The 56,844-nt window shown below is 71.5% G+C and carries 52 protein-coding genes and 2 tRNA genes (2 of these 54 running past the window's edge); 26 read left to right on the plus strand and 28 right to left on the minus strand.

Annotation, left to right across the window (positions count from 1 at the left end; genetic code table 11):
• On the minus strand, positions 1-1,100 hold the 5' end (the start) of the coding sequence (locus ABIQ69_RS15615) for an ATP-dependent DNA ligase (protein WP_350348045.1). The gene continues 1,387 nt to the left of window position 1, outside the view; 1,100 of the gene's 2,487 nt are visible here — the first part of the coding sequence; it begins with the start codon at positions 1,098-1,100; its stop codon lies beyond the left edge, outside the window.
• A gap of 135 nt (positions 1,101-1,235) precedes the next feature.
• Between ABIQ69_RS15615 and ABIQ69_RS15620 the strand changes: the two genes are divergently transcribed.
• Positions 1,236-2,255, plus strand: a complete 1,020-nt coding sequence (locus ABIQ69_RS15620; protein ID WP_350348046.1) for a Ku protein — start codon at positions 1,236-1,238, stop codon at positions 2,253-2,255.
• Here ABIQ69_RS15620 and ABIQ69_RS15625 read toward each other — a convergent pair.
• Complete coding sequence (locus ABIQ69_RS15625; protein ID WP_350348047.1) at positions 2,252-2,929, minus strand: TetR family transcriptional regulator; 678 nt, start codon at positions 2,927-2,929, stop codon at positions 2,252-2,254. The genes ABIQ69_RS15620 and ABIQ69_RS15625 overlap by 4 nt on opposite strands.
• 103 nt (positions 2,930-3,032) lie before the next feature.
• Between ABIQ69_RS15625 and ABIQ69_RS15630 the strand changes: the two genes are divergently transcribed.
• Entirely contained in the window at positions 3,033-4,508 is a 1,476-nt protein-coding gene (locus tag ABIQ69_RS15630; protein ID WP_350348048.1) for a DHA2 family efflux MFS transporter permease subunit, read from the plus strand.
• A 71-nt stretch (positions 4,509-4,579) separates the two neighbouring features.
• Here ABIQ69_RS15630 and ABIQ69_RS15635 read toward each other — a convergent pair whose 3' ends face one another.
• Entirely contained in the window at positions 4,580-5,008 is a 429-nt protein-coding gene (locus ABIQ69_RS15635; protein ID WP_350348049.1) for a hypothetical protein, read from the minus strand.
• Between the two features lie 120 nt (positions 5,009-5,128).
• Between ABIQ69_RS15635 and ABIQ69_RS15640 the strand changes: the two genes are divergently transcribed.
• The 3 genes from ABIQ69_RS15640 (at position 5,129) to ABIQ69_RS15650 (ending at position 7,149) form a co-directional block, all read left to right on the plus strand.
• Complete coding sequence (locus tag ABIQ69_RS15640) at positions 5,129-5,404, plus strand: hypothetical protein (RefSeq protein ID WP_350348050.1); 276 nt, start codon at positions 5,129-5,131, stop codon at positions 5,402-5,404.
• 36 nt (positions 5,405-5,440) lie between these two features.
• Positions 5,441-5,848 carry a DUF2809 domain-containing protein gene (locus ABIQ69_RS15645; RefSeq protein WP_350348051.1) on the plus strand — a complete coding sequence of 136 codons (408 nt, stop codon included), beginning with the start codon at positions 5,441-5,443 and terminating at the stop codon, positions 5,846-5,848.
• A gap of 62 nt (positions 5,849-5,910) precedes the next feature.
• Entirely contained in the window at positions 5,911-7,149 is a 1,239-nt protein-coding gene (locus ABIQ69_RS15650; RefSeq protein ID WP_350348052.1) for a cytochrome P450, read from the plus strand.
• Positions 7,150-7,198: 49 nt separating this feature from the next.
• Here the strand turns inward: ABIQ69_RS15650 and ABIQ69_RS15655 are convergent.
• The 6 genes from ABIQ69_RS15655 to serS all read right to left on the minus strand — a co-directional run bounded on the left by ABIQ69_RS15655 (position 7,199) and on the right by serS (position 12,373).
• Positions 7,199-7,287 (minus strand) — tRNA-Ser (locus ABIQ69_RS15655).
• Positions 7,288-7,368: 81 nt separating this feature from the next.
• Positions 7,369-8,655 carry an LCP family protein gene (locus ABIQ69_RS15660; RefSeq protein ID WP_350348053.1) on the minus strand — a complete coding sequence of 429 codons (1,287 nt, stop codon included), beginning with the start codon at positions 8,653-8,655 and terminating at the stop codon, positions 7,369-7,371.
• A gap of 67 nt (positions 8,656-8,722) precedes the next feature.
• A tRNA-Ser gene (locus ABIQ69_RS15665) sits at positions 8,723-8,807 on the minus strand.
• A 123-nt stretch (positions 8,808-8,930) separates the two neighbouring features.
• A complete protein-coding gene (locus tag ABIQ69_RS15670) occupies positions 8,931-10,175 on the minus strand; it encodes an LCP family protein (RefSeq protein WP_350348054.1) in 1,245 nt (414 codons plus the stop codon).
• A 132-nt stretch (positions 10,176-10,307) separates the two neighbouring features.
• Complete coding sequence (locus tag ABIQ69_RS15675) at positions 10,308-11,108, minus strand: HAD family hydrolase (protein WP_350348055.1); 801 nt, start codon at positions 11,106-11,108, stop codon at positions 10,308-10,310.
• Positions 11,105-12,373 (minus strand): serine--tRNA ligase, encoded by a 1,269-nt coding sequence (gene serS, locus ABIQ69_RS15680; protein ID WP_350348056.1) that lies wholly within the window; start codon positions 12,371-12,373, stop codon positions 11,105-11,107. Before serS ends, ABIQ69_RS15675 begins: the two co-directional genes overlap by 4 nt.
• 90 nt (positions 12,374-12,463) lie before the next feature.
• On the opposite strand from serS, the gene ABIQ69_RS15685 reads away from it, so the two are divergent.
• Entirely contained in the window at positions 12,464-13,495 is a 1,032-nt protein-coding gene (locus ABIQ69_RS15685; RefSeq protein ID WP_350348057.1) for a diacylglycerol kinase family protein, read from the plus strand.
• On the opposite strand, the gene ABIQ69_RS15690 is transcribed toward ABIQ69_RS15685, so the two are convergent.
• The 3 genes from ABIQ69_RS15690 to pheA are packed head-to-tail and all read right to left on the minus strand — an operon-like array spanning position 13,433 to position 15,427.
• Positions 13,433-13,807: a hypothetical protein gene (locus ABIQ69_RS15690; protein ID WP_350348058.1), complete on the minus strand. Its 375-nt coding sequence runs from the start codon at positions 13,805-13,807 to the stop codon at positions 13,433-13,435. The genes ABIQ69_RS15685 and ABIQ69_RS15690 overlap by 63 nt on opposite strands.
• On the minus strand, positions 13,804-14,424 hold the full coding sequence (locus ABIQ69_RS15695) for a hypothetical protein (protein WP_350348059.1): 621 nt from the start codon (positions 14,422-14,424) through the stop codon (positions 13,804-13,806). The genes ABIQ69_RS15690 and ABIQ69_RS15695 overlap by 4 nt, the downstream gene beginning before the upstream one ends.
• A gap of 43 nt (positions 14,425-14,467) precedes the next feature.
• Positions 14,468-15,427 (minus strand): prephenate dehydratase, encoded by a 960-nt coding sequence (gene pheA, locus ABIQ69_RS15700; protein WP_350348060.1) that lies wholly within the window; start codon positions 15,425-15,427, stop codon positions 14,468-14,470.
• A 100-nt stretch (positions 15,428-15,527) separates the two neighbouring features.
• Between pheA and ABIQ69_RS15705 the strand changes: the two genes are divergently transcribed.
• On the plus strand, positions 15,528-16,820 hold the full coding sequence (locus ABIQ69_RS15705) for a DUF445 domain-containing protein (RefSeq protein WP_350348061.1): 1,293 nt from the start codon (positions 15,528-15,530) through the stop codon (positions 16,818-16,820).
• A 70-nt stretch (positions 16,821-16,890) separates the two neighbouring features.
• Complete coding sequence (gene pgm / locus ABIQ69_RS15710; RefSeq protein ID WP_350348062.1) at positions 16,891-18,519, plus strand: phosphoglucomutase (alpha-D-glucose-1,6-bisphosphate-dependent); 1,629 nt, start codon at positions 16,891-16,893, stop codon at positions 18,517-18,519.
• Between the two features lie 53 nt (positions 18,520-18,572).
• Here the strand turns inward: pgm and ABIQ69_RS15715 are convergent, their stop codons facing one another.
• From ABIQ69_RS15715 to ABIQ69_RS15725, 3 genes are all read right to left on the minus strand, one after another.
• The gene (locus tag ABIQ69_RS15715; RefSeq protein WP_350348063.1) at positions 18,573-19,766 is read right to left on the minus strand and encodes an amidase domain-containing protein; all 1,194 of its coding nucleotides are present in this window, start codon (positions 19,764-19,766) and stop codon (positions 18,573-18,575) included.
• A gap of 123 nt (positions 19,767-19,889) precedes the next feature.
• Complete coding sequence (locus tag ABIQ69_RS15720) at positions 19,890-21,236, minus strand: MFS transporter (protein ID WP_350348064.1); 1,347 nt, start codon at positions 21,234-21,236, stop codon at positions 19,890-19,892.
• The gene (locus ABIQ69_RS15725; RefSeq protein WP_350348065.1) at positions 21,236-22,105 is read right to left on the minus strand and encodes a M15 family metallopeptidase; all 870 of its coding nucleotides are present in this window, start codon (positions 22,103-22,105) and stop codon (positions 21,236-21,238) included. Before ABIQ69_RS15725 ends, ABIQ69_RS15720 begins: the two co-directional genes overlap by 1 nt.
• Positions 22,106-22,352: 247 nt before the next feature.
• Between ABIQ69_RS15725 and ABIQ69_RS15730 the strand changes: the two genes are divergently transcribed.
• The 5 genes from ABIQ69_RS15730 to ABIQ69_RS15750 all read left to right on the plus strand — a co-directional run bounded on the left by ABIQ69_RS15730 (position 22,353) and on the right by ABIQ69_RS15750 (position 28,237).
• Positions 22,353-23,654 (plus strand): ABC transporter substrate-binding protein, encoded by a 1,302-nt coding sequence (locus ABIQ69_RS15730; RefSeq protein ID WP_350348066.1) that lies wholly within the window; start codon positions 22,353-22,355, stop codon positions 23,652-23,654.
• A gap of 99 nt (positions 23,655-23,753) precedes the next feature.
• A complete protein-coding gene (locus tag ABIQ69_RS15735) occupies positions 23,754-24,788 on the plus strand; it encodes a sugar ABC transporter permease (RefSeq protein WP_350348067.1) in 1,035 nt (344 codons plus the stop codon).
• Positions 24,785-25,723 (plus strand): carbohydrate ABC transporter permease, encoded by a 939-nt coding sequence (locus ABIQ69_RS15740; RefSeq protein ID WP_350348068.1) that lies wholly within the window; start codon positions 24,785-24,787, stop codon positions 25,721-25,723. The genes ABIQ69_RS15735 and ABIQ69_RS15740 overlap by 4 nt, the downstream gene beginning before the upstream one ends.
• Positions 25,723-27,198, plus strand: coding sequence for a family 1 glycosylhydrolase (locus ABIQ69_RS15745; RefSeq protein WP_350348069.1), 1,476 nt, complete (start codon positions 25,723-25,725; stop codon positions 27,196-27,198). Before ABIQ69_RS15740 ends, ABIQ69_RS15745 begins: the two co-directional genes overlap by 1 nt.
• Before the next feature lie 22 nt (positions 27,199-27,220).
• Positions 27,221-28,237: a LacI family DNA-binding transcriptional regulator gene (locus ABIQ69_RS15750; protein WP_350348070.1), complete on the plus strand. Its 1,017-nt coding sequence runs from the start codon at positions 27,221-27,223 to the stop codon at positions 28,235-28,237.
• Between the two features lie 9 nt (positions 28,238-28,246).
• Here ABIQ69_RS15750 and ABIQ69_RS15755 read toward each other — a convergent pair whose 3' ends face one another.
• The 6 genes from ABIQ69_RS15755 to ABIQ69_RS15780 form a co-directional block, all read right to left on the minus strand.
• Positions 28,247-29,167 (minus strand): LLM class F420-dependent oxidoreductase, encoded by a 921-nt coding sequence (locus tag ABIQ69_RS15755; protein WP_350348071.1) that lies wholly within the window; start codon positions 29,165-29,167, stop codon positions 28,247-28,249.
• A complete protein-coding gene (locus tag ABIQ69_RS15760; protein ID WP_350348072.1) occupies positions 29,164-30,066 on the minus strand; it encodes a site-specific DNA-methyltransferase in 903 nt (300 codons plus the stop codon). Before ABIQ69_RS15760 ends, ABIQ69_RS15755 begins: the two co-directional genes overlap by 4 nt.
• 53 nt (positions 30,067-30,119) lie before the next feature.
• Complete coding sequence (locus ABIQ69_RS15765; RefSeq protein WP_350348073.1) at positions 30,120-32,801, minus strand: family 78 glycoside hydrolase catalytic domain; 2,682 nt, start codon at positions 32,799-32,801, stop codon at positions 30,120-30,122.
• 59 nt (positions 32,802-32,860) lie between these two features.
• A complete protein-coding gene (locus ABIQ69_RS15770) occupies positions 32,861-33,697 on the minus strand; it encodes a carbohydrate ABC transporter permease (protein ID WP_350348074.1) in 837 nt (278 codons plus the stop codon).
• Complete coding sequence (locus ABIQ69_RS15775; protein ID WP_350348075.1) at positions 33,694-34,641, minus strand: sugar ABC transporter permease; 948 nt, start codon at positions 34,639-34,641, stop codon at positions 33,694-33,696. Before ABIQ69_RS15775 ends, ABIQ69_RS15770 begins: the two co-directional genes overlap by 4 nt.
• 68 nt (positions 34,642-34,709) lie before the next feature.
• Positions 34,710-35,996 carry an extracellular solute-binding protein gene (locus tag ABIQ69_RS15780; protein WP_350348076.1) on the minus strand — a complete coding sequence of 429 codons (1,287 nt, stop codon included), beginning with the start codon at positions 35,994-35,996 and terminating at the stop codon, positions 34,710-34,712.
• Between the two features lie 244 nt (positions 35,997-36,240).
• Here ABIQ69_RS15780 and ABIQ69_RS15785 point away from each other — a divergent pair, with 244 nt between their 5' ends.
• Complete coding sequence (locus ABIQ69_RS15785) at positions 36,241-37,272, plus strand: LacI family DNA-binding transcriptional regulator (RefSeq protein WP_350350036.1); 1,032 nt, start codon at positions 36,241-36,243, stop codon at positions 37,270-37,272.
• 7 nt (positions 37,273-37,279) lie between these two features.
• Here ABIQ69_RS15785 and ABIQ69_RS15790 read toward each other — a convergent pair whose 3' ends face one another.
• The 4 genes from ABIQ69_RS15790 to ABIQ69_RS15805 form a co-directional block, all read right to left on the minus strand.
• Positions 37,280-37,597 (minus strand): hypothetical protein, encoded by a 318-nt coding sequence (locus tag ABIQ69_RS15790; protein WP_350348077.1) that lies wholly within the window; start codon positions 37,595-37,597, stop codon positions 37,280-37,282.
• 83 nt (positions 37,598-37,680) lie between these two features.
• Positions 37,681-38,730 (minus strand): biotin/lipoate A/B protein ligase family protein, encoded by a 1,050-nt coding sequence (locus tag ABIQ69_RS15795; RefSeq protein ID WP_350348078.1) that lies wholly within the window; start codon positions 38,728-38,730, stop codon positions 37,681-37,683.
• Between the two features lie 58 nt (positions 38,731-38,788).
• The gene (locus tag ABIQ69_RS15800) at positions 38,789-40,069 is read right to left on the minus strand and encodes a glycoside hydrolase family 6 protein (protein WP_350348079.1); all 1,281 of its coding nucleotides are present in this window, start codon (positions 40,067-40,069) and stop codon (positions 38,789-38,791) included.
• A 177-nt stretch (positions 40,070-40,246) separates the two neighbouring features.
• Positions 40,247-41,095, minus strand: a complete 849-nt coding sequence (locus ABIQ69_RS15805; protein WP_350348080.1) for an alpha/beta fold hydrolase — start codon at positions 41,093-41,095, stop codon at positions 40,247-40,249.
• Between the two features lie 146 nt (positions 41,096-41,241).
• On the opposite strand from ABIQ69_RS15805, the gene ABIQ69_RS15810 reads away from it, so the two are divergent.
• The 4 genes from ABIQ69_RS15810 to ABIQ69_RS15825 are packed head-to-tail and all read left to right on the plus strand — an operon-like array spanning position 41,242 to position 45,101.
• Positions 41,242-42,714, plus strand: coding sequence for an APC family permease (locus tag ABIQ69_RS15810; protein WP_350348081.1), 1,473 nt, complete (start codon positions 41,242-41,244; stop codon positions 42,712-42,714).
• The gene (locus ABIQ69_RS15815; protein WP_350348082.1) at positions 42,711-43,121 is read left to right on the plus strand and encodes a heme-binding protein; all 411 of its coding nucleotides are present in this window, start codon (positions 42,711-42,713) and stop codon (positions 43,119-43,121) included. The genes ABIQ69_RS15810 and ABIQ69_RS15815 overlap by 4 nt, the downstream gene beginning before the upstream one ends.
• Positions 43,122-43,164: 43 nt before the next feature.
• Positions 43,165-43,680, plus strand: coding sequence for a MarR family transcriptional regulator (locus ABIQ69_RS15820; protein ID WP_350348083.1), 516 nt, complete (start codon positions 43,165-43,167; stop codon positions 43,678-43,680).
• Between the two features lie 5 nt (positions 43,681-43,685).
• Positions 43,686-45,101, plus strand: coding sequence for an MFS transporter (locus tag ABIQ69_RS15825; protein ID WP_350350037.1), 1,416 nt, complete (start codon positions 43,686-43,688; stop codon positions 45,099-45,101).
• On the opposite strand, the gene gdhA is transcribed toward ABIQ69_RS15825, so the two are convergent.
• From gdhA to ABIQ69_RS15840, 3 genes are read right to left on the minus strand one after another with little or no spacing between them, the layout of a single operon-like run.
• Positions 45,094-46,455, minus strand: coding sequence for an NADP-specific glutamate dehydrogenase (gene gdhA / locus ABIQ69_RS15830; RefSeq protein ID WP_350348084.1), 1,362 nt, complete (start codon positions 46,453-46,455; stop codon positions 45,094-45,096). The two genes, ABIQ69_RS15825 and gdhA, sit on opposite strands and share 8 nt — an antisense overlap.
• A 30-nt stretch (positions 46,456-46,485) precedes the next feature.
• A complete protein-coding gene (locus tag ABIQ69_RS15835; protein ID WP_350348085.1) occupies positions 46,486-47,577 on the minus strand; it encodes a LacI family DNA-binding transcriptional regulator in 1,092 nt (363 codons plus the stop codon).
• 45 nt (positions 47,578-47,622) lie between these two features.
• Positions 47,623-48,651: a LacI family DNA-binding transcriptional regulator gene (locus ABIQ69_RS15840; RefSeq protein ID WP_350348086.1), complete on the minus strand. Its 1,029-nt coding sequence runs from the start codon at positions 48,649-48,651 to the stop codon at positions 47,623-47,625.
• A 166-nt stretch (positions 48,652-48,817) separates the two neighbouring features.
• Here ABIQ69_RS15840 and ABIQ69_RS15845 point away from each other — a divergent pair, with 166 nt between their 5' ends.
• The 8 genes from ABIQ69_RS15845 to ABIQ69_RS15880 form a co-directional block, all read left to right on the plus strand.
• On the plus strand, positions 48,818-50,308 hold the full coding sequence (locus ABIQ69_RS15845) for a sugar ABC transporter ATP-binding protein (RefSeq protein ID WP_350350038.1): 1,491 nt from the start codon (positions 48,818-48,820) through the stop codon (positions 50,306-50,308).
• 71 nt (positions 50,309-50,379) lie between these two features.
• Positions 50,380-51,351 (plus strand): ABC transporter permease, encoded by a 972-nt coding sequence (locus ABIQ69_RS15850; RefSeq protein ID WP_350350039.1) that lies wholly within the window; start codon positions 50,380-50,382, stop codon positions 51,349-51,351.
• Positions 51,351-52,400 carry an ABC transporter permease gene (locus ABIQ69_RS15855; protein WP_350348087.1) on the plus strand — a complete coding sequence of 350 codons (1,050 nt, stop codon included), beginning with the start codon at positions 51,351-51,353 and terminating at the stop codon, positions 52,398-52,400. Before ABIQ69_RS15850 ends, ABIQ69_RS15855 begins: the two co-directional genes overlap by 1 nt.
• Positions 52,401-52,465: 65 nt before the next feature.
• Positions 52,466-53,497 (plus strand): rhamnose ABC transporter substrate-binding protein, encoded by a 1,032-nt coding sequence (gene rhaS / locus ABIQ69_RS15860; RefSeq protein ID WP_350348088.1) that lies wholly within the window; start codon positions 52,466-52,468, stop codon positions 53,495-53,497.
• Positions 53,498-53,711: 214 nt separating this feature from the next.
• Positions 53,712-54,080, plus strand: a complete 369-nt coding sequence (locus ABIQ69_RS15865; protein WP_350348089.1) for an L-rhamnose mutarotase — start codon at positions 53,712-53,714, stop codon at positions 54,078-54,080.
• A 38-nt stretch (positions 54,081-54,118) separates the two neighbouring features.
• Positions 54,119-55,285, plus strand: coding sequence for an L-rhamnose isomerase (rhaI, locus tag ABIQ69_RS15870; RefSeq protein WP_350348090.1), 1,167 nt, complete (start codon positions 54,119-54,121; stop codon positions 55,283-55,285).
• Between the two features lie 10 nt (positions 55,286-55,295).
• Positions 55,296-56,126 (plus strand): alpha/beta hydrolase fold domain-containing protein, encoded by an 831-nt coding sequence (locus ABIQ69_RS15875; RefSeq protein WP_350348091.1) that lies wholly within the window; start codon positions 55,296-55,298, stop codon positions 56,124-56,126.
• 20 nt (positions 56,127-56,146) lie between these two features.
• On the plus strand, positions 56,147-56,844 hold the 5' end (the start) of the coding sequence (locus ABIQ69_RS15880) for a bifunctional aldolase/short-chain dehydrogenase (protein ID WP_350348092.1). 1,339 nt of this gene lie beyond the right edge of the window; the window shows 698 of its 2,037 coding nt (coding positions 1-698); its start codon is at positions 56,147-56,149; its stop codon lies off the right edge, out of view.

The raw sequence follows: 56,844 nt of genomic DNA on the forward strand, positions 1-56,844 counted from the left end.
CCGTCGCGTTCGAGCCGGAGATCGAAATGCAGGCGGCGCGCGTGATGCTCGTCGATCACGAACCGCGGATGCCCCTCCCCCGGCGCACCCCACGGCGAGGCCGGCATCGGCTCGGGTGTCGCGGCCGCGTCGCGCATCGACAGGTACGTGCTGAGCGGGCCGTCGGCGATCGCGGCGGCCCCGCCGCCCCCGCCGCGCGCGGCACCCCCACCGAGCGCCGCAGCCGGGTCGGTGCCGGCGGCGACCCGGTCGAGCACCTCGTGGTACTCGAGATGCCGCAGCCCGGGGTCCTCGAGCTCCTCCCAGGTGCGCGGGGCCGCCACCGTCGGCCGCAGCCTGCCGCGCAGCGAGTACGGGGCGATCGTCGTCTTCGCCGCGTTGTTCTGACTCCAGTCGATGAGCACGCGCCCGGTGCGCAGCGCCTTCTTCATGCTCGACACGATGAGGTCGGGGTGATCGGCCTCCAGCGCCCGGGCCAGCTCGTGCGCGACCTCCGACACCTGCGCCGAGGTCTGCGAGCCGTCGAGGGCGGCGTACAGGTGCAGGCCCTTGCTGCCGCTCGTGACGGGCACGGTCTCGAGCCCCATTCCGGCCACGATGTCGCGGACGAGGCGGGCGACCTCCGCGCACTCGGCGAGCCCCATGCCCTCACCAGGGTCGAGGTCGAACACCAGCCGGTCGGGGTTGCCCGGCGACCCATCTGGCCGGAAGCGCCACTGCGGCACGTGCACCTCGAGCGCGGCCTGCTGCGCAAACCAGACGAGCGCGGCCCGCGAGTCGGCAATCGGATAGTCCTTCGGGCCGTCACTGTGCTGGATCACCCCGCGCCTCATCCACTCGGGCGCGTGCTCGGCGAGGTTCTTCTCGAAGAACACCTGGCCCGGGGCATCCGCTGTGCCGACGCCGTGGACCCACCGCTTCCTCGTCACCGGCCGCCCGGCCACCAGCGGCAGCATCACCGGGGCGATCTCCGCGTAGTAGCCGATCACCTCGCCCTTGGTCGTGCCCGTCTCCGGGTACATGACCTTGTCGAGGTTCGTGAGCCGCAGCCGCCGGCCGTCGACCTCGACGAGTCGGCGCTCCCCCTCGGCCTGTGCCATCCCCCCATCCTGCTCCACCTCGGGGCGATGTCGCGCAAACCGCGCGCATTCGGGCCGGATGACGACGGGTTGCGCAACCTCGCGCGCCGCGCCAGGGGGTGGTGGCGGCACGGGGGCGGGGTGTGTACTGGGGTGATGCGAGCCGTCTGGAAAGGGGCGGTCACATTCGGCCTCGTGAATGTGCCCGTCAAGCTGTACAGCGCCACCGAGGATCACGACGTGTCCCTGCACCAGGTGCACGCCGAGGACGGCGGACGGATCCGCTATCAGCGGGTGTGCGAGATCGACGGCGAGGTCGTGCCGTACCAGGACATCGACAAGGCGTACGACGACGGCGAACGCACCGTCATCATCACCGACGAAGACCTGAAGGCGCTGCCCGCCGAACGCAGTCGCGAGATCGAGGTCGTCGAGTTCGTGCCCACCGAGCAGATCGACCCGATCATGTTCGACAAGAGCTACTACCTCGAACCCGACTCCGCCTCGTCGAAGGCGTACGTGCTGCTGCGCAAGACGCTCGAGTCGACCGATCGCACGGCGATCGTCCAGATGGCCCTTCGCCAGAAGACGAGACTCGCCGCACTCCGCGTCTTCGGCGACGTGCTCATGGTGCAGACCCTGCTCTGGAGCGACGAGGTGCGCGACGCGAAGTTCAAGAGCCTCGACGAGGACGTGCGCATCTCGCCGAAGGAACTCGACCTGTCGAAGCAGCTCGTCGAGAGCCTCGTGGCCGACTTCGAGCCCGACAAGTACGTCGACGAGTACCAGGCCGAGTTGCGCACGCTCATCAAGGCGAAGCTCGAGCAGGGCGACGCGCTCGACACCGCGGCCACCTTCGGCGAGGAGCCCGAGGAGGCCGAGGGCGGTGAGGTCATCGACCTCATGGAGGCCCTCCGCCAGTCGATCGCCGCGAAGCGGGGTGGCGGATCCGGCGGCGGCGGGCGTGCGGCAGCCGGCGGCGGCGATGCGGATGACTCGCACGCGGACGACGCGGATGACTCGAGCGGGTCGGGCCGCTCGGGCGGTTCGGGCGGTGCGGGCGGTTCAGCGAAGAAGGCCGCCGGCGGGGGCGCGGGGAAGAAGGCGCCGGCGAAGAAGACCGCGGCCAAGAAGCCCGCCGCGAAGAAGACGGCGACGAAGAAGGCAGCCTCCTAAGACTCGCCCTCCGTCCCGCCAGGAGCGGTCGACAGCTCGCCGGCGTACTGGCCGAGGCCGCGACGGAGGGAGAGATAGAGTTCGCGCACGTCGGCGTGGTCGTCGCGCTCGTCGCGCCGCGCCCACTCGTCGAACGCCAGCCGGGCGATGGTGCCGAGGACGGCGATGAGCGCGCGGGTCGTGAGCGGGTCGGCGCCCGCACCGGATGCCTCCACCGCGGCATCCGTCAGCCGCGCCTCGTGCTCGGCGTCGCGGCGGAGCGCGACGGCGAGCAGCGCCGGGTCGTCGTGGACGAGCCGTCGGACCCGGCGAAAGCGGGCCCGCGCGGCCTCGTCGCCGGCGAACGCTCGATAGACGCGCATCCAGCTGCGCTCGAATGCGGGCACGATCGGCGTGCCCGACCGGATCGCCTCGATCGCGTCGTTCATCGCCTGCTCGACCTGTGCGTCGTCGATGAAGGCGGCGTGCTCCTTCGTCGGGAAGTACCGGAAGAACGTCCGCTGCGAGACGCCCGCAGCCTGGGCGATCCCGTCGACCGTGGTCGCGGCCGCGCCGCGGAGTTCGAAGAGGTCGAGCGCGGCGTCGGAGATCGCGGCGAGCGTCTCGCGGCGGCGACGCTCGCGCAAGCCCGGGGCATCCGGGGCGTCAGCCTGCCCGCTCGTCTCGATCTCCATGCCCGAAGCATACAGTTGCCGCCAACTTGGCAGTCTCTGTCATAATTGAGATCCACCCCGTCCGGCCCGACGATGCGCCGACCACGCCGAACCGGAGCACCCAGTGACCCTCGACACCCCAGACACCGTCGCACGCCCTGCCGTCGCGGCAGCCCCGCCGCGTACCGGCCCCGTCATCGCCCTGCTCGTCGCCTCGGCCTTCGTCGTCATCCTGAACGAGACGATCATGAGCGTCGCGCTGCCGCGGCTCATGGTCGACCTCGACATCTCGGCCGCGAACGCGCAGTGGCTGACGACCGGCTTCATGCTGACCATGGCCGTCGTCATCCCGCTCACCGGCTACCTCCTCGAACGCTTCCCGCTCCGCGGCGTGTACTTCACCGCCATGGGGCTCTTCGCCGCGGGCACGCTCATCGCCGCCCTCGCCCCCGGCTTCGGCGTGCTGCTCACGGGGCGAGTCGTGCAGGCGGCCGGCACCGCGATCATGATGCCGCTGCTCATGACGACCGTGCTGAACGTCGTCGCGCCGTCGCACCGCGGCCGCATGATGGGCGTCATCTCGATCGTCATCTCCGTCGCGCCGGCCATCGGCCCGACCGTGTCCGGGCTCATCCTCTCCGCGCTCGACTGGCGCTGGATGTTCTGGATCGTGCTGCCCATCGCCGCCGTCGCGATCGTCCTCGGCACCGTCTGGGTGCGGAACGTGACCGAGCCGCAGCGGGTGCGCTTCGATGCGCTGTCGGTGGTGCTGTCGGCGCTCGGGTTCGGCGGGCTCATCTTCGGGCTGTCGAGCATCGGCGAGGCCGCGACCGGTCACGCGCCCATGCCCGTGTGGATCCCGGTGACCGTCGGCGCGCTGGCGCTGGCCGCGTTCATCTGGCGCCAGCTCCGCCTCCAGCGCGAAGACCGGGCGCTCCTCGATCTCCGCACGTTCCGGTCGTCGTCGTTCTCCCTCGCGGTGGTGCTCGTCGTCGTCGCCATGGCCGGCATGTTCGGCACGCTCGTGCTGCTGCCGATCTACCTGCAGCAGGTCCTCGGCCTCAGCACCCTCGAGACGGGGCTCATGCTGCTGCCCGGCGGCATCCTGATGGGCGTCATCGCACCGATCGTCGGCTCGCTGTTCGACCGGTTCGGGCCGAAGCCGCTCGTGATCCCCGGCATGTTCGTCGCGGCGGCCGCCCTCGCGGCGATGACCACCTTCGATGCCACGACCGAGGTCGCCTGGATCATCGCCGTCCACGTCGTGCTGAACCTCGGCCTCGGCTTCGTCTTCACGCCGCTGCTCACCTCGGCGCTCGGCTCGCTGCCCCGCGCCCTGTACCCCCACGGCAGCGCGATCGTCGGCACGGTGCAGCAGCTGGCGGGTGCGGCGGGCACCGCCGTGTTCGTCACCGTGATGAGCGTCCAGGCCGCGGCCGCCGCGCTCGGCGGCGCCGACGCGGTGAGCGCGACCGCCTCCGGCATCCACCAGGCGTTCCTCTACGGTGCGGGCTTCGCGCTGCTCGCGGCGATCCTCTCCTGCTTCGTGCGCAAGCCCGCCGCAACGAGCGAACCGCAGCAGATACCGGCGGCGCACTGAGCAGGAGCGCCGAGACGACGACGGCGCGCGGCATCCGATTCGGATGCCGCGCGCCGGACGGTCGCGAGGGATTACTCCGCGGTGCACACCTCGGTGACCTTGACGGAGGCCTCCTGGATGCCCGACTGCTGCTCGGCGATCGCGTCGGCGTCGCGCTCGGCCTCGGGGTCGGCCGGCAGGGTCGCGGCGAAGTCGGCGGCCGCGTCGATGCGCTCGTCGAGCGCCTCGAGCGCGTCGGAGACCTTCTCGTCGGTCGCGTCCTCGGAGAGGGCGTCGACGCGCTCGGAGAGCTCCTCGAGGTAGGACTCGATCTCGGCCGGGTCGTTGGTCGAGGCGAGCGTGTTCTGCGCGCCGTTCGAGATGTTGCGGACCTCGACGCGGATCGTCTCGCAGTCGCCGGCCGCGGCGGTGGAGCCGCCGTCGCCCGAATTCGAGGCGCAGCCGGCGAGCAGCAGTGCGCCCGCGAAGACGAGCGCGGTGGACGTCATGATTCGTTGCATGGTGGCAAATCCCCCTGATCGTGTGACCACGGAAGTCTACCGAAGACCACCGACGCGACCCGGCCGAGGGCTGTCGTCAAGCCTCTGCCGGCGGCGAACGGCCGCGCCTATTCTGCCGGCATGGCACGAGACGAGAACGCGAGCGGGCCGAACCCCGCCCAGGGGCGCGACGACGGCGCGCTCACCGATGACGAGCTGATCCGCAAGGATGTGAGCGAGAGTCCGGGCAGCGAGGCGGAGACGGCGGCGAAGCAGACCGACCCCATCCCCGACGCGGTCGCGGAGGATATCGACACCGACCGGGTCCGCGCCGTCCCCGGCACCGGCGGGCCCGACGACGCCGGCGATGTCGACGTGTCCGCCGACGAGATCCACCTGCCGGGACGCGACCGCTGAATCGGCCCGAAGGGCGCGGTGTGCTTCACTGATCGGATGCCCCGACCGAGCACCCCCGCACGCCTCCGCCTCGGTGCGGCCGTCGCCGCCGTCGCCGTCCTCGCCGGCGGCCTCGCGCTCCAGCTGGGCGAACGCAACGCCGTGATCGACGCCGCCGGCAGCATGCTCTACGTCGTGCTCGTCGGCCTCGTCGTCATGATGATCGGACCACGGCTGGCGCCCTGGGCCGTCGCCGTCATCGCGCTCGCGGTCTCGGTCGCGATCGAGCTGCTGCAGCTCACGGGCCTGCCCGGCGCGATCGTCGACGCCGTGCCGGCCGCCCGGCTCGTATTCGGCAGCTCGTTCGACCCGTGGGACCTCCTGGCCTACCTGGCCGGTGCCCTGCTCCTCTGGGCGATCGCCGTGCTGATCCGCCGCATCGCCGTCCGCACCTCGACCGGCTAACACCGCGCCCGGCCGGCGGTCAACCCCTGGGGGCGCTCGCAGGCCGGTCGTACCGTCGGCACATGGCCGACCTCCCCGACACGCACGCGATCGACGAGTCGCTCGCGCTGCTGCACGACGGATACGCCTACGGCGCCCGCCGCTTCCGCGAACTCGATGCCGACGCGTACCGCACCCGTCTGCTCGGCCGCCCGACGGTCGTGATGCACGGGCGCGAGGCATCCGAGGTGTTTTACGACGGCGAACGGATGTCCCGCGCCGGCGCCATCCCTCCGCCCATCATGCACCTGCTGCAGGACGAGGGCAGCGTGCAGAGCCTGGAGGGCGCCGCGCACCACCACCGCAAGGCCGTGTTCCTCCGGATGCTCGATGAGGACGGTTCGTCAGGCCTCGGTTCCGACTTCGCCGACGCCTGGGCGATCGCGCGACGCACCCTGTCCGGACGCACGCTCTCGCTCTACGACGTCGGCACCCGGGTGCTGACCCGCGCCGCCCTGACCTGGACGGGTGTGCCGTCCGACGGCGTCGACATCGATCGGCTGGCCGGGCGCCTCGCCGCCATGGTGGACGACGCCCCACGGCTCGGACCGGTCAACTGGGCGGCCCGACTGCGCCGGCGCCGTGTCGAACGCTGGGCGACCGACCTGATCGCGCGCCAGCGGTCGGGGCCCGCCCCGGCCCCCGCCGACACACCGCTCGGAGTCCTCGCGTCCGCGCGGGATGTCGACGGAGCGCTCCTCTCCCCCGAGGTCGCCGCGGTGGAGCTCATCAACCTGCTCCGCCCGATCGTCGCGATCGCCCGATACCTGGCCTTCTCGGCGCACGCCCTCGAACGCCACCCCGACTGGCGCGAACGGCTGCGGGCCGACGCACGCGCCCGGCACGCGTTCGCCCAGGAGGTGCGCCGCTGGTACCCGTTCTTCCCGGCGATCGTCGGCACCGTCGCCCGGCCCTTCGCCTGGCACGGCCACGACTTCCGAGCCGGCGAACGGGCGATGCTCGACCTCTACGCGACCAACCACGACCCCCGAGAGTGGCGGGAGCCCGAGCGGTTCGATCCGTCCCGCTTCCTCGGCGAGCCGGCGGACCCGAATGCGCTCGTCCCGCAGGGCGGCGGCGACGCGGCGACGGGTCATCGCTGCCCGGGCGAGGGCGCGACGCTCGCGGTGATGGAGACCTTCCTCGAGCTCGCCGCGGCCGACCCGCCGCCGTACGACGTGCCCGCGCAGGACGCCCGCATCAGCCTGCGGAAGCTGCCGGCGCTGCCGGTCGACCGCATGCGCGTGACGTTCCGGGCCTGACCTCGCGAGACGACGAAAGCCCGGCGATGCCGGGCTTTCGTGTCGAGAGCGGAGACGGCGGGATTTGAACCCGCGGTCCCCTTACGGGGACTCCACCTTAGCAGGGTGGTGCACTCGACCGGACTATGCGACGTCTCCATGCGTGCAGCGCACGCGGTTGCCATCATAACCCGGCCGGCGCCGGAATCACGATTCGGTCGCGAGCGACGCGGGCCGCCGCTACTGGTCGTCGAGTGTCCGCCCGGCCGAGCAGCGGACGTCGGCGGCCGTCTGACCGGAGACGCCCTCGGGCAGCGCGGCCTGGGTCGGCGTGGGAGCTGCCTCGGCCGGGGCCTCCTCGGCCGGGGCCTCCTCCGCGGGGGCCTCTTCGGCGGGCGGCGCCGCGTTCGGGTCTGCCGCAGACGCGAAGTCCGTCTCCTGCGCCGTCGAGAGCACGACCGGGATGTCCTGCTGGAGCGCGAGGTTGACCTCGTCGGCGAGGTAGTTGGGCTCGACCGCTCCGCCACCCTCGACGTAGCTCGTCGGGTACTGGATGAATGCGATCTTCGACAGGTCGACGTCCTGCATCGCCTTGGCGATGGAGATCATCGTGGTCGGGTTCGTGAGGGCGGACGAGAGCTGCATGTTCGCCAGCGCCGCCTTGGCGATGCCGTAGAGCTTCACCGGGTCGCTCAGCGTGCCCTCGGACTGGAGCTTGCGCACGAGCGACGACAGGAACACTTGCTGGTTCGAGATGCGGCCGAGGTCGGAGCCGTCGCCGACACCGTGCCGCGTACGGAGGAACTGCAGGGCGTCGATCCCGGCGAGGGTGTGGTTGCCCGCGTCGAGGAACATGCCCGTGTACTCGTCTTCGATGGGCTCGGCGATGCAGACGTCCACGCCCCCGATCGCCTCCGAGAGGCCGGCGACGCCGAGGAACTGCACGATGCCCGCGAAGGGGATGGTGATGCCGAGCTGGTTCTCGACCGTCTTCACGACGCACTCCATGCCGCCGTACGACAGCACCGAGTTGATCTTGGCGGAAGACATCGGCGAGAGCGTGTCGCTCGGGTCTTCGGGATCGGTGCACTCGGGCACGGAGACGAGCATGTCGCGCGGGAAGCTGATGACCTCGACATGGGAGTGGTCCTGCGAGATGTGCAGGAGCATCGTCACGTCGTTCAGGACCGCGGTCTCCTCGTCGGGGTCGCCGAACGCCTCGCCCTGGCCCTGCCGGCTGTCGCTGCCGATCAGGAGGAAGTTCACGCCGCCGTCGATCGCCCCGACGTCGGGCACCCCCTCGAGCACCTTTTCGCTCTCGAGCGTGACCGTCGGCTTGACGGTGCTCGCGAGGTCCCACGCGGCGTACGCGCCGACCGCGACCCCTGACACGAGGACGACCGCGAACGCGGCGACGACGCTCTTCGCGATCGTCTTCCACACGCTGTTCGTCTTCAACCGGCCGTGGCGGGCGATCGACGGGGTCTTCGCCGCACGGCGCGTGCTGGGGCGGGGGTCCTGGTGCACCTGGCTCCTCTCCGTCTGCGACCGGCTCAGTCCGTGGTCGTCATCTTTTCGTCACGCTCATCATGCGCGGAGGGCGTGGGATTCGAACCCACGAGGCATTGCTGCCCACTGGTTTTCAAGACCAGCTCCATCGGCCGCTCGGACAGCCCTCCTCGCCGCGCGAAACGAGCGCCGCGGAATCCGCGGTGCTCGTCATCGGGCGGGTCGACCGCGATTCTAGCCGACGCGCATTCCGGCCAGCCTGGCAGGGGAGGCTGAAAAGGGCCTGAACCGGCTCACCCGTCGTTCGCGGTCGAGCATCGGACGTCGGCCCCCGTCTGGCCCGGTACGTCGCCCGGCAGCACGCGGGGCGGCGTCGCCTCGGGCGTCGCGTCGACCGTCGGCGCCGCGGCATCCGTCTCCTCGTCCGGCGCCTCAACCGGCGGTCCGGATGCCTCCGCCTGCGGCGCCACGGCCTGCTCGCCGGGCACCGTCCCGAACGGCGACGAGGTCGCGGCCTCCGGCGACAGCTGCACGGGGACGTCATCCCGCAGCGCTGCCATGAGCACCTCGGCGGACTCGGCGGGGATGAGCGCGGTGAGGTCGGAGGTGTAGACCGTCGGGTACTGGATGAAGGCGACCCGGCCGAGGTCGACGTCCTGCAGCGTGCGCGCGATCGAGATCAGCGTCGCGGGGTTCTGCAGCCGGTTCGACAGCTGCATGTTCTCGAGCACCGCCTTCGCGATCGAGTAGAGCTTCACCGGGTCACCGAGCACCCCGTCGCGCTGGATGGTCCGCATGAGCGAGGAGAGGAACACCTGCTGGTTCGAGATGCGGCCGAGGTCGCTGCCGTCGCCGACGCCGTGACGCGTCCGGAGGAAGGCGAGCGCGGTCATGCCGCTGATGGTGTGGGTGCCGGCGTCGAGGTGCAGGCCCGACCAGTCGTCTTCGACGGGCTCGGCGAGGCACACCTCGACGCCCCCGACGGCTTCGGCGAGCGCGGCGACCCCGTAGAACTCGACGACGCCGGCGACGGGGATGACGAGTCCGGTGAGCTGTTCGACCGTGGCGACGACGCAGCCGATGCCGCCGTGATGGAGCACGGAGTTGAGCTTCACCTCGGACTGCGCCGGCAGCGTCTCCCCCTCGGCGCCCGCCGGATCCGGGCATTCCGGCACGTCGACCAGCAGGTCCCTCGGGAAGCTCACGACCTCGACGTGCGAGTGGTCCTGCGAGATGTGCAGCAGCATGTTGACGTCGTTCAGCACGCCGCTCTCCTCGGCCGGGTCGCCGAAGGAGCCGTCCTCGGGGCGTTTGTCGCTGCCCGCGAGGAAGAAGGTGAGCCCGCCTTCCATGGCGCCGATGTCGGGCACGCCGTCGAGCACGTCTTCGTTCTGCAGCGCGGCGCCGGGGCTGCGTACCACCCCGCCGTACAGGTCGACCGCGACGAAGACGGCGACCGCGGTGGTCGCGGCGAGGAGTACGGCGGCGCCTCCGGCGAGGAATCCGGCCGTCGACCGACCCCACGAGCGCCGGTGCAAGCGGCCGTGCCTCGGCGGGGTCGCTCGGGCCGTCCGGCCCGCGCTCGGCGGTGCGGTCGGCTGCGCTCCGCTCGTCGACATCGGACCCCCTCCGATCGCCCCGCTCCCCTGCGGCGCCGCGACGTCACGGCGCTACGGCAACGTCTCCAGTATGGCCGCGAGCCCGGCCTCATGGATGGAACCGGTGACCTCGCGCGCGGCATCCTTCACATCGTCGGGCGCCTGGCCCATCGCGACGGCGCGACCGGCGGCCCCAGCCCAGGTGAACATCTCGATGTCGTTGCGGCCGTCGCCGGCGACGAGCACGCGGTCGAGCGGCACGTCGAGCCAGCCCCGGACGCGTTCGAGCGCGGTCGCCTTGTTGACGCCGTCCGGCGCGATGTCGAGCCACGCCGTCCAGCCGATCGCGTAACTGACGTGGTGCAGGCCCATGCGGTCGACGATCGCGAAGAACTCGTCGAGATCGTGGTCGAGGCTCGTGACGACGACACGGGTCGCCCGCTGGTCGAGGAGGTCCTCGAACGCGACCTCGCGGGCGTTCACGAGGTTCCAGTCGCTCATGCCCTCGGTGTACAGGCGGAAGCCGTCGGGAAGCTCGACCATGAACTTCCCGGCGGGCAGGAACCCGCGGATGCGCTCGAGGACGTGCGTCGGGTCGAACGTCTCGACGTGCACGCGGCGGTAGCCGCCCGGCTCCCGGTCGTCGCGGCCCATCGTGATGGCGCCGTTGGCGCACACGACGTACTCGGGGTCGAGGCCCAGCCGGTCGAGGACGGGAGCGGTGGTCGACCACGACCGGCCCGTCGCGAGCGTCACGAGGTGCCCCCGCTCGCGAGCGGCGGCGACCGCGTCGATGACGGCGTCGTCGATGGTCTCGTCCTCGTGCATGACGGTGCCGTCGATGTCGAGCGCGACGAGCCAGGGCGCGGTCATCGGGCGACGGGCTCGAGCACCTCGAGGCCACCGAGGTAGGGCCGCAGCGCCTCCGGGACGACGACCGAGCCGTCGGCCTGCTGGTGCGTCTCGAGGATCGCCACGATCCACCGTGTGGTCGCGAGGGTTCCGTTCAGGGTCGCGACGGGCGTCGTCCTGCCACCTTCGCCGCGGTGCCGGATGTCGAGGCGGCGCGCCTGGAAGGTCGTGCAGTTGGAAGTCGAGGTGAGCTCGCGGTACGCCTGCTGGGTCGGCACCCACGCCTCGACGTCGTACTTCCGGGCGGCGCTCGAGCCGAGGTCGCCTGCGGCGGTGTCGATGACCCGGTACGCCAGGCCCAGTGCCTGCAGCATCTGCTCCTGCCAGGCGAGCAGCCGCTCGTGCTCCGCCTCGGCGTCGGCCGGGTCGACGTAACTGAACATCTCGAGCTTGTTGAACTGGTGCACGCGGATGATGCCGCGGGTGTCCTTGCCGTGGCTGCCGGCCTCGCGCCGGTAGCAGGTCGACCAGCCGGCGTAGCGGATGGGCCCGTTCGAGAGGTCGAGGATCTCGTCGGCGTGATAGCCGGCGAGCGCGACCTCGCTGGTGCCGGTCAGGTACAGCTCGTCGTCGGGGAGGTAGTAGATGTCTTCGGCGTGCGAGCCGAGGAAGCCGGTGCCCTGCATGATCTCGGGGCGAACCAGCGTCGGCGTGATGAGCGGGGTGAATCCGGCGGCGATGGCCTGATCGAGCCCCATCGTCATGAGACCGAGCTCGAGCCGCGCGCCCACGCCCTTCAGGTAGTCGAAGCGGGCGCCCGAGACCTTCGCGCCGCGGGCCATGTCGATCGCGTCGAGCAGCTCGCCGATCTCGAGATGGTCGCGCGGCTCGAACGGGAACGCCGGGATCTCGCCGACCTCGCGCAGCACGACGTAGTCGTCTTCGCCGCCGGCGGGCACCCCCTCGAGCACGATGTTGCCGAGGCGCTGCACGGCTGCCGTGAACGCCGCCTCGGACTCGCTCGCGCGCTGGTTCGCGTCCTTCACCGCGGCGGCGAGCTCCTGCGCCTGCGCGACGAGCGCCGCCTTCTCCTCCTTCGGCGCCTTCGCGACCTGCTTGCCGAAGGCGTTCTGCTCGGCGCGGAGCGACTCGAACGCCGAGATCGCGGCGCGGCGCGCGGCATCCGCTTCGACGGCCTCGTCGACGAGCGAGGTGGACTCGCCGCGCATCGCCTGCGAACGCTTGACCAGGTCTGGATTCTCGCGGAGGAGCACGGGGTCGATCACGCGAGCCAGTCTAACCGCGGCGCCCCGGCGGGCCGCGGGCCGCGCGTCGCTCCGGGCGAGCGTTCGGCGCGATGCCGTAGCGTGTGCTGCGTGGGTGGGGACGGGCGCGAGGTGACGGATGCCGCGGTGACGCGCGCCGATCGGCCGGCCGGGGGTCGTCCGCGCGCGGCGATCATCGCGAATCCGACGAAGCAGGGCATCGACGAGCTGCGGATCGCCGTCGAGGAGGCCGAGCGGCGGCAGGGGTTCGAACCGAGCCTGTGGCTCGAGACCACCATTGAGGACCCGGGCAAGGCGCAGGCGATGGAGGCCGTCGCCGAGGGCGTCGACCTCGTCATCGCGGCCGGCGGCGACGGCACCATCCGGTCGGTGGCGGCCGGGCTGCGCGGCACCGGCGTGCCGATGGGCCTCGTCCCGCTCGGCACCGGCAACCTCTTCGCCCGCAACCTCGACCTGCCGGTGAACGACCAGGCCGATGCCGTCGTGATCGCGTTCTCGGGCATCGAGCGCCAGGTCGACGTGCTCGTCGCCGACATCCGCCGTCCCGACGGCGACGCCGAGACGCACGTCTCGCTCGTTATGGCGGGCATCGGCATCGACGCGGCGATGATCGCGAACACGAACGACGACCTCAAGAAGCGGGTCGGATGGCTCGCCTACGTCGACGCCGGACTCCGAGCGCTGCCCGCCTCGGTGCCGTTCCGGGTGCACTACCGCGTCGACACGGGTCGCGTGCACCGGCCGCGGGCGTCGAGCATCCTCGTGGCGAACCTCGGCTACCTGCCGGGCAACATCGAGCTCGTCCCGGATGCGGAGATCGACGACGGCATGCTGGACGTCGTCGTGCTGCAGCCGCGGAACCTGCTCGGCTGGCTGTTCGTCTGGCGGAAGATCACCTGGGAGAACCGGGTGCTCCGGAAGTCCGCCCTCGGCCGCCAGTTCATGGACCTCACGGGCGGCAGCCGTCGCCGGGAAGTGGTGTACGGGCGCGGCCGGCATGTCGCGATCCGCATCGAGGGCGCGGCCGAGGAGTTCGAGATCGACGGCGACGAGTTCGGTTCAGTCGTCGCGGCCGATTTCCGCGTCGACCCCGGTGCGCTGATCGTGCGCGTCGCGGAGTAACTCCGCGTCGGCGGCGGCGTCCGCGTCGCGATCCGCGGCCCGCTGCGCCGAGCGACGGGCGAGCGCGTGCGCGCCGACGACGAGGAGGGCGAGCAGGGATGCCGCGGTGAGCGTGGCAGACCCCGGCAGGACGAAGGTGTAGCCGAAGCTCTGCCAGGCGAAGAAGTCGATCACCTCGGCCGGCGGCTCGTCGCCCTGCCACGACATCTGCGGCCCCGGGCCGTTCATGAGCTGGGCTCCCCACTGCAGCAGCGCCAGACCGACGACCGCCAGCGCGGCGAGTGCCGTGATGGCCGCGACCCGGGCGCTCATCGCCGCTCCCGCCGCCCGCCTGCGACGAGCGCCCAGGCCAGCAGGACGCCGACGATGCCGAGGACACCGACCTCGGCGAGCGCGGGGCCGAGAGCGCTGACGATCGCCGACCGGACGGCCTCATCGGTGCCCATGGCGTACCCGTACGCGCCCCGTCCGCCGATCAGCGACCAGTAGGAGGCCACGCCGACGACGATGAGCAGGGCGCTCGCGGCGAGGACGAGCCACAGCCATCGGGTCGCGACGAACGGTGCCGGGGGCTGCGACGTGCTGCGGGCGTCGTCGACCACCGACGGGGTCGACGAGGTCCCGCCAGGGTCTGGGGCGGCCGCTGCGACGCCCCCGGCCGTCGGTTCGCCGGGCACTCCGGCCGGTGGACCGGCAGCCGGCACCGCCGTCGCGGTCGCGGGCCCGGCCTGGTCGACCGCCCGCCTCGACCGGCCCGCCTCCGGGTCCGCCGCCGTGGCCCGGCGCGGAACCGCATCCAACGCCGGCTCGGCGGGCGAGCGCTCGGGCGCCGGCTCCAGCGGCGCCGCCCCCTCATGATCCGCCGCGACGTAGCCCCGCTGGAACCGCGGGTCGTACCGGGGGTCGAACTCCTGCCTGGCCTCGGTCACGCCTGCTCCTTCGTCGGGGTGGCGACAGCCTAGCGGCCGGCGATCAGACGTCGGGCTCGCCGCTCAGGATGCCCCGCAGCCAGTCGCGTGCCTCGATGAAGATCTCGTCGTCGTACTTCGAGTGGTACTCGACCTCGCGACGGTCGGCGCGGGGATAGGAGCCCAGGAAGATGACGTTCGGGCTGAAGCGGCGGAGGCCGAGCAGGGCGTCGGCGACGCGCTCGTCCTCGACGTGGCCGTCGAGGTCGACGACGAACCGGTACCGGCCGAGCTCGTCGCCGATGGGGCGGGACTCCAGCAGCGACATGTTCACGCCCCGGGTCGAGAACTGCTCGAGCATCGCCAGCAGCGAGCCGGGCTCGTCGTCGGGCAGCTCGACGATGAGGCTCGTCTTGTCGGCCCCGGTCCTCGGCGGGATGGCTCGCGACCGGCTGACGAGCACGAACCGGGTGACGGCGTTGGGGTTGTCGCCGATGTCCTCGGCGAGCACGTCGACCTCGAGCCGGTCGACGATGCCGGGCGGGGCGACGGCGGCGTCGGCGTTGCTGCCCGGTTCGAAGAGCGAGGTCGCCGCCTGCACGTTGCTGGTCGCGGGGAGGTGCCCGTGGTCGGGCAGGTGACGCTCGAGCCATCCGCGCGACTGCGCGTACGCGACGGGGTGGGCGTTCACGACGCGCACGTCGGCGAGCGCGGTGCCGGGCCGGGCGACGAGGAGGAAGTTCACCGGCACGAGGACCTCGCTCACGATGCGGAGGCCGGGCACGGTGGCCAGCGCATCCTGCGTCGCGGAGACGCCGCCCTCGATCGAGTTCTCGATGGCGATCATCGCGGCGATCGAACGCCCGGACGTGACATCCGCCAGCGCCTCGCCCACGTTGTTCACCGGCCGCCAGTCGTGCCCGGCGGCCTCGGGGACCTGCTTCAGCGCGGCCTCGGTGAACGTGCCGGCCGGCCCGAGGTAGGAGTAGGTCTCCGTCTGGCGCGGGGCGGCGGGCTCGGTCATGCAGGCCAGCCTAGCCAGCGCCGGCGCGGCACCCGACTAGCGTGACCATGGGTGACGGGGCGCCCGCCCCGCGGCCCGACGCCGATGCGGAGGGGTGAGGATGACCACCACCACACGACCCGGACCCGCCGTCGCACGGGCGGTGCCGACCGATGAGGAGCGCCGCATCGCGCTCCGGAGCATGAAGCGGCTCGCGACCGGCCTGCTGGCGGTGGCCGCCGTCGTGTTCGCGGTCGCGTTCGCCCTGCAGGAGCAGGTGCCCTGGCTCGGCTACGTCCGTGCGGCCGCGGAGGGCGCCATGGTCGGCGCCATCGCCGACTGGTTCGCGGTGACGGCGCTGTTCCGCCGGCCGCTCGGGCTGCCGATCCCGCACACGGCGATCATCCCGACGCGGAAGGACGAGATCGGGGCGAGCCTCGGCGCCTTCGTGGAGGACGAGTTCCTCTCCGACGACGTGGTCCTCGGCAAGCTGCGCTCGATCGGCATCGCCCGTCGCCTCGGCGGCTGGCTCGCCCAGCCCGCGAACGCGGAGCGGCTGACGGCCGAGGCATCCGTCGCAGCCCGCGGGGTGCTCACGCTCCTCGGCGACGCCGACGTCGAGGACGTCGTCGAACGGCTCGCGCGCCGGCACCTGTTCGAGCCCGAGTGGGCGCCGACCATCGGCCGCGTGGCGGGGCGGCTCGTCGCCGATGACCGGCAGCACGCCGTCCTCGACGTCGTGCTCGACCGCGCGGAGACCTGGCTGGAGGCGCATCCGGAGGCCTTCGAGCGGATGGTGTCGGAACGGCTGCCGCGGTGGATGCCCGGCTTCGTCGACCGGTTCGTCGACGACCGCGCGCACCGGGAGGTGCTGGGCTTCGTCCGCGCGGTGCGTGACGATCCGGAGCATCCGCTTCGGGCCGCCGTCGACGACTGGCTGACCGAGTTCACCGACGCCCTCCAGCACGACCCGGCGACGATCGCCCGCGTCGAGTCCATGAAGGCCGAGCTCGTCGCGAGCCCGCGGGTGCGCGAGTTCGCGGCCGAGGCCTGGGCGTCGGCGAAATCCGCGCTCGACGCCGCGCTCCGCGACCCCGAGAGCGAGCTGCGGACCGCGATGCGGCAGGCCGTCGCCGAAGTCGGCGTGCGGCTCGCGTCCGATGAGCGGCTCGCCGCCAAGGTCGACGAGTGGGTGACGGATGCCGCGGCCTACGTCGTCCGCACCTACCGGCACGAGATCGCCGGCGTGATCACCGAGACGGTGGAGCGCTGGGACCCGAAGGAGACGACCGAGAAGCTCGAGCTGCAGGTGGGCCGCGACCTGCAGTTCATCCGCATCAACGGCACGGTCGTCGGGGCGCTCGCGGGCCTCGCGATCTTCGCCGTGGCGTCGGGCGTGCAGCTGCTCGTCTGACGTCGCTCAGACCGAGCGCCGAGGGCGGCCGGGGTGTGCCGCGATGACGGCCGGTGCCAGACTGGTGCGCATGCACGAGCGAGCGGGAACCCCGGCGACCGAGTCCGATCTCATCGACGTGGAGGCCCTGGTGCGGGCCTACTACGAGCGCAAGCCGGATGCCTCGGTGCCCGAGCAGCGCGTCGCGTTCGGCACATCCGGGCATCGCGGTTCGAGCCTCGGCACGAGCTTCAACGAGGACCACATCCTCGCGATCACGCAGGCGATCGTCGAGTACCGGGCGTCGCAGGGCATCACGGGGCCGCTGTTCATGGGCGCCGACACGCATGCGCTCTCCGCGCCCGCCCAGACCACCGCCCTCGACGTGCTCGTCGCCAACGGCGTGCGGGTGCTCGTCGACGAGTTCGACGACTACGTGCCGACCCCGGCGCTCAGCCATGCGATCCTGACGTGGAACAACGACCCCGCGCGCCGCGCGGAGGGCGAGGCCGACGGCATCGTCATCACGCCGTCGCACAACCCGCCGCAGGACGGCGGCTTCAAGTACAACCCGCCGCACGGCGGCCCCGCCGACTCGGATGCCACGAGCTGGATCGCGAACCGGGCGAACGAGCTCATCGCAGCCGGCCTCGACGGCGTGAACCAGGCCGAGCCGAGCGGCGTCGAGACGTACGACTTCCGGACCGCGTACGTCGAGGATCTGCAGAACGTCATCGACTTCGACGCCATCCGCCGCTCCGGGATCCGCATCGGCGCAGACCCCCTCGGCGGCGCGTCGGTGTCGTACTGGGCGGCGATCCGCGACCGCTACGACCTCGACCTGACGGTCGTGAACGAGCGGGTCGACCCGACCTGGTCGTTCATGACGCTCGACTGGGACGGCAAGATCCGCATGGACCCGTCGAGCGCGAACGCCATGGCGTCGGTCGTCGGCCGCGCGGGCGAGTTCGACGTCCTGACGGGCAACGACGCCGACGCCGACCGGCACGGCATCGTGACGCCCGACGCGGGCCTGATGAACCCGAACCACTACCTCGCGGTCGCGATCGAGTACCTGTTCGGTCACCGCGGCGGCTGGCGGCAGGATGCCTCGGTCGGCAAGACCCTGGTCTCGAGCTCGATGATCGACCGCGTCGCGGCGGGTCTCGGACGCCACCTGTGGGAGGTGCCGGTGGGGTTCAAGTGGTTCGTGCCCGGCCTCATCGACGGCTCGGTCGGCTTCGGCGGCGAGGAGAGCGCGGGCGCATCGTTCCTGCGGTTCGACGGCTCGGTGTGGACGACCGACAAGGACGGCATCCTGCTGTGCCTGCTCGCGGCGGAGATCCGCGCGGTCACCGGCAAATCCCCGTCGCAGCTTTACGCCGAGCTCGTGGAGCGGTACGGCGACCCGGCGTACGAGCGCACCGACGCGCCCGCGACGGCGGAGCAGAAGGCGGCCCTCGGCAAGCTCGACGGCGACGCGATCGAGGCGACGGAGCTCGCCGGCTCGCCGATCGCCGCGAAGCTGTCGCACGCGCCCGGCAACGGCGCGGCGATCGGCGGCGTGAAGGTGGCCACCGAGGACGCCTGGTTCGCCGCGCGGCCGAGCGGCACGGAGGACGTCTACAAGATCTACGCCGAGTCGTTCCGCGGGCCGGAGCACCTCCGCGAGGTGCAGGCCGAGGCGCAGCGGATCGTGGGCGAGGCCCTGGAAGGCTGACGGCCGCCGGCTGCGCCGCAGCTCAGCTCCAGCTCAGCTCAGCGCAGCTCAGCTCAGCTCAGCGAGAAGTAGTGCACCGAGCCGCCGCCCGTGGCGAGCGCGGTGTCGACGTCCCAGTAGTCGGCGTCCTTCGTGTGCCCGCCGACCCAGACCTTCGTGCCGGCCGCAGTGTGCTCGACCCTGGTGACGACGGCCGTGTGGTCGCGGTCGCCCGAGCCGTCCCAGTCGAACTGGGCGATGTCGCCGACCTTCACGAGGTCGCGCTGCGCGTCCTCGAGCGGCGTCGCGAGATCGGGGCGTCCGAGCAGCCAGTCGCGCATGGCGGTCGAGCTCGTCCATGACGGCGAGGTGGCCCCGGTCGCCGCGTCGTAGTACCACGCGCCGTCCATCGTCCAGCCGCGGGCGATGAGCGACTGGCTGGCGAAGTTGGCGCAGTCGTAGCCGTCGATGACGGGGTACTGCGCCGCGTTGTACGACGACCAGTAGGCCAGCACGTAGCCGACCTGCGCGTCGATGCCGGGATCGGTCGTGTACGTGAGCGTCAGCGCGTCGGCGGCGGCGGCTTCGGCACTCACGGGCGCGACGGCGGCCGCGGCCGGTGCCGTCGCTGCAGCCGGCGCGCTCGCGGTGGCAGCGGCCGACGGCGACGTCCCTGCGGTCGCCGCGACGCCGGGCAGCTCCACATCGGCCGGCGCGCCGGAGGCATCCGCGAAGGTCACGGCGACGTCGCCGAGCGAGGTGCCGGCCGTCGCCGGGACGGCGAAGGTGAGGTGGTCGGCCGCGGCCTCGACGATGGCGGCCGGGGCGCCGCCGACGCTGACCTGCGCCACCTCGTCGAGCTGCGCCCCCGCGACGGTCACCTGCGTGCCGCCGGTGAAGGGGGCCTGCGCCACCGAGAGCCCGCTCGTGATCGTGGGGCCGGGGTCCGCGGCGACCGCCGCGGAGATGGCGTCGGCGACGGGGGCGAGCGGCGCGTCGGACGCGTGCTGCGCGTACGCCATGCCGGGGTCGCCGGTCGGCTCGGCCGAGGCCGAGATCGCGCCGAACGCGCTCACCCCGACGATCGCGGTCGCCGAGGTGAGCGCCGTCCACCGGCGCGCCGAGCGTCGCGTGCCGCCGGGAGCAGGCCTGCGGTTGCCGATGCGGTCCGCGCGGTGCTTCGGTTCCTTCTCCGCCGAGGACTCCTCGCGCATCCCGCCCGGCTCGGGCACGGGCGGGCGGAACGTGGATCGACGGCGGGCGGGCATGGGGGTTTCCTGGGGCACGGTGGGAGGGGGTTTCCGGGTCGGCGTTTCGGGGGACCCGATACCTCACCACGCCAAATTGTGAGGAAACCTTCCGGACGCTGGGAAGGACGTGAGAGCGCGCTCTCAGGCCGTCGCGCGGCGAGCGGTCGCGAGCGCGCGGGCACCGACGAGCACGAGCGGCACGAGCACCACCGCGCCCACGAGGTTCACGGCCGGGAATCCGCCGGCCTCCAGCACCACGCCCGAGAGCGCGGCGGCGATCGCGGCGGCGAAGTTCATCGCGGCATCGGAGGCGCCCTGCAGGGGCACCCGCAGGTCGGTGCCGACGGAGGTCGTGAGCAGCGCCGAGCCGCCGATCATGCCCGCCGACCAGCCGAGGCCGAGCAGCCCCAGCGCGAGCGGCACGAGCAGCAGGTCGTCGGCGGGCGCCAGCATGCCGATGAGCGTCGCCGAGAACAGGATGACGACGCCCGCGGCGATCACGGGGATCGCGCCGAGGCGGTCGACGATCCAGCCGACCAGGGGGCTCGCCGCATACATGCCGAGGATGTGCACCGAGATGACCAGCCCGATGAGCGAGAGCGACAGCCCGTGCGCGTGCATGTGCACCGGCGTCATGACCATCACCGCGACCATGACCGTGTGCGAGCACACGATCGCGACCAGGGCGAGGAGCGCGCGTGGGTCGCGGGCGGCGATCGCGAGGGCGCGCCAGGATCCGACGGGGCGGCCGGGCGGGTCGGATGCCTCGGGCGCCTGGATCCCCGCGCCCGGATCCGCCGGAGCCGGCGGGCTCGGCGTGGCTGCCGGGGTCGCCGGAGGCGAGGCATCCGTCACCGGCCCGACCGCCGACGCGTGGTCGGCCTCGAGGTCGCCCGGACGCGGCATCCGCAGCAGGGTCGCGACGACGAGCGTCGAGATCGCGAACGCCGCGCCCGACAGCAGGAACGGACCGACGAGCGGCGGCAGGCCGAGGCTCCGCCCGAGGTCGTCGCCGAACTGCGAGAGGTTCGGGCCTGCCACCGAGCCGATCGTCGTCGCCCACAGCACGAGCGACATCGCTCGCGCCTCGAACCCGGGCCGGGCCACCTCCGTCGCCGCGAACCGGGCCTGCAGGCCGGCTGCCGCGCCCGAGCCGAAGGCGGCGAGGCCGAGGAATACGAGCGGGACGAACTCCGTCACGGCCGCCGCGATGACCAGCACCGCGCCGACGAACGCCAGCGCGTAGCCGGTGCCGAGGGCGACGTGCCGGCCGCGCGCCACGGCCAGCCGGGCGAGCGGGATCGCGGCGATGCCGGCGCCGAGCACCGAGGCGGTCTGACTGAGCCCGGCGAGCACGGCCGTGCCCGTGAGCTCCTCCGCGAGGAGCGCCGCGACGGCGATCCCCGACGCGACGCCGACGCCCGCGAGCAGCTGGTTGCCGATCAGGATGCCGAGGGCGAGGCCGCGGCGGGGTGCCCTGGCGTTCATCAGCCGTAGTCGGGCGCTGGCGGGAGGGCGAAGAACTCCTCGAGCGTGGTGAACCCGGTCTCGCGCATCTCGGTCGCGAGCTCCACGCCCACGTAGCGGAAGTGCCACGGCTCGTAGGTGTAGCCGGTGACGTCGCGCTTGTCGGCCGGGTAGCGCAGGATGAAGCCGAAGCGGTAGGCGTTGTCGCGGAGCCAGATGCCCTCGGGCGTCTCGCCGAAGCACTCGGCGAGCGAGCACTCCCCCGATTCGGCGCCGATGTCCATCACGAGCCCGGTCTGGTGCTCGCTGAACCCCGGCCGGGCGGTGGTCTCGTCGTCGCCGTCGTAGACCTCCTCCTGCGCGGAGTACGAACGGTAGGCGCTGTTCGATGCCAGGTACAGGTCGGCCTCCGCGGCCGCGGCGTCGAACATCGCGACGACGGCGTCGGCGGCCTCCTGCCGAAGCAGCGGCTCCCAGGTGTGCGCGACGGGCACCTCGACGAGGTCGTCGGGCTCGAAGTCCTGCGGGTTCATGGGGCGCAGCTTGTTGACGACCACCCAGGTACTCGTCGGGTCGTCGAGTGAGCGCGCCGAGCGGTCGAACGTGTCGACGCTCGCGGGCGGTGGCGCGGCCGTCGGTGCGGGGCGCGGCTCGGCGGTCGCCGGGTCGGATGCTCCGCCAGGGCCGCCGCCGGCGGCGGGCGATCCCGAAACGAGGCCGACGACGAGCGCGGCGGCGGCGAGGAGCACGCCGATCACCGGGAGGGCGACGGCGAGCCGTCGGCGCGACCGCTCGCGGGCGTCGGCGACCTCGCGGGCGTCGCGCCCGGGCGCCTGCCCGGCAGACTCGTACCGGTCGTACGGACGGTCGTCGCGGGGCTGGGATGGCACCGTCCGAGTCTACCGGCGGCGGTTCCGGCGGCTGCCGAGGCGCCCGGCGGCGCGGCGCGCGCCGGCGCCGGCAGTCGCGCTGCACGGGGAGAGTCGGCACCATGAGAGCGCTCTCTTGACAAGCCGCCCGTCTTCCGCATAGGGTCTCACCGATGTCGTGAGAGCGCTCTCACGCTGGTGCATGAGAGCGCTCTCAAGCGCCATCCATCTGCACCATTCCCCATCCCACGCACACAAAGGAGTGACCGTGAAGCTTTCACGACGCACCCGCGGTGCCGCTGCCCTCGCGGGCGCGGCATCCATCGCCCTCCTTGCCACCGCCTGCTCCACCGGTGGCGACTCGGGCGGCGACGGCGAGGACATCACCCTCACCGTCACGACCTTCGGCACCTTCGGCTACGAAGAGCTGTACGAGGAGTACGAGGCCGCGAACCCCGGCATCAAGATCGAAGCCACCAACATCGACACCGGCGGCAACGCCCGCACCGACGCGTTCACGAAGATCGCGGCCGGATCGGGCCTCAGCGACATCGTCGCCGTCGAAGAAGGCTGGCTCGGCGCGATCATGGAGGTGTCCGACCAGTTCGTCGACCTCCGCGACCACGGCATCGAAGACCGCAAGTCCGACTGGGTCGACTGGAAGTACGAGCAGGCCACCGACGCCGAGGGCCGCGTCATCGGCTACGGCACCGACATCGGCCCCGAGGGCATCTGCTACAACGGCCCCGCGCTCGCCGCGGCCGGCCTGCCCACCGACCGCGAGTCGGTCGCGGGCCTCCTCGAGGGCGACTGGGCGCACTTCTTCGACGTGGGCCGCCAGTACCAGCAGGCCACCGGCAAGGCGTGGTTCGACCACTCCGGATTCGTCTGGAACGCCATGGTCAACCAGATGCCCGAGGGCTACTACACCTCCGACGGCGAGCTCAACGTGAAGGACAACGCCGACCTCAAGGCGAACTTCGAGCTGCTCGGCGCCGCAGTCGACGACGGCCTCTCGGCCGCGCAGACCGCGTGGGACTGGAACGGCGGCAAGTCGTTCGTCGACGGCACCTTCGCCACCTTCGTCTGCCCCGGCTGGATGCTCGGCGTGGTGCAGGGCCAGGTCGAGGCCGGCGGCGGCGACGCCTCCACCGGCTGGGACTTCGCCGACGTCTTCCCCGGCGGCGCCGGCAACTGGGGCGGGGCCTTCCTCTCGATCCCCCAGACCTCGAAGCACCAGGAGGAGGCCGCGAAGCTCGCCGACTGGCTGACCCAGCCCGAGCAGCAGGTGAAGCAGTCCGCCGCCGCGGGCAACTTCCCCTCGACCGTCGAGGCGCAGGAGACCCTGGCCGCCGACGCGACGCCCAACGAGTTCTTCAACGGCGCCCCCACCGGTGCCATCCTCGCCGACCGCGCCCAGGGCATCACCGCCCAGTTCAAGGGCCCGGACGACTCGGTGATCCAGGAGAACGTCTTCGGCCCGCCGCTGCAGAAGCTCGACCGCGGTGAGGTCAGCGTCGAGGAGGCCTGGAACGAGGCCCTCTCGCTGCTCGACGAGCTCGTCGGCTAGTTCCGACCGGGGTCCCGGGAGCGATCCCGGGGCCCCGCCACGCCGGCGGGCCCCCTCCCCCGGCCCTCGATCACCACTCTTCCCTCAGGACGGCTCGACATGACCACCACGCTCCGCCCGCCGCGCGTCGACGAGGCGACGACGACGCGCCCGGCCGCGCCCCCGCGAGCGACCTTCCGGCAGCGCCTCTCCCGCTTCGACGTCAAGGCGTCGCCGTACTTCTACGTCTCGCCGTTCTTCATCCTCTTCGCCCTCATCGGGCTCTTTCCCCTCGTCTACACCCTCGTCGTCTCGATGCACGAGTGGGACCTGCTGAAGGGCCAGGGCGAGTTCGTCGGCTTCGAGAACTTCGCGTCGATCCTCAGCGACGGCATGTTCTGGAACTCGATCTTCAACACCGTCAGCATCTTCCTGCTGTCGGCGATCCCCCAGCTGACGGTCGCGATCGTCGTCGCCTACCTGCTCGACCAGGGCCTTCGGGCCCCGACGTTCTGGCGCATGGGCGTGCTGCTGCCCTTCGTGGTCACCCCCGTGGCCGTGGCGCTCATCTTCTCCAGCATCTTCAACGAGGCCGACGGCCTCGCGAACAACCTGCTGAACCTCTTCGGCATCGCCGACCAGGAGTGGAAGCACGACGCGTTCCTCAGCCACCTCGCGATCGCCACCATGGTGAACTTCCGCTGGACGGGCTACAACGCGCTCATCCTGCTGGCCGCCATGCAGTCGGTGCCGCGCGACCTCTACGAGTCGGCCGCGATCGATGGCGCGGGCAGCGCCCGCCGCTTCTTCTCGATCACGATCCCCTCGATCCGCCCGACGCTCATCTTCGTGATCATCACGGCCACCATCGGCGGCCTCCAGATCTTTGCCGAGCCGCGCCTCTTCGACGTCTCCAACGCGGGCGGCATCGGCGGCAGCGACCGGCAGTTCCAGACCACCGTGCTGTTCATGTGGGAGCTCGCGTTCTTCCGGCGCGACTTCGGCGAGGCATCCGCCGTCGCCTGGCTGCTGTTCCTGCTCATCGTGGGCTTCGGCCTCATCAACTTCCTCATCTCGCGGCGCATCGCCACCGGCGACGGTCGCCGCCAGAACCGCCGCACCCGACGCGCCCTCGAGCGAGGAGAGCACCGATGAGCACCGCCATCCCCGAGCCGCTGCCCGCGGTCCAGGTCGACACCGTCGGCCCCGACGAGCCCCGCCGCCCCGGCCGCGACGGCCTGCCCCGCGGACGCCGCCGGTCCGGCACCGCCGGCATCGGCAGCCGCCCGGGCTTCCTCACCTACGGCCTCCTCGCGGCCTTCCTCATCGGCAGCGCCTACCCGCTCTGGTGGTCGTTCGTCGTCGGGTCGGGGACCAACGCGACCCGCGGCGAGACGCTCCCGCTCATCCCGGGCGGCAACTTCCTTGCGAACGCGCAGAAGGTCTTCGACGCGATCCCGTTCTGGCTCGCGCTCGGCAACTCGGTGCTGATCTCGGCGATCATCACGATCTCCGTCGTGACGTTCTCGACGCTCGCCGGCTACGCGTTCGCGAAGCTCCGCTTCCGCGGCCGCGACGGGCTCATGGTGTTCGTGGTCGCGACGATGGCGATCCCGACCCAGCTCGGCATCATCCCGCTGTTCATGGTGATGAAGCAGCTCGGCTGGACGGGCTCGATCGGCGCCGTGATCGTGCCGACGCTGGTGACCGCGTTCGGCGTGTTCTTCATGCGCCAGTACCTCGTGGACGTCATCCCCGACGAGCTCATCGAGGCCGCCCGAATGGACGGCGCGAACCAGTTCCGCACCTTCCTCACCGTCGGACTGCCGGCCGCACGGCCCGCGATGGCGATCCTCGGCCTGTTCACGTTCATGACGGCGTGGACCGACTACCTGTGGCCGCTCATCGTGCTGAGCCCCTCGAACCCGACGCTGCAGACGGCGCTCAGCCAGCTGCAGTCGGGCTACTACGTCGACTACTCGATCGTGCTGACCGGCGCGATCATGGCGACCATCCCGCTGCTCATCCTCTTCGTGGTGGCGGGCAAGCAACTCATCTCCGGAATCATGGCAGGAGCGGTCAAGGGCTGATGGCAGCGAACGACACGGCATCGAGGGACTTCAGGGCATCGGCCTTCCCGCGGGACTTCATCTGGGGCTCGGCCACGGCCGCCGCCCAGATCGAGGGCGCCGCGCACGAGGGCGGCAAGGAGGACTCGATCTGGGACGCGTTCGCGCGCGTGCCGAACGCGGTCGCGGGCGGCGACACACCCGAAGTCGCCGTCGACCACTACCACCGCATGCCGGAGGACGTGGCGCTGATGCGCCGGCTCGGGCTCGACTCGTACCGGTTCTCCACGAGCTGGGCGCGCGTCGTGCCCGGCGGGCGCACGGTGAACCAGGAGGGGCTCGACTTCTACTCGCGCCTCGTCGACGAGCTGCTCGAGGCCGGCATCCTGCCGTGGCTGACGCTCTACCACTGGGATCTGCCGCAGGCGCTCCAGGAGCAGGGCGGCTGGGCGAACCGCGACACGTCGTACCAGTTCCTCGAGTACGCCGAGGCGGTGTACGGGGCGCTCGGCGACCGGGTCACGCACTGGACGACCTTCAACGAGCCGCTCTGCTCGTCGCTCATCGGCTACGTCGGAGGCGAGCACGCGCCCGGCCTGAACGACCCGGTGGCGGGGCTCGCCGCCGTGCACCACCAGCACCTCGGGCACGGCCTGGCGGTGCGGCGGCTCCGCGAGCTGGCGGATGCCTCGGGGCGGGACATCCGCCTCGGCATCACGCTGAACCTCACCAACGCGGTGCCGAACGACCCGGCCGACCCCGTCGACCTCGAGGCCGCGCGCCGGATCGACGCGCTGTGGAACCGGATGTACCTCGAGCCCATGCTGCTCGGCGCCTACCCGGCCGACCTGCTCGAGGACGTCGCCGAGTTCGGCCTCGCCGACCGCATCCAGCCGGGCGACCTCGAGATCGTTTCGCAGCCGCTCGACTTCCTCGGCGTGAACCACTACCACGACGACAACGTGTCGGGGCATCCGCTGCCCGCCGACGCGCGCCCGTCGCTGCGGCCGACGGACAAGCCGGGCCGCTCGCCGTTCCCCGGCAGCGAGTACGTGACGATGCCGAGCCGGGGCCTGCCCCGCACGGCGATGGACTGGGAGGTGAATCCGGCCGGGCTCGAGCAGCTGCTCGTCCGCCTGGGCCGCGAGTACGACAACCTTCCCGCCCTGTACGTCACCGAGAACGGCTCGGCGTACGACGACGTCGTCGCCGAGGACGGCGCCGTGCACGACGTGGAGCGCACACAGTACCTGCTCGACCACGTGGCGGCCGTCGGCCGTGCGATCGAGCAGGGTGCCGACGTCCGCGGGTACTTCGTGTGGTCGCTGCTCGACAACTTCGAGTGGGCGTGGGGGTACGAGAAGCGGTTCGGCATTGTGCGGGTCGACTACGACACGCTCGTGCGCACCCCGAAGGACAGCGCCCTCGCCTATGCGGCGCTGATCGCCGAGGCGAAGGCGGCGTCCGCCGTCGGCGCGGCGGCTATCGTGGACTGAGCCGGCAGGGAGGGGGTTCGCGATGACCGGAACCGCCGGGGGCGGCGCCCCCACACTCGAGATGGTCGCGGCGCGAGCCGGGGTCTCCCGCGCGACGGTGTCGCGGGTCGTGAACGGCTCGCCGAAGGTCAGCCCCGATGTCGCCGAGGCCGTGCAGCGCGCCATCGCCGACCTGAACTACGTGCCCAACCGCGCCGCCCGGTCGCTGGCGAGCCGGCGCACGCAGGCCGTGGCGCTGGTCGTGCCCGAGTCGGCCGCCCGCGTCTTCGACGACCCGTTCTTCGCCTCGATCGTGCAGGGCGTCGCGCTCGCGCTCGCGTCGACCGAGTACACGCTGACGATGATGATCGAGTCCGAGGTCGACCCCGACAAAACGAGGCGCTACCTGCTCGGCGGCAACGTCGACGGGGCGCTCGTCGTCTCGCACCACACGGGCGACCATTCATTCGCCCAGCTGAGCCGCTCGCTGCCGCTCGTGTTCGGCGGCCGCCCGCTCGACCCCGCGGAGTCGAGCGGGTACACCGTCGACGTCGACAACGAGCACGGTGCGAAGACCGCGGCGGCGCACCTCGTCGAGCGCGGCCGGCGGCGGATCGCGACCATCGCGGGCCCGCAGGACATGCCTCCGGGCGTCGACCGGCTGCACGGCTTCCAGAGCGCGCTGACGGATGCCTCGCTCCCCGCCGACCTCGTCGACTTCGGCGACTTCACCGCGGCGTCGGGCGCGGCGGCGACGCGCCGGCTCCTCGAGCGCGAGCCCCGGCTCGACGCGGTCTTCGCCGCGAACGACCAGATGGCCATGGGGGCGTTGTCGGCGCTCGCGGAGGCCGGGCGCACCGTGCCCGACGACGTCGCCGTGGTCGGCTTCGACGACGACCGGTACGCCGCGACCGCGGTGCCGCCGCTCACGACCGTGCGTCAGCCGTCGACCGAGATGGGGGCCGAGATGGCCCGGAAGCTGGTCCGACTGGTCGAGGGGCACGAGGTCGAGCCCGAGACGATCCTGACGACGGAGCTGGTGGTGCGTGCCTCGAGCTGAGGTCGCGCGTCAGCCGACCTTCGGCAGCACCTCGCTCGCGAGGAACTCGAGCAGGTCGAGGTCGTCGAAGTCGAGGACCTGCAGGTACAGGGTCTCGACGCCGATCGCGGCGAGGCCGGAGATGCGGTCGACGACCTGCTGCGCCGTGCCGCCGATGCCGGTGCGACCGAGCTCTTCCGGATCGCGGCCGATGCGCTCGGCGCGGCGCCGGTACTCGGCGTCGGTGGCGCCCGCCGTGGTGGTGAGCGCTGCCGAATAGACGAGGGAGCCCGGGTCGCGTCCGGCCGCCTCGGCCGCGGCGCGGACGCGGCCGAACTGCTCCGCGATCTCCGCGTCGGAGCGGAACGGCACGTTGAACTCGGCAGCGAAGCGCGCCGCGAGCCTCGGGGTGCGGGTGGGTCCGCCGCCGCCGACGATGACGGGGATCGGCTGCTGCACGGGCTTCGGCAGCGCCGGGGAGTCGACGAGCTCGTGGTGCTCGCCGCGGAAGGTGTAGGTCTCGCCCTCGGGGGTGCCCCAGAGGCCGGTGATGATCTCGAGCTGCTCCTCGAGCAGGCCGAACCGCTTGGCCGGGAAGGGGATGCCGTACGCCGCGTGCTCGGCGTCATACCACCCGGTGCCGAGGCCGAAGTCGATGCGGCCGCGGCTCATGGCGTCGACCTGGGCGACCTGGATCGCCAGCAGGCCCGGGTGGCGGAAGGTCAGGCTCGTGACGAGCGTGCCGAGGCGGATCGACGAGGTCTCGCGCGCGATCGCGCCCAGCGTCACCCAGGAGTCCGTGGGGCCGGGCGCCCCGTCGACGTCCATGGCGAGGAGGTGGTCGCTGCGGAACCACGCGTCGTATCCGAGCCGCTCCGCGGCCTGCGCCATCGCGACCTGCTGCTCGTACGTGGCGCCCTGCTGCGGCTCGGTGAACACCCGGAACTTCATGCATCCATCCTTCCCTGGACGGCGTCGAACTCGACGCCCGCGACGCCGGCGAATCGCCGCCGCATCACCTCGATCGCCTCGGGGTTCTCGTCGACCAGCACGAAGCGCCGCCCGAGCGCCGTCGCCACGGCACCGGTGGTGCCCGAGCCGGCGAAGAAGTCGAGCACCCAGTCGCCCTCGCGGGTCGAGGCCTGCACGATCCGGCGCAGGATCCCCTCCGGCTTCTGCGTCGGATATCCCGTCTTCTCGCGACCCGTCGGCGAGACGATCGTGTGCCACCACACGTCGGTGGGCAGCTTGCCGTTCGCGGCCTTCTCGGGCGTCACGAGCCCCGGCGCCATGTACGGTTCGCGGTCGACCGCCGACGAGTCGAACCAGTAGCGCTGCGGGTCCTTCACGTACACGAGGATCGTGTCGTGCTTCGTCGGCCATTTCCGTTTGGCCTTCGCCCCGTAGTCGTACGCCCAGACGATCTCGTTCAGGAAGCACTCGCGGCCGAAGAGCGCGTCGAGCAGCACCTTCGCATAGTGCGCCTCGCGGTAGTCGAGGTGGAGGTACAGCGTGCCGTCGTCGGCGAGCAGCCGCCACGCCTCCACGAGCCGCGGTTCGAGGAAGCCCCAGTAGTCGTCGAAGCGGTCGTCGTACCGCAGCAGGTCGCCCCTGATCCGCTCGTACCGCTTGCCGGCGAACCCCGTCACGGCGCCGACGACGGGTGCGGATGCCTCGTCCGAGGCATCCGGCTCGACGATCCGCACGTGACGCATCGACTGCCGCGACTGCGCCCGCCCGGTGTTGAACGGCGGGTCGAGGTAGACGAGCGTGAAGGCACTGTCGGGAAACGCGGGCAGCACGTCGAGGTTGTCCGCATGGATGATGCGGTCCGGTCCGTCGAGCGCCACGCGCTCAAGTCTGCCAGCCGGCGGCGCCCCCGCTGGGAGCGCCGCCGGTCGCTTCATCCCGCGCGGACGGATCCCAGCGCCGCCGCCACCCTCGCCGTTCGCACGTCGATCCGGTGATGACCGGGGCCGAGCTCCGCCCAGGCGCCGGACTCGCCGTCGACGGCGACGACCGACTCCGCGGTGATCGGCAGGTCGAGGACCGCGCGGGCGCCGGGCGGCACGTCGAGGTCGATCCGGAGATCCCGCGTCTCGGGGTCGAGCTCCCAGTCGATCGCCACGCGTCCGTGCCGGGCGTTCACGTGCGCGGCCGCCGCGGTGACGCCCTCCGCAGGCCGGGGCCGGACGAGGACCGTGCGATAGCCGGGGTCGTCTGGCGTCGGCGCGATCCCCGCGACGTAGCGGTACAGCCAGTCGACGACCGCTCCGTACGCGTAGTGGTTGAACGAGAGCATCACCGAACCATCGCTCGCCATGTCGCCCGAGTGGATGCTGCCGTCGGGACGCAGCGAGTCCCACCGCTCCCAGACCGTCGTCGCGCCCATCTCCACCTGGTAGAGCCAGCTGGGCGACTCGCGGCGAAGCAGCATCAGGTAGGCCTCGTCGATATGCCCGGTCTCGGCGAGCGCGTGCAGCACCAGCGGCGTGCCGAGGAACCCGGTCGCGATGCGCCCGTCCTCCGTGCGGACGAGCGTCGCGAGCTCCCGACCGATGCGATCGCGATCCGACTCCGGCGCGATCCGGAACTGGAGTGCGAGCGCGCAGCCGGTCTGCGACTGCACGGCATGCTCGCCCCAGCGCGCCCAGGCGCGCTCCGCCACGGCGTCGGCCATGGCGTGATACCGGCGAGCCGACCCCTCGTCGCCGGCCAGCTCCTCGGCACGCGCCGTCAGCCGGGCGCTGTGCGCCCAGAACGCGTGCGCGACGAACTCGGCAGACACCTTCGCGCGCCACGGCTCGTCGCTCGGCGCGTCGGGGTCGAGCCAGTCGCCGAACTGGAACTCGACCGGGAGGAACCCGTCCTCGCCGGACCGCCGCTCGAGGTGATCGACCCAGCGGCGCATGCTGTCCGCCTGCCGGAGGATCACCGCGGGGTCTCCGTACGACTCGTAGACGGCCCAGGGCACGATGGTCGCGGCATCCGCCCATCCGGCCCGGCCCATGCTGCCCTGGCTCTCGCCTTCGGCGCTGAACGCTTCGCCGAGGATGTTCGGGACGACCGCAGGCACGCCCTCCGCGTCGCTCTGGTCGATCTCGAGGTCGCGCAGCCACGACGACCAGAACGACTCGACGTCGAACAGCGTGCTCGCGGTGGCGGCGAACGCCTGGGCGTCACCCGTCCAGCCGAGGCGCTCGTCGCGCTGCGGGCAATCCGTCGGCACCGACACGAAGTTGTCCAGCTGCGACCACACGACGTTGGAGTGCAGCCGGTCGAGCGCGGGCACCGAGCTCGCGAACGACGACCGGGGACGCACGGCGCTGCTGATCGCGACCGCGGTCGCCGAGACGACCTCTGCCCCGGAGACATCGGCGAATTGGAAGCCGTGGAAGGTGAACGCGGGCTCGAGGGTCGTCTCGCCGTCCGCTGCGAGCACGTAGGTTTCGGTGGCGCGGGCGGACCGGAGCGACCGGGTGTGCAGCGATCCGTCTGGCTCCAGCACCTCGGCGTGGCGCACGGTCACCCGGTCGCCGGCGCCGCCGCGCACCACGAGCCGAACCCAGCCGGCGATGTTCTGGCCGGCGTCGAGGACGAGGGCGCCGCCGTCGGCCGTCGAGTCCCGCACGGCCATCGGCAGCTCGGCGACCGTGCGAACGCCCGTCGTGACACGCGGCTCGAGCAGCGAGCGGTCGAGGTCGACGATCGTCGCCTCCGCCCAGCCCGAGTCGTCGAACCCGGGTGCATCCCACCCGACCGGCTCGGCCGCGAGGTCGAGATCGGCGCCGTCGTACAGGCTGTTGGTCCGGACGGCGCCCGTCGCGGTCCGCCAGCCCGGCCCGGTGACCACCCGGACGGTGCTGCCGTCGGCGAGCTCCACGTCGAGTTGGGCCACCAACGCCAGCTGCGTGCCGTAGTGCTCCACACCGTCGACCCAGCCGAGGCGGCCCCGGTACCAGCCGTCGGCGAGGAGCCCGCTGAGGACGTTCTCTCCGCGGCGCAGCAACCCGGTCACATCGAGCGTCGCGACGACGACCCGCTCCTGGTAGGCCGTCCAGCCGGGCGCCAGATGCTCGTCGCCGGCCTTCGCACCGTTCAGCCGCAGCTCATGCAGGCCCAGAGAGGTCGACCGCAGCCGGGCGCGGATCGGCTCGCTCTCGAGGCGGAACGTCGTCCGCAGCAGCGCCGCCGGCCCGCCGAGCGGCAGCTCAGCCCCGATGCCCTGCGCCACGAAGTCCGCCGCCGCGAGCGCGCCTTCGACGACGAGCGGCTCGCTCCATGCGCTCCACCCGTCGGCCGTCGCGACGCGAACCGCGTACCGCCGCGTCTCATCGCTCCCGAGCACCCCGCCGGGTGCCGGCATGCCGATCGATGCCGCAGAGCGCACCGGCTCCTCCTCGATGGCCGCCTCGCCCCAACGGAGCTGGTAGCCGATCTGTGCGGCCGAGCCGTGTGCGAGCGCCCACGTCAGCCGCAGCCCCTCCGACGGCACCCCGAGCAGTTCCTCGGGGTATTGCGTGCGGAGCGAGACGACCCGAGTGGCGGCGTCGTGGGCATCGAGAGCGGGCAGGACGGTCGGCATGGTGAAGGGCCCTTCGTGCTGGGGACTGACGGGAACGCGGGGAGACCGATGCTGCGCGGTCATCCCTTGACCGCCCCGGAGGTCATGCCGGCAACGATCTGCCGGTTGAAGAAGATGTACATGATCAGGGGCGGGATGGTCACGAGGAGAACGCCCATGAAGAGCAGATTCCACTGGCTGAGCGACTGCGACGTGTAGTTGTACAGCAGGAGCTGGATGGTCGCGTTCTCATCGCCCGGCAGGAAGTAGAGCGCGTACGTGAAGTCGTTGAACACCGCCACCGACTGCACCACGATCACGGTGACGATCACCGACCGCAGCAGCGGGAAGATCACGGAGAAGAAGAGCCGCAACGACCCGGCCCCGTCGATGATGGCCGCCTCGTCGAGCTCCCTCGGGATGGAGGCGACGAACGCGCGGAACAGCAGGATGCAGAACGACAGGCCGAACGCCACGTGGAACGCGATGAGGCCGGGCATCGTCTTGAACAGCCCGAGCCCCTGCAGCACCCAGATCGTCGGGACGACGGCCGGCGGGATGATGAGGCCCGCGAGGACCAGGCCGTTGACCAGGACGTTCCAGCGCGAGCGGCGACGCTGGAGGACGTAGCCCACCATCGCGCCGAGGACGACCATGACGCTCACCGCCACGACGGTGAGGACGACGCTGTTGACGAGGGCCTTCGGGAAGAGGAAGTTCCGGTCGCTGATCACCTCCACGAGGTTCGGGAACAGATTCCACTCGGTCGGGAGGGTGAACTGGAAGAGCGACGCCTCCTGCGCATTCTTCGAGGCCGTCAGCAGGATGAACAGGAACGGCACGATGAACAGCACGACGGCCACGAGGATCGCCGCGGCACCGCCGCCCCAGCGCCAGAGCTTCGCGGACAGGGTCACAGGTCCTTCTCCCGTCGGTTGAGCCAGGCGTAGATGGGCACGATGAGCACCGCGACGACGATGAAGAGCACCACGTTGCCCGCCGTCGAGAGCCCGAAGAAGCCGGCCTGGTACTGCTTGTAGATCACGGAGGCGATCACGTCGCTCGTGAAGCCGGGGCCGCCGCGCGTCATCGCCCAGATGAGGTCGAAGGAGCGCAGGCCGCCGATGAGCGACAGGGTGACGACGGTGATCGTCGCCGGGCGCACGAGCGGCAGCGTGACGTGCCGGAACCGGGCCCACGCGCCGGCGCCGTCGACGCGGGCGGCCTCGAAGTAGTCCTGCGGGATCGCGACGATGCCGGCGATGTAGATGAGCGTGGCGAGGCCGACGCCGCGCCACACGTCGACGAGGGCGACGGAGACGAGGGCCCATTGCGGATCGGTGAGCCACCCCGGCCCCTCGATGCCGATGGAGGCCAGGCCTTCGTTCACGAGACCGTCGAACGGGTCGAGCAGCACCTTCCAGGTGATGCCGACGCCGATGGCCGAGACGAGCACCGGGAAGAAGACCACGCTGCGGAGGAAGCCGCGTGCGATGATCTGGCTCGTCAGGAGCACCCCGAGCGCGAGCCCGAGCACGACCTTGAGCCCGGAGGTCAGGAAGGCGAAGACGAACGTGTTGACGAAGCCCGTGACGAGGGCGGGCTCCTGGAAGAACCGCACGAAGTTGTCGAAGCCGACCCACTCCGCGCTGAAGAGCGTCCAGCGCGTGAAGGCGAAGTAGAACGACACCGCGGTGGGGACCAGGAACAGGACCAGGTAGAACACTCCGGCTGGGAGGTAGAACCAGGTCGGGTAGGGACTGCGGATGCCTCGGCGGCGACGACGGCGACCGGCCGGCGGCGCCGTCTCGGCGCTCGGGCCGGCGGCCGGCGGCGCGGGGTTCAGGACGGTGGTTGCCATGGATCTCTCGACCTCCGTGCGGTGGGGCCCGCTGCGCGGACCCCACCGTCCGATTCGGGGTGGACGGCCTACCAGCCCTCGAGGCCGAGCTGCTGTGCCTGCTTCTTGACGTCCTCGTCGTACTGGGCAGCGCCCTCGGCGGCCGGGGTGATGCCCGATCCGACGGCCACGGTGATCTGCTCGAGGGCCGGGCCCTTGATCGGCGAGAGGAATTCGAGCGCGAGACCGGTGCGGCCTTCATCGAAGTAGGGCTGCATGTCGGAGACGAGCGCGGGGACGTCGTCGGGCAGCTCGCAGCCGTCGATGACGAAGGGGCCCTGTGGGGCGATGACCGTGCTCTGCAGGTCGCAGCTTTCGGGGCTCACCAGGAAGTCGAGGAACTGCTTCGCGGCCTCGAGCTTGTCGCCCTCGGTGGTCTTCGGGATGTACACGGCGCCCGGCATCCACACCGTGAGCCCGTTGGACTCCGCGCTCGGCCCGGGCAGCGGGAAGGTGCCGACGGTGTCGGCCGCCTCCGGGTAGTTCTGCACGAGCGGTGACGCGGCGAAGGTGAGGATCGGGTAGTGCGCGCCCTCGCCCTGCGCGATCATGCGCACGCCGTCGTCGTACGTCGCGGAGGCGAAGTCCTCGTTCGCGAGCCCCTTCTCGAAGACCTCCTGGCCGTGCTCGAAGCCGGCGAGCGCCGGCTGGTCGACGTACTTCGCCTCGTTCGCGGTGTATTCCTCGGCCCAGTCGGGATTCTCGGCGAGCACGTTGAAGAAGTCGCCCAGCACGAACAGCTGGCTGGTCCAGGTGTCGCCGTAGGTCTGGATGATCGGGGCGGCGATGCCCGATGCCTTGACCGCTTCGGCGTTCGCGATGAACTCGTCCCACGTCGTGGGAATCTCGAGGCCGAGCTCGGCGTAGACGTCCTTGTTGTAGAGCACCGCCCCGGCCATCGCCTGCCCCAGAGGGACGCCGTACACGCCGTCGCCGCCGCCCACCGCCTGCACGAAGTTGTCGTCGAGCCGGTCGACCCATTCCTGGTCGGAGAGGTCGACGAGCGTCTCTCCGGGCGTGAGCGCCTGCAGCAGCGAGCCCGAGTTGTAGGCGAAGAGGTCTTCCATCTCACCCGTGGCGAGCTTGGTCTTGACGAGGTTGTCGCCCTCGGCTCCCTGCGGCCGGGTCTCGACGTGGATGTCGATGTCGGGGTGGTCTTCCATGAAGGCCGACGCCAGCACATCCATCTGCTGCACGGCCAGATCGCTGTTGTCGACCAGGATCGAGAGGCTCGTCCCGTCGCCGGAGGACTGATCGCTCGTGCTGCATCCGGCCAGCGCGAGCGCTGCGGTCGCGGTGACCGAGGTGGCGAGCACGAGGCGCCGCCGAGATTGCGTGTTGAACACTGCTCTTTACCTCCATGTAAAGACGACATCGTCATCGGTGCCGTGGACGAGTGTAGAACGATCCACTTCACAGCACGATAGGGTCGCGGCGTCCGCGCGTCAACCGATCTACATATAACGTTTCAATCACGCTCGCGATGCGCTCGGGCATGTCATCATGGGGCGTGCCCCGTCGCGGAGTCGTCCGGCGGGCCCGAGGAAGCAGGTGCAACTCGTGACGAACACGTCACCAGGACGTGCGGCGACGATCGAGGACGTCGCTCGCGAGGCGGGGGTATCCCGTGCCGCCGTCTCGAAGGTGATCCGGAACGCCTACGGAGTCAGTCCCGCCATGCGGGAGCGGGTTACCGCAGCCATCGACAAGCTCCAATACCGGCCCCGACATGCTGCACGCGCAATGCGCGGGTCGAGCTTCACCCTCGGCATCGAGATCCCCGAGTTCGGCAACCAGTTCTTCACCCGGGTGCTGACCGGCGCCACCAGAGCCCTCGAGGGCACCGGCTACCAGCTGATCATCGCGCCAGCCGAGCCGGGATCGAAGTGGGGCTACCGGGCCCTCGAATCCCTCACCGACCACCAGGTGGACGGCATCATCGCGATCTCGCCGCTGGTCGAACCCGCCTGGCTCGAACGCCTCGCCACCGCCATCCCCGTCGTCATGCTCGGCCGCCATGACGAGGGTGCAGGCTACGACACCGTGACCGGCGACGATCGGGCCGGCACCGACGCGGTCATGGACCACCTGATCGAGCTGGGCCACCGGCGCATCGCGCACCTCACCATCGCCGAGTCCATGATCGACCCCTCGCTCGCGAGCCCGCATGCGATCCGGCTCGCCACCTACCTCGATCGGATGACTGCGGCCGGTCTGACTGAGCACGCGCAGGTCGCGCGCGTCGGTGCGGACGACGACGCCCACGCCGCGGCGCTCGACCTTCTCGGCGGCCGCGATCGCCCCACGGCCGTCTTCGTCGGAAACGACCAGCCGGCGCTCGGCGTGCTCCGCGCACGGATGGAGCTCGGCCTGACCGCGCAGGATGTCTCGATCGCCGGCTACGACGACATCGAGCTCGCCGCCCATCCCGCGATCTCCCTCACCACCGTCGATCAGGACGGCGAACGCATGGGCGAGCGGGCCATCGAACTGCTCCTCGAGCGGATCAAGGACGGCCGCAGCGCACCCGAGCGCTACAGCGTCACTCCCAGACTTCGGGTCCGAGGTTCCACGGCGCCGCCGCGAGCCTGACCGTCGCTCAGCGCTCGACGTCGAGGCGGATGCGGCCGCGGAAGCGATCGGGATCGTCGTCGCCGGCATCCGCCGACGCGAACGCGATGCCCTTGTCGCCGTCGCCCGGCAGCGGCGCCGGAGCCGGCAGGCGGCTCTGCCGCTCCTGCTCGACGGCGGCCTCGTACTTGCGCGGTGCGAACACCTCGTCGCCGATCATGAGGACGCCGCCGGCGGTTCCGCCGCGCTTGGTCTTGTCGGAGAGGTCGATCCAGCCCGCGCGCTGCGCGAGCCAGCCGAGCGCGATGACCGCGACGGCGATCAGCACCCAGATCCACCAGTCCACCCGGCGAGTCTAACCGGCTGACCCGGTTGCGCGATCCGGGGCTGTGGAACCGGCAGGCGGGTTGCGCGGGGCCCCGGCAGCGGCTACGGCACCCGGTACAGCCACTCCCGCGTGGCGAACTTCGTCTCCACGAGCTCCTCGGCCTCGGCGAGCTCGTCGGCGGTCACCGCTCCGGGCGTCGCGCCGTACAGCGAGGTGAAGGTCTGCTTGAGACTCTCGATCACGGCCGCCCGGCTGAGGCCCGTCTGCGAGCGCAGGGGGTCGACGCGCTTGGCGGCGGAGGCGATGCCCTTGTCGCTGATCTTCTCGCGGCCGATCCGCAGCACCTCGAGCATCTTCTGGTTGTCGAGGTCGTACGACATCGTCACGTGGTGCAGCACCCCGCCCGAGCCGAGACGCTTCTGCGCGGCGCCGCCGATCTTGCCGAGCGGGCTCGCGATGTCGTTGAGGGGCTGGTAGGTCGCCTCGATGCCGACGGCCCGGAGCCCCTGCAGCACCCAGTCGTCGAGGAACGCGTACGAGTCGGCGAAGCTCATGCCGTGCACGAGCTCGGCCGGCACGTAGAGCGAGTAGGTGACGACGTTGCCCTTCTCCATCATCATCGCCCCGCCCCCGGAGATGCGACGCACCACGTCGAAGCCGTACTTCGCGGCGCCCTCGGGATCGACCTCGTTCTTCACCGACTGGAACGAGCCGATCACGACGGCCGACTCCTCCCACTCCCAGAACCGGAGCGTCGGCTTCCGGCGTCCCTCGCCGACGCGCGTCGCGAGCACCTCGTCGAGCGCGAGGTGCAGCCGAGGCGGCACGGCCGCGTCGTGCACGATCTCCCACTCGTAGTCGGTCCACGTGCGGGCGTCGGTGAGCGCACGCCGCACCGCGACCGCGACCGCGTCGGCCGAGAAGCCGAGCATCACCGCGTCGGGCCGCAGGCCCTGCGTGATGGCCTTCGCGATCTGTTTCGCGTCGGACCCCGCCGCGAGGCCGTCGAGCGCGCGATCGATGTCACCGAGGGCCTCGTCGGGCTCGAGGAAGAAATCGCCCGCGACGCGCGGGTTGCGGATCACGTCGTCGACGACGTCGAAGTCGACGACCACGAGCTTGCCACCGGGAACCTTGTACTCGCCGTGCATGAGGGACAGCCTACGGATGCCTCGCCGCGAACGGGGCCGCGACGAGGCATCCGCGGCGTCACCCGACCGGCGGGACGGCCAGTTCGATCAGCTCTCGCGCCTGCTCGGGGAACCACACGCCGGCGGGCGGGTCCTCGATGCCGCGGATCGGGTCGAGCGGTCCGGCGGTGCCGCGGAAGCACTGGCCGTCGGATTCGCCCGGCACCTTGATCCAGAGGTAGGCGTCGACGAGGTCTGCACCCGTGTCGGTCGTGGGACGCTCGCCGAGCCCGCGGCCAGGCGGGTTGCACCAGTCCTCGGGCACCGCGAGCCCGCTGGACGAGGCATCCCACGGTCCCTGGCCGTTGCGGCTCGTGTCGATCACGAAGTGCGTCGACGGCGACACGTCGCCGAGCGCCGCGGCGTACCGCGAGTCGACCCCGGCGGTGTCGAGGGCTGGGTCGGCCGCGCCTGCGCTCCACCGCCCGAACGGGCTCATGGCGACGCCGTTCCAGCCGTTGGCCGGGCCGCCGTTCCAGTACTGGTTGCCGCATTCGCCGAAGGCGCCGGGGTTCACCTCGGTGACCAGCGCGATGCAGGAGGAGATCCAGGTGCCGTAGGCGGTGAGGTTCTCGGTGTAGTGGTAGTTCGACGCGTTCAGGAAGAACCCGTCCGCCCGTTCGACGCCGGCGCGCAGGAGCCGCTGGCTGATGTCGCCGACGTTCAGCCAGCCGCTGTGCGTGCCGTCGAGGTAGACGGCGGTCGAGGGCAGCGCGCCGAGCGCGTCGACCGCGTGGTTCAGCATCGCGAAGCGCTCCTCGGCGGCGGTCGCCGCGTCGGCCTCGGCCGGCTGGCACCACTCGAGCGCCCCGTCGAGGTTCGTGTACCACGGGATGATGCCGAGCCCGTCGGGCTCGAGGATGACGACGGCGTCCTTGTTGCCGATGCCCTTGGCGATGCCGTCGATCCAGGCGGTGTACTCGGCCGCGGTCGTCGCACCGCCGGCCGAGTACTGCGCGCAGTCGCGGAACGGCAGGTTGTAGGCGACGAGCACGGGCACCTGGTCGGCGGCGTGTGCGGCCGCGACGGCGCGTTTGACGTCGCGCTTCGCCTCGTTCGGCGTGCCGCCGTTGATCCAGGTCGCCGAGGCGTAGGAGCCGAGGAGCAGCGCGTCGGCGCGTGCCTGCCCGTCGAGTCCTTCGGCGGCCTCGAGGGTGGTGCTGTCGGGGTTCACCCAGAGCTCGGCGTCCGGGTGGAGCACGTCGTTCGCCGCCTGTGCCGGCGACGCGACGAGCGCGGCCACGGCGACGGCTGCGGCGGCGCCCAGCGCGAAGCGCCGGGCGATCGGTGGAAGCTGCATCGGTTCCTCCTTCGGTCGTCGTCGACCGGTGGCCGACGGCGAGGTCGGTGTCGGGTGGGTCCGCCGAGCGACCGTGAGAGCGCTCTCATGGCGGGTCCTGCCTCTACAGTGCCGCCGCGCCCCAGCCGCGTCAAGGCCCCCGCGACGGATGTCCCGGCCGCGGGCTTCCCAGCCGACTCAGTCGACCGCGAACCGCTCGTCGAGCCAGCCGATCAGATCGGCCCGGACCTCGGCCTGGTTGGTCTCGTTGAAGATCTCGTGCCGGGCGCCCTCGTACACGATCACCTCGACGTCGACGAGCCCCGACCGTCGCACGTACGCCTCCGCGAGCCTGCGGGCGGACTCTTCGCCGCCGAGCGAATCGTCGGAACCGACCATGATCAGCAGCGGCAGCTCGGGAGGCAGCCCCCGCGCCGGGCGACCGAGGAGACGCATGGCGTCGGCCGTGCCGAACAGCTTCCGCAGCGGCGTCGACGTCGTGTACGGGTCGGCCATGAACTCCGCCGCGACCGACGGCTCGCGGCTCAGCCACTCCACGGGCGTCGGGCCGAGATGCCGGTGGCGGCGGTTCAGGTCTCCCGCCTCCATGTGCCGGAGCGTCCGGTAGGCGGTGGCGGTCAGCACGACGCCGTCGTACCGGTCGGCGTGCCGGTTCACGATGATCTGCGCCATCAGCGAGCCCCACGAGTGCCCGAGGAGCACGAGGGGCAGGCCGGGATCCTCTGTCGCGCGGATGAGGTCGGTGAACTGCTCGACCGCGGCGATCGCGGCGCGCAGACCGCCCGGCCCGAGGCGGCCCATCCGGGTGAGATCGCCGCCGTGCTGCTCGAACCCCGTCTGCCCGTGGCCGCGGTGGTCGTCGGCCCAGACGGAGTAGCCGGCCGCGTTCAGCGCCTCGACGAGCCGTCCGTAGCGGCCGATGTGCTCGCCCACGCCGTGCGCGAGCTGGATGACCGCGTTCGGCTCCTCGACGCGCCATGACCGATAGTGGATGTGCACGCCGTGCGCGTCGGTGTAGGTCGGCATGGGGCCAGTGTGGCATCCGGTCGATCCGTCCGGACAGCACCCGGCGGCAGTCGCACCGTCCGGTCCTCCGCGCGGGTGCTGTGCACGTCGCGGGCGGGGCCGCCATTCTTGTCCCTGCTCACGCATCGTCGCGTCGAAAGGATGCCATGTCCTCCCAGTCCCCGCAGCTCAAGCGGAACGCCGTCGGCCTCGGCGGCGCGGTCGTCATGTCGGCCGCCCTCATGGGCCCGGCCGTGTCGGTCTACTTCAACCCGCAGGTCGTCGCGGGCGGCGCAGGGGCGGCGATGCCGTTCGTCTTCATCGTGGCGCTCGCGATCATGCTCGTCGTCGCCACGAGCATCACCGAGATGGCGCGGGTCTTCCCGAGCGCGGGCTCGTTCTACACCTACGTCTCGCAGGGCATCGGTCCGAAGGCCGGGTTCGTCACAGGCGGCCTGATGTTCCTCGCGTACGCGCTCCTCGTGCCCGCGGAGCTCGCCCTGATCGGCTTCTACACGTCCGGGCTGCTCGAGGGCTACGGCATCCACGTGCACTGGACGATCATCTCGGCGATCTTCACGGTGCTCATGATCGTGCTCTCCCGGCACGGCATCTCCGGCTCGCTGAAGACGGCGGCCACGCTGTTCGGCATCGAGGTCGGCGTCATCGTGCTGCTCAGCATCATCGTGCTCGCCCAGGGCGGCGCCGACGGCCTCACCCTCGAGCCGCTGAACCCCGCCGCCTCCCCCACGGGGCTCACCGGCCTCGCGCTCGGCATGACCTTCGGCATCCTCTCCTTCGTCGGCTTCGAGGCCGCGACGACGCTCGGCGAGGAGGTGCGTCGGCCGCGCCGCAACGTGCCGAGGGCGATCATCCTGTCGCTGCTGCTCGTCGGCGTCATCTACGTCTTCTGCACCTATGCCGAGATGGTGGGCTTCGGCGTCGGCAACGTCGACGCGCTGACGAGCGACCCGGCGCCGTTCACCACGCTCGCGAAGACGTACGCGCCGTGGCTCGAGATCCTCATCGGGCTCGCGGGCATCTCCTCGATCTTCGCCGTCACGATGAACTCGAACAACGGCATCGTGCGGATCGTCTTCGCGATGGGCCGTGAGGGGCTGCTGCCCGCCTCGCTCGGCCGCGTCCACCCCGTGCGCCGCACTCCGTCGGTGGCGATCTGGCTGGTCGCCGTCGTCTCGGTGGTGTTCACCTTCGGCGTGGGCCTGCTCGCCGGACCGTTCAACGCCTACGTCTACCTCGGCTCGGTGCTGACCCTCGCGATCATCCCGGTGTACATCCTCACCGCGATCGCCTGCATCCGGTACTTCTCGCGCGAGGGGCGCGCCGAGCGCTCGATCGTCAAGCACGTCGTGCTGCCGGTGCTCGGCATCGCGGCGCTCGCGATCCCGATCGTGGGCCAGGTCTACCCGGTGCCGGCGGCGCCGCTGGCCTTCTTCCCGTACCTGGTGCTGGCCTTCATCGCGATCATGGCGATCGTGGCGCACCGCATCGGCCGGGCGCGCCCCGAGGTGCTGGCGCGCGCCGGCACGGTCCTCGCCACGGGCGAGACCGAGGAAGAGCTCGAGCAGCAGGATGCCGCCGTGGCGGCGGCCGACCCCGAGCCGAGCGGTCGCCCGTGACGGAGCTGACGCTGGAGCGGGCGGAGCGGATGACCCGCGCCGCCCGCTCCCGGGCGGCCGAGCTCGGCGCACTCGTGAGCGTCGCGGTCGTGGACGCAGGCGGGCATCTGGTGTCCTTCGCCCGCATGGACGGCGCGGAGATCGCGGGGCCCACGCTCGCCGTGGACAAGGCCTACACGGCCGTGGCGCAGAGCGCCTCGACGGCGGAGCTCGCGGTGCTCGCCGCACCCGGCGGCCCGCTCTACGGGCTCGGCGCGAACGGCGGCGGGCGCTACGTGATCTTCGCCGGCGGCATCCCGTTGCGTGCCGACGGGCGCATCGTCGGCGCCGTCGGGGTGAGCGGCGGCAGCATCGAGGAGGACGAGGCCTGCGCGCAGGCGGGGGTCGCGGCGTTCGACGCGGGCTGAGCCGGCGGAATCATTAGCGACGCTAATTTGTTAGGCTAAGGAGATGACCGATCTCCTCGCCTCCGCCGCGCCTGCCGCGCCCGCGCCCGCGCCGGCCGCGCCGCCGGCGACTCCCCCCGCGCCCGCCAGGGGCCGTCGCACGACGCTGGCGGAGCAGAGCACCGAGCTCCGCCTGGCGGTCATGCGGCTGGCACGACGGCTCCGCCAGGAGCGCGCGGAGACCGAGCTCAGCGGCTCGCAGTACTCCGCGCTCGCGTGGACCGTCAGCGAGGGCCAGCTCACCCCGGGCCGGCTCGCCGAGCTCGAGCGCGTGACGCCGCCGTCGATGAACCGCACCGTCAACTGCCTCGTCGACGCCGGCCACCTCGTCCGCACGGCCGACGCCGGCGACGGACGCAAGGTGCTCCTGCGCGCCACCGAGTCGGGCGAGGCGATCGTGCGCGAGACCCGTCGCCGCCGCGACGCCTGGCTCGCCAAGCGCTTCGCCGCGCTCACCCCAGACGAGCGGGAGACGCTCGCCAAGGCCACGATGATCCTCGGGAGGCTCACCGACCAGTGACATCCATGTTCCGCTCCCTCCGCCACGCCGACTACCGCATCTGGTTCGTCGGCGCGCTCGTGTCGAACGTCGGCGCGTGGATGCAGTCGACCGCACAGAACTGGGTCGTGCTCACCGAGCTGAGCGCCAACGACGCGCTCGCCGTGGGGCTCACCATGGCCCTGCAGTTCGGCCCCCAGCTGCTGCTCGTCCCGGTCACCGGACTCATCGCCGACCGGTTCGACCGTCGCAAGATCCTCCTCGTCACGCAGGGCGCGATGATGGCCCTCGGCCTGGCCCTCGGTCTCCTGCTGCTCGGCCACGCCGAGCTCTGGCACCTCTACGTCTTCGCCGGCCTCCTCGGCATCGTGAACGCCGTCGACACCCCGGCGCGCCAGACCTTCGTCGCCGACCTCGTCGCGGGCGCCGACATGTCGAACGCGGTCGCCCTGAACTCCGCCTCCTTCAACGCCGCCCGCATGATCGGCCCAGCCCTCGCTGGCCTCGCGATCGTGGTCGTCGGGTCGGGCTGGGTGTTCATCGTGAACGCCGTGACGTTCCTCGCCGTGATCGGGGCACTGCTCCTGCTGCTCCGCCGGCCGATGCGGCGGATGGCCCGCGCGCCGCGCGAGCGCGGGGCGTTCGTCGCGGGCTTCCGCTATGTGCTCGGCCGCCCCGACCTGGTGGTCGTCTTCGTGATGGTGTTCCTCATCGGCGCCTTCGGCATGAACTTCCCGATCTTCTCCTCGACGATGGCGGTCGAGTTCGGTCGCGGCGCCGGCGAGTACGGCGTGCTGAACTCGATCCTGGCGATCGGCTCGCTGACCGGGGCACTGCTGGCAGCGCGACGCGACCGCGCCCGGATGCGGGTGATCATCCTCGCGACCGCGGCGTTCGGGGTCGCCGCGCTCATCTCGTCGGTCATGCCCGTGTACTGGTGGTTCGCCGCGTCGACGATCCTCATCGGCTTCACCGCCGTGACGATCCTCACCACCGCGAACGGCTACGTGCAGACCACGACCGACCCGCTGCTCCGCGGCCGGGTCATGGCGATCTACATGGCGATCCTGTCGGGCGGCACGCCCGTCGGCGCCCCCATCGTCGGCGCGGTCGCGAACTCGTGGGGCCCGCGCTGGGCCCTCGGCATCGCGGCGATCGCGGCCGGCGTCGCGGCCCTCATCGGGCTCGGCTGGCTGGTCGTCGCGCGCGGCATGCGGCTACGCCGCCACCCCGAGCGGCGCTGGGCGCCCGCGATCAGCTTCACGGATGCCCCGACCGCGGCGATCGCCGTCGTGCCGACGATGCCCGTGGCCGTGCAGGGCGCGTCGGCGCCGGTCGTGGACACGCTGATGGCGCAGGAGGCTGAGGCCGCCGACGCCGAGGAGCGCGAGGCACGCCGCGTGCCCGTGCCTGCGCGTGGCGAGGCTGCCGCCGTCAGATGACGCCGAGGGCGAGCATCGCATCGGCCACCCGGGTGAAGCCGGCGATGTTCGCTCCGACGACGTAGTCGCCCGGGGCGCCGTACTCGTCGGCCGTCTCCGCGCAGCGTTCGTGGATGTCGCGCATGATGCCCGCGAGCCGCTCCTCGGTGTACTCGAAGCTCCAGGAGTCGCGCGAGGCGTTCTGCTGCATCTCGAGCGCGCTCGTGGCGACTCCGCCCGCGTTGGCCGCCTTGCCCGGCCCGAAGAGCACGCCCGCGTCGCGGAACACGCGGATACCGCCGGGCGTGGTCGGCATATTCGCCCCCTCGGCGACCGCCACGACGCCGGCGCGGACGAGCGCTGCGGCGGCGTGGGCGTCGAGCTCGTTCTGGGTCGCGCACGGCAGGGCGACGTCGACGGCGTGGTCGTCGGCGATCGACCAGACCGAGGCATCCGCCCGGAACTCGGCGCGTCCGCCGCGCTCGGTGACGTACTCCTCGATGCGGCCGCGGCGGACCTCCTTGATCTCGCGGAGCAGGTCGAGGTCGATCCCGTCGGGGTCGTGGATCGAGCCGCTGGAGTCGGAGGCGCCGATGACGACGCCGCCCTGCGCCTGGACCTGCTCGATGGCGTAGATCGCGACGTTGCCCGACCCCGACACCAGCACGCGGGCGCCGTCGAACGAGCGGCCGCGGGTGGCGAGCAGGTGCTGCGTGAAGAACACGACGCCGTACCCCGTCGCCTCGGTGCGCACGAGCGAGCCGCCCCACGTGATGCCCTTGCCGGTCAGCACACCCGACTCGTACCGGTTCGTGAGCCGCTTGTACTGGCCGAAGAGGTAGCCGATCTCGCGGCGCCCCACGCCGATGTCGCCCGCCGGCACGTCGGTGTACTCGCCGATGTGCCGATGCGCCTCGGTCATGAACGACTGGCAGAAGCGCATGACCTCGGCGTCGCTGCGGCCCTTCGGGTCGAAGTCGCTGCCGCCCTTGCCGCCGCCGATGGGCAGGCCCGTGAGCGCGTTCTTGAAGATCTGCTCGAAGCCGAGGAACTTCACGGTGCCGAGCAGCACGCTCGGGTGGAAGCGCAGCCCGCCCTTGTACGGGCCGAGCGCCGAGTTGAACTGCACCCGGAACCCGCGATTGATCTGCACCCGGCCGCGGTCGTCGGTCCACGGCACGCGGAAGATGAGCTGCCGCTCGGGCTCGCAGAGCCGCTCGAGGATGGAGGCCTCGGCGTACTCGGGATGCTTCTGCAGCACGCGGTCGAGCGAGTCGAACACCTCGCGGACGGCCTGGTGGAACTCCGACTCGCCGGGGTTGCGGGCAAGGGTCTGGGCGAAGAGCCGCTCGATCGCGGGGTGGTTCTCGGACATCCCGACGACCCTACCCGCCTCCCGGGCGGCTCAGCGTCGTGTGACGGGCGCCGTCGACTCGCGGACCACGAGCTCGGGCTGGAACACGACCTGGTCGCGGAGCGCGGCGGCATCCTGCTCCGTCTCGGCGGGGGCCTGACCGGCGGGGGCCTGACCGGCGGGGGCCTGACCGGCGGGGGCCTGACCGGCGGCGGCCTCCTTCAGCAGCAGGTCCACGGCGGTGTACCCGATGAGCGCGGCCGGCTGGCGGATGGAGGAGAGCGGCACCACGGCGGCCGCCGCGAAGTCGATGTCGTCGTAGCCGATCAGCGCGATGTCGTCGGGGACGCGCACGGTGCCCAGCATGACGAGGGCCTGCAGCACACCCATCGCGAGCAGGTCGTTGGCAGCGAAGACCGCGTCGGGCCGGTCGCCGGGCGCGCGGTCGCGGATCGCCTCGCCGGCGGTGCGGCCCTGCAGGACCGTGAGCGACTCGGTCGGCACGACCTCGAGGGTCGCGCCCGGTTGCGCCTCCACCGCGCGGCGTGCGCCGGCGAGGCGGTCGGCGACCTGGCGGATGCCCGCGGGCCCGCCGACGAAGGCGATGCGGCGCCGGCCCGTCTCCAGCAGGTGCCGGACGGCGAGCTCGCCGCCGACGACGTCGTCGACCGCGACCGACGAGAAGCTCCGGTCGGCGGCCTCGCGGTCGACGAGCACGACGGGCGTGCCGCGCGTGCGCAGACGCTGCAGTCGGGGCAGGTCGTCGGCGAGGGGCGAAATGAGCAGCCCGTGCACGCGCTGCTCCTCGAACAGGTCGAGGTAGCTCGCCTCGCGGTCGGCGTTCTCGTCGCTGTTGCCGAGGAGGATCGTGAGGCCGTCCTCGGCGGCGCGGTCCTCGGCGCCGCGCGCGATGTCGGTGAAGAACGGGTTCCGCACATCGAGCACCACGAGGCCGATGGAGCGGCTGCGGCCGGCGCGCAGCTGCCTGGCGGCGTCGTTGCGCACGAACCCCAGCTGCTCGATCGCCGCCAGCACGCGCTCGACGGTGGCGGGCGCGACCTTGTCGGGCCGGTTCAGCACGTTCGAGACGGTGCCCACGGAGACGGATGCCGCGGCGGCGACATCCCGCACGCTCACTGCCATTCGCACCTCCACTGCCTCGTCATGATGGCAGATCCGCGGCCGGGTTCAGCCGGCGCGCGCCGGGCGCGGCGGATCGGTCGAGCGTCGGACGACGAGCTCGGGCTGGAACACGGTCTGCCGCGGGATGAGCTCGGGATCCGCGGTCTCCTCGAGGAGGATGCGCAGCGCGGTGCGGCCGATCATGGCGCTCGGCTGGCGCATCGACGACAGCGGCACGGCGGCGGCCGAGGCGAACGAGATGTCGTCGAAGCCGATGATGGCGATCTCGTCGGGCACGAGCATGCGCCCGTCGACCACGAGCGACTGCAGTAGCCCGAGGGCGATGAGGTCGTTCGCGGCGAAGAGCGCGTCGGGCCAGAGGCGTCTGGGGCGCTCGAGGATGCGTGCGCCTGCGGCGACGCCCTCCTCGACCGTCATCCCGGCGGTGGCGACGACCTCGATCTCGACGGGGACCGCCGCGTTCTCGGCCGCGACCCGCGCCCCGGCGAGCCGATCGGTCACCTGCCGGATGTCGAACGGGCCGCCGACGAACGCGATGCGCCGCCGCCCGGTCGCGAGCAGATGCTCGACGGCCATTCGGCCGCCGGCGACGCTGTCGACCGACACGGAGCTGAACCGGCTGCTGCCGCCGAACCGGTCGACGAGGACCGCCGGGATGCCCCGCTCGCGCAACCGCTCGAGCCGGGGCTGGATGTCGCCGTACGGCGCGATGAGCACGCCCCGCACCTGCTGTTCCTCGAAGAGGTCGAGGTAGAGCCGCTGGCGGGCGAGGTCTTCGTCGGTGTTGCCGTAGAGGATCGCGATGTTGTGCCGGGACGCCTCGTCCTCCGCGCCCCGGACGACGTCGTTGAAGAACGGGTTCTGTCCGTTCAGCACGACGAAGCCGACGGTGGTGCTGACGCCGGCGCGGAGCTTCCTGGCCGCGTCGTTCCGGACATAGCCGAGCGCCTCGATCGCCCGCTGCACCCGCGCGACCGATTCGGCGGAGACCTCGTCGGGGCGGTTCAGCACGTTTGACACCGTGCCGACCGACACCCCGGCGTGCTGCGCCACATCGCGGATGCTCGCTGGCAAATCGGGCTCCTCGTCGTCGATCGGGCCGGGCCGGTCGCGACTTGACCGGGTCCTGCGGTGTCTTTAGAGTAGCGATGAATCGCTCCTGAATCGATTCATCCCGAATTCACCTCGATGAGGAGGAACGCCCGTGCAGTCGGACACGCCGCAGCACCCGGCACCGCCCATGCTGGAGCTCACCCGGGTGGTGAAATCGTTCGGCGCGGTCGTCGCCCTGCGCTCGGGAAGCCTCACGCTCGAACGCGGATCCATCCACGCGCTCGTCGGCGAGAACGGCGCGGGCAAGTCGACGCTCGTGAAGATCGTCGCCGGGCTCTACCGCCGCGACGCCGGCGACTTCCGCCTGAACGGCGAAGACGTCGACTTCACCTCGACCGCCCAGTCGAAGGCCGCCGGCATCGCCGTGATCTACCAGGAGCCCACGCTCTTCCCCGACCTCACCGTCACCGAGAACGTGTTCATGGGCCGCCAGCCCGTCAACCGCTTCGGGCGCATCGACCGCAAGGCCATGCGCACCGAGGTGGAATCGCTCTTCCGACGGCTCGGCGTGCGCATCGATCCCGATCGACCCGCCGAGGGCCTCTCGATCGCCGACCAGCAGGTCATCGAGATCGCCAAGGCGGTCTCGCTCGACGCCCGCGTGCTCATCATGGACGAGCCGACCGCCGCGCTCTCGGGCGTCGAGGTCGAGCGCCTCTTCCAGATCGCCAGGAGCCTCCGCGACGAGGGCCGGGCGCTGCTGTTCATCTCGCACCGCTTCGACGAGGTCTTCGCCCTCTGCGACACGGTCACGGTCATGCGCGACGGCGCCTACATCAGCACCATGCCCATCGCCGAGACCACGGTCGACGAGCTCGTGCGCCAGATGGTCGGCCGCGACGTGACCGAGCTCTTCCCGAAGCAGGAGGCCGAGATCGGTGCACCGCTGCTGGAAGTCGAGGGCCTGACCAGCGCCGGCGTCTTCCACGACATCGACTTCACGGTGCGCGCGGGCGAGATCGTCGGGCTCGCCGGCCTCGTCGGCGCCGGCCGCAGCGAGGTGGCGCGCGCCGTGTTCGGCGTCGACGGATACGACTCGGGCTCCGTGCGACTGGACGGCACCCAGCTGCCCAAACGCAACCCGAGCGCGGCGATGCGTCAGGGCCTCGCGCTCGTGCCGGAGGACCGGCGGCGGCAGGGACTCGTGCTCGAGTCATCCGTCGCTCGCAACGTCACCCTCGCGATCCGCGATCAGCTCGCCCGCGCCGGTCTCATCACGTCGGGCGTCGAGAACCGCGCCGCCCGGGTGTGGGCGAGCCGGCTCGAGGTGAAGACGACGGCGCTCAGCACCATCGCCGGCACCCTCTCCGGCGGGAACCAGCAGAAGGTCGTGCTCGGCAAGTGGCTCGCCACCGAGCCGAGGGTGCTCATCATCGACGAGCCCACGCGCGGCATCGACGTGGGCACGAAAGCCGAAGTCCACCGGCTGCTCTCCGAGCTCGCCGGCCGCGGGATGGGCATCCTCATGATCTCTTCGGAGCTGCCGGAGGTGCTCGGCATGGCCGACCGCGTGCTGGTCATGCACGAGGGCCGCATCACGGCCGAGCTCGACCGCGCCGAGGCCACCAGCGAGCGGGTCATGTTCGCCGCCACCCACGCGACGGGAGCACACCAGTGACCGCCACCACGCCCCGGGCCCCCGAGAGTCCCCGGACGCCGACCGCCGACGTCACGAGGCGGCTCCGGACCATCGGCGCGGCACGCGAGCTCGGCATCCTGCTCGCCCTCGTCCTCGTGGTGGTCGCCGCCACGATCGCGAACCCGAACTTCCTCTTCTCCGCCGACGGCTGGCGCGACCTGCTGCTGACGCCGTCGATCCTCGTGCTCGTCGCCGTCGGCCAGGCGATCGTGCTCATCACGCGAAACGTCGACCTGTCGGTCGGCTCGGTGCTCGGCCTCTCGGCCTACCTCACCGGCCGCCTGTTCATCGACCTGCAGGGCATCCCGATCGTCGCGGTCTTCGTCATCGTCATCGTGTTCGGCGCCCTCCTCGGGCTGGTGAACGGCGCCCTCGTGGCGTTCGCCAAGGTGCCCGCGATGGTGATCACCCTCGGCACGCTCTACGCCTACCGCGGCATCAACGTGCTGTGGGCCGGCAGCGACCGGGTGAACGCGTCCGACCTGCCCCGAGACTTCCTCGCGCTCGGCACCGGTCAGGTCCTCGGCATCCCGATCCTCGCGCTCATCGCCCTGGTCGTGCTCGTGGTCGCGGCCTGGCTGCTGAAGAACACCCGCGGCGGCCGCGAGTTCTACGCCATCGGCTCCGACCCCGCCGCGGCGGAGCTGTACGGCCTCCGGGTCACCCGGCGCCTGCTCACCGCGTTCGTCCTCTCCGGGGCGCTGGCGGGGCTCGCGGGGGTGCTGTACGCGGCCCGCTACGGCACCATCAGCTCGCAGGCCGGATCCGGCTGGGAGCTCGACGCCGTGGGCGCGGCCGTCATCGGCGGCGTCGCCATCACCGGCGGCGTCGGCTCGGTGTGGGGCGCCGCGATCGGCGCGGTGCTGCTGCTCACGATCAACCGGGCGCTGCCGATCCTCGGCATCCCCGACTTCTGGCAGCGCGCCGTCGTCGGCGCGCTCATCATCGGCGCGATCGTGCTCGACCGCGTGCTCGCGGTGCGCCAGAAACGCCGGCTCCTCGAGGCCAGGGAGGACGACTGATGACCACGACCACCACGCCGGCCGTGCGCACGTACCGCGACTTCGACCGCCCGCTCTGGCAGCGCCTGCTCCTCACCCGCGAGATGGCGATCGTGGGCCTGCTCATCGCCGTCGCCGTCGTCGCGTCGCTGACGGTGCGCGGGTTCGGGCAGCCGATCACCGTCACCTACCTCATCCTCGACGTCGCCCCCATCCTGCTCATCGCCCTGCCGATGACGCTCGTGATGATCACGGGCGGGATCGACCTGTCGGTGGCCAGCGTCGTCGGCCTCTCGAGCGTGCTCACCGGCGTGCTCACCCAGGGCGGCGTGCCGTTCGAGCTCGCGGCGGTCATCGCCCTGGTCGTCGGCGCCGCGGCCGGCGCCGTGAACGGTTTCCTCGTGACCGTGGTCGGCCTGCCCTCGCTCGCGGTCACCATCGGCACGCTCGCCCTCTACCGCGGCCTCGCGGTGGGCCTGCTCGGCACGACGGCGGTCACCGACTTCCCCGAGTTCTGGACCGACCTCGCGACCTCCCGCCTTCCCGGCACCAACCTGCCGAGCGTGATCGTGCTCTTCCTGGTGCTGCTCGCGGTGTTCACGGTGCTGCTGCACTTCACCCCGTTCGGCCGGGGGATCTACGCCATCGGCCTCGCGAGCGAGGCCGCGCGGTTCTCGGGCGTCAAGGTCGAGCGCACGAAGTTCGTGCTGTTCGTGCTCGCGGGGCTGGTCTCGGCGCTCGCCGGCATCTACTACACGCTGCGCTTCGGCAGTGCGCGGGGCGACAACGCCACGGGCATGGAGCTGCAGGTCATCGCGGCCGTGGTGCTCGGCGGCGTGTCGGTCTTCGGCGGTCGAGGCGCGCTGCACGGCGTCGTCGCGGGTGTCCTGCTCATCGGCATCCTCGCGAGCGCCCTGCGACTTGCGAACGTCACCTCCGATGTCATCAACATCATCACCGGGGCCCTGCTGGTGCTCTCGGTGGTGACCTCCAGCTTCCTGGCGTGGCTGCAGCAGCGCCGCAGGTCACCAGGAGGAACACCGCGCGTCGAGGCCTCCACAGCAGGGTGACCCGGGCCGCGCGAACCGTCGATGCGATCACCCATCGACCACATCCACTGAAGGGAAGAACAACGATGTTTCAGAAGAAGGGCCGGGCCGGCGCGTTCGCCGCGCTCGCGGTGGGCCTCGCGCTCGTCGCCACGGGCTGCGCCGCCGGCGACGGCGGCTCGGGCGGCGGCGACGGCGGCAGCGGCAACCTCTCCATCACCTTCCTGCCGAAGAACCTGGGCAACCCGTACTTCGACACCTCGTCGGCCGGCGCACAGGAGGCCATCGAGGAGTTCGACGGCACCTTCGCCGAGGTCGGGCCCGCCGAGGCGACGCCCGACGCGCAGGTGAGCTACATCAACACGCTCACCCAGCAGGGCGTCGGTGCGATCGCCGTGTCGGCGAACGACCCCGAGGCGATCTGCGACGCGCTGAACGAGGCGCGCGACAACGGCGTGAAGGTCGTCACGTTCGACTCCGACACGAACCCCGAGTGCCGCGACCTCTTCGTGAACCAGGCCGACGCCGAGGGCATCGCGAAGGTGCAGGTCGACCTCATCGCCGAGCAGATCGGCGGCGCGGGCGAAATCGCCATCCTCTCGGCCTCGGCGAACGCGACCAACCAGAACGCGTGGATCGAGCTCATGGAGGAGTACCTCGCGAGCGACTACCCTGACATCACGCTGGTGGAGACGGTCTACGGCGACGACGACGACCAGACCTCGTTCGACAAGACCGCGGCGCTGCTGCAGACGCACCCGAACCTGAAGGGCATCATCTCGCCCACGACGGTCGGCATCGCCGCGGCGGCCCGCTACCTGTCGACGTCGGAGTACCAGGGCAAGGTCGCGCTGACGGGCCTCGGCACTCCGAACCAGATGCGCGAGTACGTGGAGGACGGCACCGTCACCGCGTTCGCCCTGTGGAACCCGGCCGACCTCGGCTACCTCGCGGCGTACGCCTCGAAGGCGCTCATCGAGGGCGAGATCACCGGTGAAGAGGGCGACACGTTCGACGCGGGCAAGCTCGGCGAGTACGAGGTGGGCGCCGACGGCGTGGTGCTCCTCGGCGACCCGTTCGTGTTCGATGCGGACAACATCGGCGACTTCGACTTCTGATCGAGGCTCGCTCGTGACGGGGGTCGGCGCACAGGCCGGCCCCCGTCGCGCATTCCCGGCGACCGCTTCCGGATCGGCGTCGGAGATGAGAGGGTGAACCCGGCGGAAAGCGCATTCCAGGTTGCGCCGCCGCTTCGGGTCGCCTATCTTTGAAACGATTCATACCAGGCGGATGCTCCGCCGCCACGATCTCGACGAAACGGAGGGCTCGACGATGAGCCAGCGCACCACCCCGCAGCGCGTGTGCTTCCAGCTGCAGGTCGATCCCGCCCGCCTCGACGAGTACCGCGAGCGTCACGCCGCCGTCTGGCCCGACATGCTGTGGGCCATCGAGGCATCCGGCCGGCGCAACTACTCCCTCTTCCTCCGCGAGGACGGCCTGCTCATCGGCTACTACGAGACCGACGACGACGAGGCATCCCAGCGCGCCCTCGAGGCGGACCCGCGCACCGCCGCCTGGGAGGCCGACATGGCCGGTTTCTTCGTCGCCCTCGACGGCGCCCGGCCCGACCAGGGCGCCCCACGACTCACCGAGGTGTTCCACCTCGAAGACCAGCTCGACGCGCTCGGCGATGCGCGCTGACGAGGCATCCATCACTCCACACAGAAAGCGATCGAGACGTGACCAACCTCACCCCTGAGATCCAGGACCAGCTCGCCGCGCAGGCGATCGAGCTGCCCAGCTGGGCGTTCGGCAACTCGGGCACCCGCTTCAAGGTCTTCGCGACCCCCGGCACCCCGCGCGACCCCTACGAGAAGATCGCGGATGCCGCGCAGGTGCACGAGTACACGCGCCTCGCACCGACCGTGGCGCTGCACATCCCGTGGGACAAGGTCGACTCCTACGACGACCTGCGGAAGCACGCCGAAGACCACGGCGTCGCGCTCGGCACCATCAACTCGAACACCTTCCAGGACGACGACTACAAGTTCGGCGCCCTCACCCACGAAGACGCCGCGGTTCGCCGCAAGGCGATCGACCACCACTTCGAGTGCATCGACATCATGCACGCGACGGGGTCGCGCGACCTCAAGATCTGGCTCGCCGAAGGCTCGAACTACCCGGGCCAGGCCGACCTGCGCGGCCGACAGGACCGCCTGCACGAGTCGCTGCAGGAGATCTACGCGCGCCTCGGCGACGACCAGCGCCTCGTGCTCGAGTACAAGTTCTTCGAGCCGGCGTTCTACCACACGGATGTCCCCGACTGGGGCACGAGCTACGCCCAGGTCGCCGCGCTCGGCGAGAAGGCCATGGTGTGCCTCGACACCGGCCACCACGCGCCGGGCACGAACATCGAGTTCATCGTCATGCAGCTGCTGCGCCTCGGCAAGCTCGGCTCGTTCGACTTCAACTCGCGCTTCTACGCCGACGACGACCTCATCGTGGGCGCGGCCGACCCGTTCCAGCTGTTCCGCATCATCTTCGAGGTGATCCGCGGCGGCGGGCTGAACCACCCCGACGTCGCGTTCATGCTCGACCAGTGCCACAACGTCGAGGACAAGGTCCCCGGCCAGATCCGGTCGGTGCTGAACGTGCAGGAGATGACGGCGCGAGCGCTGCTCGTCGACACCGAGGCCCTCCGCGCAGCCCAGGTCTCGGGCGACGTCCTCGAGGCGAACCGGATCTTCATGGACGCCTTCTACACCGACGTGCGCCCGGCCCTCGCCGAGTGGCGGGAGTCGCGCGGCCTTCCCGCCGACCCGATGCGCGCGTTCGCCGAGTCGGGCTACCTCGCGAAGATCGCCGAGGAGCGGGTCGGCGGCGTGCAGGCCGGCTGGGGCGCGTAGGAGCGAGCGGATGACGCAGCACCAGCCGTATGCGGCCGCCGACGGACTCGTGCGGGTCTACCCCGCCGGCGCGCCCGGCGGCGCCGGGCTCGTCTGGGCCCACGGCGGCGGGTTCGTCGCGGGTGACCTCGACATGCCGGAGGCCGACTGGGTCGCGCGCAGCTTCGCGGCCCGAGGCATCCCCGTCGTCTCGATCGACTACCGGCTCGTCGCGGGCGGCCGCGATGTCTACCCGGCCGCCTCCGACGACGTGCTCGCGGCGTGGAGCTGGGCGGTGTCGGCGGCGCCCGGGCTCGGCATCGATCCCGACCGGCTGGTCGTCGGCGGCGCGAGCGCCGGGGCGAACCTCGTGACGGGCGCGGTGCTGCGGCTCCTTGCCGGCGAGGTCCCCGGCCTCCCAACACCCGCCGCGGTGTTCCTCGCCTACCCGACGCTGCTCGCCGTGCAGCCCGACCCCGATCCGGCGCTCCGCGCCGCGCTCGACGCGAACCCCGAGGCCGACCGCTTCGCGCCCGGCCGGGTGCGGGAGATGTACGAGACCTACCTCGGCGGCCCCGTCGAGCACCCTCCGCTGCCGGCCGTCCCGGGCCTCGCCCGGCCCGCCGACCTGGCCGGGTTCCCACCCGCTCTGATGGTCAACGACGACGTCGACGAGCTCCGCGTCTCCGGCGAGGCGTTCGGCGCGACGCTCGCGGCCGCCGGCGTCGCCGTCGAGGTCGTCACCGAGCCGGGCACCGAGCACGGCCATCTGAACCGGCCTGACGAGCCCGCGGCATCCGCCACCGTCGACCGCGTCGTCGCGTGGCTCGCCCGCGTCGCCGCCCCGCAGCCCACCACCTGATCCAGATCGAAGGAACTCCCATGACGAACCAGGCCGCCGCCGACCTCATCGCCCGGTCGAACCGCCTCGGCGCAGATCCGAAGAACACGAACTACGCCGGCGGCAACACGTCGGCGAAGGGCATCGAGACCGACCCGGTCACCGGGGAGCCCGTCGAGCTGCTCTGGGTGAAGGGCTCGGGCGGCGACCTCGGCACGCTCACCGAGCAGGGCCTCGCCGTGCTCCGGCTCGACCGGCTCCGCGACCTGGTGAAGGTCTACCCCGGCGTCGACCGCGAGGACGAGATGGTCGCGGCGTTCGACTACACGCTGCACGGCAAGGGCGGCGCCGCGCCGTCGATCGACACCGCCATGCACGGCCTCGTCGACGCCGCGCACGTCGACCACCTGCACCCCGACTCCGGCATCGCGATCGCGACCGCCGCCGACGGCGATGAACTGACCGCGAAGATCTTCGGCGACAAGGTGGTCTGGGTTCCCTGGCGCCGCCCCGGCTTCCAGCTCGGCCTCGACATCGCTGAGATCAAGGCCGCGAACCCGCAGGCGATCGGCTGCATCCTGGGCGGCCACGGCATCACGGCCTGGGGCGACACCTCCGAGGAGTCCGAGCGCAACTCGCTCTGGATCATCGACACCGCCGCGGCGTACATCGCCGAGCACGGGAAAGCCGACCCGTTCGGCGCCGTCGTGCCCGGCTTCGAGCCGCTGCCCGAGGCGGA

The sequence above is a fragment of the Agromyces sp. G08B096 genome, from assembly GCF_040267705.1.
Classification (GTDB): Bacteria; Actinomycetota; Actinomycetes; order Actinomycetales; family Microbacteriaceae; genus Agromyces.

Bases quoted from the DNA above. Each gene is read 5' to 3' on its own strand.
- gdhA (WP_350348084.1), bottom strand. From the start codon at position 46,455: ATGTCCGAGAACCACCCCGCGATCGAGCGGCTCTTCGCCCAGACCCTT.
- pheA (WP_350348060.1), bottom strand. From the start codon at position 15,427: ATGACCGAGCCCGCCGCCCCGCGCCAGACGGAGACCTACTCCTACCTC.
- ABIQ69_RS15705 (WP_350348061.1), top strand. From the start codon at position 15,528: ATGACCACCACCACACGACCCGGACCCGCCGTCGCACGGGCGGTGCCG.
- ABIQ69_RS15625 (WP_350348047.1), bottom strand. From the start codon at position 2,929: ATGGAGATCGAGACGAGCGGGCAGGCTGACGCCCCGGATGCCCCGGGC.
- ABIQ69_RS15820 (WP_350348083.1), top strand. From the start codon at position 43,165: ATGACCGATCTCCTCGCCTCCGCCGCGCCTGCCGCGCCCGCGCCCGCG.
- ABIQ69_RS15635 (WP_350348049.1), bottom strand. From the start codon at position 5,008: ATGCAACGAATCATGACGTCCACCGCGCTCGTCTTCGCGGGCGCACTG.
- ABIQ69_RS15715 (WP_350348063.1), bottom strand. From the start codon at position 19,766: ATGCCCGCCCGCCGTCGATCCACGTTCCGCCCGCCCGTGCCCGAGCCG.
- ABIQ69_RS15675 (WP_350348055.1), bottom strand. From the start codon at position 11,108: ATGACCGCGCCCTGGCTCGTCGCGCTCGACATCGACGGCACCGTCATG.
- ABIQ69_RS15795 (WP_350348078.1), bottom strand. From the start codon at position 38,730: ATGCACGGCGAGTACAAGGTTCCCGGTGGCAAGCTCGTGGTCGTCGAC.
- ABIQ69_RS15810 (WP_350348081.1), top strand. From the start codon at position 41,242: ATGTCCTCCCAGTCCCCGCAGCTCAAGCGGAACGCCGTCGGCCTCGGC.
- ABIQ69_RS15735 (WP_350348067.1), top strand. From the start codon at position 23,754: ATGACCACCACGCTCCGCCCGCCGCGCGTCGACGAGGCGACGACGACG.
- ABIQ69_RS15720 (WP_350348064.1), bottom strand. From the start codon at position 21,236: ATGAACGCCAGGGCACCCCGCCGCGGCCTCGCCCTCGGCATCCTGATC.
- ABIQ69_RS15865 (WP_350348089.1), top strand. From the start codon at position 53,712: ATGAGCCAGCGCACCACCCCGCAGCGCGTGTGCTTCCAGCTGCAGGTC.
- pgm (WP_350348062.1), top strand. From the start codon at position 16,891: ATGCACGAGCGAGCGGGAACCCCGGCGACCGAGTCCGATCTCATCGAC.
- ABIQ69_RS15765 (WP_350348073.1), bottom strand. From the start codon at position 32,801: ATGCCGACCGTCCTGCCCGCTCTCGATGCCCACGACGCCGCCACTCGG.
- ABIQ69_RS15855 (WP_350348087.1), top strand. From the start codon at position 51,351: ATGACCACGACCACCACGCCGGCCGTGCGCACGTACCGCGACTTCGAC.
- ABIQ69_RS15740 (WP_350348068.1), top strand. From the start codon at position 24,785: ATGAGCACCGCCATCCCCGAGCCGCTGCCCGCGGTCCAGGTCGACACC.
- ABIQ69_RS15775 (WP_350348075.1), bottom strand. From the start codon at position 34,641: ATGGCAACCACCGTCCTGAACCCCGCGCCGCCGGCCGCCGGCCCGAGC.
- ABIQ69_RS15645 (WP_350348051.1), top strand. From the start codon at position 5,441: ATGCCCCGACCGAGCACCCCCGCACGCCTCCGCCTCGGTGCGGCCGTC.
- ABIQ69_RS15845 (WP_350350038.1), top strand. From the start codon at position 48,818: ATGCTGGAGCTCACCCGGGTGGTGAAATCGTTCGGCGCGGTCGTCGCC.
- ABIQ69_RS15640 (WP_350348050.1), top strand. From the start codon at position 5,129: ATGGCACGAGACGAGAACGCGAGCGGGCCGAACCCCGCCCAGGGGCGC.
- ABIQ69_RS15750 (WP_350348070.1), top strand. From the start codon at position 27,221: ATGACCGGAACCGCCGGGGGCGGCGCCCCCACACTCGAGATGGTCGCG.
- ABIQ69_RS15620 (WP_350348046.1), top strand. From the start codon at position 1,236: ATGCGAGCCGTCTGGAAAGGGGCGGTCACATTCGGCCTCGTGAATGTG.
- ABIQ69_RS15875 (WP_350348091.1), top strand. From the start codon at position 55,296: ATGACGCAGCACCAGCCGTATGCGGCCGCCGACGGACTCGTGCGGGTC.
- ABIQ69_RS15835 (WP_350348085.1), bottom strand. From the start codon at position 47,577: ATGGCAGTGAGCGTGCGGGATGTCGCCGCCGCGGCATCCGTCTCCGTG.
- ABIQ69_RS15755 (WP_350348071.1), bottom strand. From the start codon at position 29,167: ATGAAGTTCCGGGTGTTCACCGAGCCGCAGCAGGGCGCCACGTACGAG.
- ABIQ69_RS15805 (WP_350348080.1), bottom strand. From the start codon at position 41,095: ATGCCGACCTACACCGACGCGCACGGCGTGCACATCCACTATCGGTCA.
- ABIQ69_RS15690 (WP_350348058.1), bottom strand. From the start codon at position 13,807: ATGAGCGCCCGGGTCGCGGCCATCACGGCACTCGCCGCGCTGGCGGTC.
- ABIQ69_RS15650 (WP_350348052.1), top strand. From the start codon at position 5,911: ATGGCCGACCTCCCCGACACGCACGCGATCGACGAGTCGCTCGCGCTG.
- ABIQ69_RS15800 (WP_350348079.1), bottom strand. From the start codon at position 40,069: ATGCAGCTTCCACCGATCGCCCGGCGCTTCGCGCTGGGCGCCGCCGCA.
- ABIQ69_RS15825 (WP_350350037.1), top strand. From the start codon at position 43,686: ATGTTCCGCTCCCTCCGCCACGCCGACTACCGCATCTGGTTCGTCGGC.
- ABIQ69_RS15745 (WP_350348069.1), top strand. From the start codon at position 25,723: ATGGCAGCGAACGACACGGCATCGAGGGACTTCAGGGCATCGGCCTTC.
- rhaS (WP_350348088.1), top strand. From the start codon at position 52,466: ATGTTTCAGAAGAAGGGCCGGGCCGGCGCGTTCGCCGCGCTCGCGGTG.